The sequence below is a fragment of the Streptomyces sp. NPDC048111 genome (genome assembly GCF_043202815.1).
Lineage (GTDB): Bacteria > Actinomycetota > Actinomycetes > Streptomycetales > Streptomycetaceae > Streptomyces.
On record NZ_JBIDBD010000017.1, the window covers coordinates 1 to 57,325 of the forward strand.

The 57,325-nt window shown below is 72.8% G+C and carries 46 protein-coding genes and 1 tRNA gene (1 of these 47 cut by a window edge); 25 read left to right on the forward strand and 22 right to left on the reverse strand.

Annotated features, from left to right (window positions below; translation table 11 throughout):
- The first annotated feature begins 464 nt into the window (after positions 1–464).
- Complete coding sequence (locus ACGF3I_RS24025; protein WP_393135243.1) at positions 465–2,204, forward strand: amidohydrolase family protein; 1,740 nt, start codon at positions 465–467, stop codon at positions 2,202–2,204.
- Complete coding sequence (locus tag ACGF3I_RS24030) at positions 2,201–3,661, forward strand: aldehyde dehydrogenase family protein (RefSeq protein ID WP_393135245.1); 1,461 nt, start codon at positions 2,201–2,203, stop codon at positions 3,659–3,661. Before ACGF3I_RS24025 ends, ACGF3I_RS24030 begins: the two co-directional genes overlap by 4 nt.
- Before the next feature lie 122 nt (positions 3,662–3,783).
- Here ACGF3I_RS24030 and ACGF3I_RS24035 read toward each other — a convergent pair whose 3' ends face one another.
- Both ACGF3I_RS24035 and ACGF3I_RS24040 read right to left on the reverse strand, forming a co-directional pair.
- A complete protein-coding gene (locus tag ACGF3I_RS24035; protein ID WP_393135247.1) occupies positions 3,784–4,107 on the reverse strand; it encodes a putative quinol monooxygenase in 324 nt (107 codons plus the stop codon).
- 67 nt (positions 4,108–4,174) lie between these two features.
- Complete coding sequence (locus ACGF3I_RS24040; protein ID WP_393135249.1) at positions 4,175–5,716, reverse strand: CehA/McbA family metallohydrolase; 1,542 nt, start codon at positions 5,714–5,716, stop codon at positions 4,175–4,177.
- Between the two features lie 313 nt (positions 5,717–6,029).
- On the opposite strand from ACGF3I_RS24040, the gene ACGF3I_RS24045 reads away from it, so the two are divergent.
- From ACGF3I_RS24045 to ACGF3I_RS24065, 5 genes are all read left to right on the forward strand, one after another.
- Positions 6,030–6,860, forward strand: coding sequence for an LLM class F420-dependent oxidoreductase (locus ACGF3I_RS24045; protein ID WP_393135251.1), 831 nt, complete (start codon positions 6,030–6,032; stop codon positions 6,858–6,860).
- Between the two features lie 150 nt (positions 6,861–7,010).
- Entirely contained in the window at positions 7,011–9,647 is a 2,637-nt protein-coding gene (locus tag ACGF3I_RS24050) for a bifunctional FO biosynthesis protein CofGH (protein ID WP_393135252.1), read from the forward strand.
- Positions 9,648–9,798: 151 nt separating this feature from the next.
- Positions 9,799–12,330, forward strand: a complete 2,532-nt coding sequence (locus ACGF3I_RS24055; protein WP_393135253.1) for a tetratricopeptide repeat protein — start codon at positions 9,799–9,801, stop codon at positions 12,328–12,330.
- Between the two features lie 71 nt (positions 12,331–12,401).
- Positions 12,402–13,526, forward strand: a complete 1,125-nt coding sequence (locus ACGF3I_RS24060; protein ID WP_393135254.1) for an ADP-ribosylglycohydrolase family protein — start codon at positions 12,402–12,404, stop codon at positions 13,524–13,526.
- A gap of 81 nt (positions 13,527–13,607) precedes the next feature.
- A complete protein-coding gene (locus ACGF3I_RS24065) occupies positions 13,608–14,033 on the forward strand; it encodes a hypothetical protein (RefSeq protein ID WP_393135256.1) in 426 nt (141 codons plus the stop codon).
- Between the two features lie 34 nt (positions 14,034–14,067).
- Here ACGF3I_RS24065 and ACGF3I_RS24070 read toward each other — a convergent pair whose 3' ends face one another.
- Positions 14,068–15,642: a sodium:solute symporter family protein gene (locus ACGF3I_RS24070; protein ID WP_393135258.1), complete on the reverse strand. Its 1,575-nt coding sequence runs from the start codon at positions 15,640–15,642 to the stop codon at positions 14,068–14,070.
- Positions 15,643–16,040: 398 nt separating this feature from the next.
- On the reverse strand, positions 16,041–16,823 hold the full coding sequence (locus tag ACGF3I_RS24075) for an SDR family oxidoreductase (protein WP_393135260.1): 783 nt from the start codon (positions 16,821–16,823) through the stop codon (positions 16,041–16,043).
- Between the two features lie 81 nt (positions 16,824–16,904).
- Here ACGF3I_RS24075 and ACGF3I_RS24080 point away from each other — a divergent pair, with 81 nt between their 5' ends.
- On the forward strand, positions 16,905–17,744 hold the full coding sequence (locus ACGF3I_RS24080) for a hypothetical protein (protein ID WP_393135262.1): 840 nt from the start codon (positions 16,905–16,907) through the stop codon (positions 17,742–17,744).
- Between the two features lie 112 nt (positions 17,745–17,856).
- On the opposite strand, the gene ACGF3I_RS24085 is transcribed toward ACGF3I_RS24080, so the two are convergent.
- From ACGF3I_RS24085 to ACGF3I_RS24095, 3 genes are all read right to left on the reverse strand, one after another.
- The gene (locus ACGF3I_RS24085; RefSeq protein ID WP_393135263.1) at positions 17,857–18,060 is read right to left on the reverse strand and encodes a DUF397 domain-containing protein; all 204 of its coding nucleotides are present in this window, start codon (positions 18,058–18,060) and stop codon (positions 17,857–17,859) included.
- 175 nt (positions 18,061–18,235) lie between these two features.
- Positions 18,236–19,105: a helix-turn-helix domain-containing protein gene (locus ACGF3I_RS24090; protein WP_393135265.1), complete on the reverse strand. Its 870-nt coding sequence runs from the start codon at positions 19,103–19,105 to the stop codon at positions 18,236–18,238.
- Between the two features lie 219 nt (positions 19,106–19,324).
- Entirely contained in the window at positions 19,325–20,074 is a 750-nt protein-coding gene (locus ACGF3I_RS24095) for a GPP34 family phosphoprotein (protein ID WP_393135267.1), read from the reverse strand.
- A gap of 145 nt (positions 20,075–20,219) precedes the next feature.
- On the opposite strand from ACGF3I_RS24095, the gene ACGF3I_RS24100 reads away from it, so the two are divergent.
- Together ACGF3I_RS24100 and ACGF3I_RS24105 are read left to right on the forward strand one after the other, a co-directional pair.
- On the forward strand, positions 20,220–22,958 hold the full coding sequence (locus ACGF3I_RS24100; RefSeq protein WP_393135269.1) for a serine hydrolase: 2,739 nt from the start codon (positions 20,220–20,222) through the stop codon (positions 22,956–22,958).
- 255 nt (positions 22,959–23,213) lie between these two features.
- Positions 23,214–25,142, forward strand: coding sequence for an MFS transporter (locus ACGF3I_RS24105; protein ID WP_393135271.1), 1,929 nt, complete (start codon positions 23,214–23,216; stop codon positions 25,140–25,142).
- 98 nt (positions 25,143–25,240) lie between these two features.
- Here ACGF3I_RS24105 and ACGF3I_RS24110 read toward each other — a convergent pair whose 3' ends face one another.
- From ACGF3I_RS24110 to ACGF3I_RS24130, 5 genes are all read right to left on the reverse strand, one after another.
- Positions 25,241–26,386, reverse strand: a complete 1,146-nt coding sequence (locus ACGF3I_RS24110) for a PQQ-binding-like beta-propeller repeat protein (protein WP_393135273.1) — start codon at positions 26,384–26,386, stop codon at positions 25,241–25,243.
- A gap of 566 nt (positions 26,387–26,952) precedes the next feature.
- On the reverse strand, positions 26,953–27,399 hold the full coding sequence (locus tag ACGF3I_RS24115; protein WP_393135275.1) for a hypothetical protein: 447 nt from the start codon (positions 27,397–27,399) through the stop codon (positions 26,953–26,955).
- Complete coding sequence (locus ACGF3I_RS24120; RefSeq protein ID WP_393135277.1) at positions 27,396–27,662, reverse strand: hypothetical protein; 267 nt, start codon at positions 27,660–27,662, stop codon at positions 27,396–27,398. Before ACGF3I_RS24120 ends, ACGF3I_RS24115 begins: the two co-directional genes overlap by 4 nt.
- A gap of 221 nt (positions 27,663–27,883) precedes the next feature.
- A tRNA-Arg gene (locus ACGF3I_RS24125) sits at positions 27,884–27,956 on the reverse strand.
- Positions 27,957–28,296: 340 nt separating this feature from the next.
- The gene (locus tag ACGF3I_RS24130) at positions 28,297–29,544 is read right to left on the reverse strand and encodes an Ig-like domain-containing protein (protein WP_393135279.1); all 1,248 of its coding nucleotides are present in this window, start codon (positions 29,542–29,544) and stop codon (positions 28,297–28,299) included.
- A 234-nt stretch (positions 29,545–29,778) separates the two neighbouring features.
- Here ACGF3I_RS24130 and ACGF3I_RS24135 point away from each other — a divergent pair, with 234 nt between their 5' ends.
- Positions 29,779–30,885, forward strand: a complete 1,107-nt coding sequence (locus tag ACGF3I_RS24135) for an LCP family protein (protein ID WP_393135281.1) — start codon at positions 29,779–29,781, stop codon at positions 30,883–30,885.
- A 259-nt stretch (positions 30,886–31,144) separates the two neighbouring features.
- Positions 31,145–32,860, forward strand: a complete 1,716-nt coding sequence (locus ACGF3I_RS24140; RefSeq protein WP_393135283.1) for a class I adenylate-forming enzyme family protein — start codon at positions 31,145–31,147, stop codon at positions 32,858–32,860.
- Between the two features lie 48 nt (positions 32,861–32,908).
- On the opposite strand, the gene ACGF3I_RS24145 is transcribed toward ACGF3I_RS24140, so the two are convergent.
- A complete protein-coding gene (locus tag ACGF3I_RS24145; protein WP_393135450.1) occupies positions 32,909–34,216 on the reverse strand; it encodes a M6 family metalloprotease domain-containing protein in 1,308 nt (435 codons plus the stop codon).
- Between the two features lie 285 nt (positions 34,217–34,501).
- Here ACGF3I_RS24145 and ACGF3I_RS24150 point away from each other — a divergent pair, with 285 nt between their 5' ends.
- Positions 34,502–35,155: a TetR/AcrR family transcriptional regulator gene (locus ACGF3I_RS24150; RefSeq protein ID WP_393135285.1), complete on the forward strand. Its 654-nt coding sequence runs from the start codon at positions 34,502–34,504 to the stop codon at positions 35,153–35,155.
- 105 nt (positions 35,156–35,260) lie between these two features.
- Positions 35,261–36,805, forward strand: coding sequence for an MFS transporter (locus tag ACGF3I_RS24155; RefSeq protein WP_393135287.1), 1,545 nt, complete (start codon positions 35,261–35,263; stop codon positions 36,803–36,805).
- 48 nt (positions 36,806–36,853) lie between these two features.
- Here ACGF3I_RS24155 and ACGF3I_RS24160 read toward each other — a convergent pair whose 3' ends face one another.
- Entirely contained in the window at positions 36,854–37,345 is a 492-nt protein-coding gene (locus tag ACGF3I_RS24160; protein WP_393135289.1) for a MarR family winged helix-turn-helix transcriptional regulator, read from the reverse strand.
- Between the two features lie 108 nt (positions 37,346–37,453).
- Between ACGF3I_RS24160 and ACGF3I_RS24165 the strand changes: the two genes are divergently transcribed.
- Together ACGF3I_RS24165 and ACGF3I_RS24170 are read left to right on the forward strand one after the other, a co-directional pair.
- A complete protein-coding gene (locus ACGF3I_RS24165) occupies positions 37,454–38,239 on the forward strand; it encodes a dioxygenase (protein ID WP_393135291.1) in 786 nt (261 codons plus the stop codon).
- 464 nt (positions 38,240–38,703) lie between these two features.
- The gene (locus ACGF3I_RS24170; RefSeq protein ID WP_393135293.1) at positions 38,704–39,702 is read left to right on the forward strand and encodes an RNA polymerase sigma factor RpoD/SigA; all 999 of its coding nucleotides are present in this window, start codon (positions 38,704–38,706) and stop codon (positions 39,700–39,702) included.
- Between the two features lie 147 nt (positions 39,703–39,849).
- Here the strand turns inward: ACGF3I_RS24170 and ACGF3I_RS24175 are convergent, their stop codons facing one another.
- Positions 39,850–40,833 (reverse strand): helix-turn-helix transcriptional regulator, encoded by a 984-nt coding sequence (locus tag ACGF3I_RS24175; RefSeq protein ID WP_393135295.1) that lies wholly within the window; start codon positions 40,831–40,833, stop codon positions 39,850–39,852.
- A gap of 63 nt (positions 40,834–40,896) precedes the next feature.
- On the opposite strand from ACGF3I_RS24175, the gene ACGF3I_RS24180 reads away from it, so the two are divergent.
- From ACGF3I_RS24180 to ACGF3I_RS24200, 5 genes are all read left to right on the forward strand, one after another.
- Positions 40,897–42,459: an MFS transporter gene (locus tag ACGF3I_RS24180; protein WP_393135297.1), complete on the forward strand. Its 1,563-nt coding sequence runs from the start codon at positions 40,897–40,899 to the stop codon at positions 42,457–42,459.
- 926 nt (positions 42,460–43,385) lie between these two features.
- On the forward strand, positions 43,386–44,147 hold the full coding sequence (locus ACGF3I_RS24185; RefSeq protein WP_393135299.1) for a DeoR/GlpR family DNA-binding transcription regulator: 762 nt from the start codon (positions 43,386–43,388) through the stop codon (positions 44,145–44,147).
- On the forward strand, positions 44,144–45,094 hold the full coding sequence (gene pfkB / locus ACGF3I_RS24190; protein WP_393135301.1) for a 1-phosphofructokinase: 951 nt from the start codon (positions 44,144–44,146) through the stop codon (positions 45,092–45,094). Before ACGF3I_RS24185 ends, pfkB begins: the two co-directional genes overlap by 4 nt.
- 43 nt (positions 45,095–45,137) lie before the next feature.
- A complete protein-coding gene (locus tag ACGF3I_RS24195) occupies positions 45,138–47,201 on the forward strand; it encodes a fructose-specific PTS transporter subunit EIIC (RefSeq protein ID WP_393135303.1) in 2,064 nt (687 codons plus the stop codon).
- A gap of 173 nt (positions 47,202–47,374) precedes the next feature.
- Complete coding sequence (locus tag ACGF3I_RS24200; protein WP_393135305.1) at positions 47,375–47,629, forward strand: hypothetical protein; 255 nt, start codon at positions 47,375–47,377, stop codon at positions 47,627–47,629.
- Positions 47,630–47,764: 135 nt separating this feature from the next.
- On the opposite strand, the gene ACGF3I_RS24205 is transcribed toward ACGF3I_RS24200, so the two are convergent.
- The 7 genes from ACGF3I_RS24205 to ACGF3I_RS24235 form a co-directional block, all read right to left on the reverse strand.
- Positions 47,765–48,670, reverse strand: a complete 906-nt coding sequence (locus ACGF3I_RS24205) for a DUF6227 family protein (protein ID WP_393135307.1) — start codon at positions 48,668–48,670, stop codon at positions 47,765–47,767.
- A 157-nt stretch (positions 48,671–48,827) separates the two neighbouring features.
- Complete coding sequence (locus tag ACGF3I_RS24210; protein ID WP_393135309.1) at positions 48,828–50,126, reverse strand: Ig-like domain-containing protein; 1,299 nt, start codon at positions 50,124–50,126, stop codon at positions 48,828–48,830.
- A 111-nt stretch (positions 50,127–50,237) separates the two neighbouring features.
- Entirely contained in the window at positions 50,238–51,326 is a 1,089-nt protein-coding gene (locus ACGF3I_RS24215) for a P1 family peptidase (protein WP_393135311.1), read from the reverse strand.
- Between the two features lie 466 nt (positions 51,327–51,792).
- The gene (locus ACGF3I_RS24220) at positions 51,793–52,956 is read right to left on the reverse strand and encodes a low temperature requirement protein A (RefSeq protein WP_393135313.1); all 1,164 of its coding nucleotides are present in this window, start codon (positions 52,954–52,956) and stop codon (positions 51,793–51,795) included.
- 44 nt (positions 52,957–53,000) lie between these two features.
- A complete protein-coding gene (locus tag ACGF3I_RS24225) occupies positions 53,001–53,660 on the reverse strand; it encodes a sirohydrochlorin chelatase (RefSeq protein WP_393135315.1) in 660 nt (219 codons plus the stop codon).
- Between the two features lie 187 nt (positions 53,661–53,847).
- Entirely contained in the window at positions 53,848–54,081 is a 234-nt protein-coding gene (locus ACGF3I_RS24230; RefSeq protein WP_393135317.1) for a hypothetical protein, read from the reverse strand.
- Entirely contained in the window at positions 54,078–54,257 is a 180-nt protein-coding gene (locus ACGF3I_RS24235) for a hypothetical protein (protein ID WP_393135319.1), read from the reverse strand. The genes ACGF3I_RS24230 and ACGF3I_RS24235 overlap by 4 nt, the downstream gene beginning before the upstream one ends.
- A 140-nt stretch (positions 54,258–54,397) precedes the next feature.
- On the opposite strand from ACGF3I_RS24235, the gene ACGF3I_RS24240 reads away from it, so the two are divergent.
- The 4 genes from ACGF3I_RS24240 to nirB form a co-directional block, all read left to right on the forward strand.
- Positions 54,398–55,234 carry a Scr1 family TA system antitoxin-like transcriptional regulator gene (locus ACGF3I_RS24240; protein ID WP_393135321.1) on the forward strand — a complete coding sequence of 279 codons (837 nt, stop codon included), beginning with the start codon at positions 54,398–54,400 and terminating at the stop codon, positions 55,232–55,234.
- Entirely contained in the window at positions 55,231–55,485 is a 255-nt protein-coding gene (locus ACGF3I_RS24245; protein ID WP_393135322.1) for a DUF397 domain-containing protein, read from the forward strand. Before ACGF3I_RS24240 ends, ACGF3I_RS24245 begins: the two co-directional genes overlap by 4 nt.
- A gap of 47 nt (positions 55,486–55,532) precedes the next feature.
- A complete protein-coding gene (locus ACGF3I_RS24250; protein WP_393135324.1) occupies positions 55,533–56,279 on the forward strand; it encodes a DUF1838 family protein in 747 nt (248 codons plus the stop codon).
- A gap of 193 nt (positions 56,280–56,472) precedes the next feature.
- Positions 56,473–57,325, forward strand: the 5' end (the start) of a protein-coding gene (gene nirB / locus ACGF3I_RS24255; RefSeq protein ID WP_393135326.1) for a nitrite reductase large subunit NirB. The gene runs 1,979 nt beyond the window's last position; the window shows 853 of its 2,832 coding nt (coding positions 1–853); it begins with the start codon at positions 56,473–56,475; the stop codon falls past the right edge of the window.

The following is a 57,325-nucleotide window of genomic DNA, read 5'->3' on the forward strand; positions in this document are numbered from 1 at the left end:
GGCTCCGCCCCTCGGACCCCGGCGGGGGCTGCGCCCCCTGCACCCCCCTATCGCGCCTGAACGGCGCTCGTCCTCAAACGCCGGACGGGCTGAGGGTGCCGGTGCGGGCCCGCACCGTGCCGCTAAGGGGCGCGGGGAACTGCGCGAGAAGCGAGCACGGTCCGCAGACGGCCGAGACATTGGGGGCGCGGGGAACTGCGCGAAAGGCACCCCGCCCAGGGGCACCCCGCCCAGGGGCACCCCGCGCCCAGAGTGCCGGTCCCACAGACGCGGGGCGGTGTCTTCCCGGACCGCCGTCCCGTCACCGGCCCCGGCCGGGAGCCATTCGCGGCGGCCCCCGGCCGGGGCAACCCCGGGCCCGCACGGGACACCCCCGGCACGGATGCCGAAAGCCACCCCGTGGCACCCCCGGCACGGATGCCGAAAAGCCGCACCCACCCCGCCCCACAGAAGAAAGGGACCCCATGCTCGACCACCTGATCAAGGGCGCCACCCTCGTGGACGGGACCGGTACCCCCGCCCGGCCTGCCGATGTCGGGATTCGGGGTGGGCGGATCGCCGTCGTCGCGGCGCCGGGTACCGTCCGCGAGGACGCCGTGAGTTCCGAGGACGCCGGCGGGCTCGTGCTCGCGCCCGGGTTCGTCGATCCGCATACGCACTACGACGCCCAGCTCTTCTGGGACCCGTACGCCACGCCGTCCATGAACCACGGAGTGACCACCGTCGCGGGCGGCAACTGCGGGTTCACCCTCGCGCCGCTCAATCCCGAGCGCCCCGAGGACGCCGACTACACCCGCCGCATGATGTCCAAGGTGGAGGGGATGTCCCTCAAGGCCCTTGAGGAGGGCGTCGGTTGGGGGTGGACCTCTTTCGGCGAGTATCTGCGGGCGCTGGACGGGCGGATCGCCGTCAACGCCGGGTTCATGGTCGGGCACTGCGCCCTGCGCCGGCACGTCATGGGCGCCGACGCCGTCGGCGGGCAGCCCACCGCGCGGCAGATGGACGCCATGCTCGCCCTGCTGCACGACGCCATGGACGCCGGCGCCTGGGGGCTCTCCACCACCCAGTCCTCGACCCACTCCGACGGCGACGGCCGGCCCGTCCCCTCGCGGCACGCGCGGCCCGCCGAACTCCTCGCGCTCAGCCGGGCGGTGGGGGAGCACGAGGGCACCCAACTGGAAGCGATCGTCGCCGGGTGCCTCGACCGGTTCGCGGACGACGAGATCGACCTGCTCGTCGAGATGAGCGCCGCCGCGGGGCGCCCCCTGAACTGGAACGTTCTGACGATCGACGCCGCCGTACCCGAGCGCGTACCGCGCCAGCTCGTGGCGAGTGAGCGCGCCCGCGAGGCCGGGGGCCGGATCGTCGCCCTGACGATGCCGATCCTCACGCCCATGAACATGTCGCTCGGCACGTTCTGTGCCCTCAACCTCATCCCGGGCTGGGGCGACGTCCTGGCCCTGCCCGTCCCCGAGCGCATCGCGAAGCTGCGCGACGCGGACGTGCGGGCCGAGATGCTGCGCCGCGCCGACAGCAAGGAGGCCGGGATCTTCCGGCGGCTCGCCGCGTTCGGGCGGTACGTCATCGGCGACACCTACAGTCCGCAGAACGAGGGGCTCTCGGGGCGGGTCGTCGGCGACATCGCCGCCGAGCGGGGGCTCGACCCCTTCCACTGCCTCGTGGAGATCTGCGCCAACGACCGGCTGCGGACGGTGCTGTGGCCCATGCCGACCGACAACGACCCCGCCACCTGGGCGCTGCGGCGCGAGACGTGGGAGCACGAGGACGTGCTGCTCGGCGGGTCCGACGCGGGGGCGCACCTGGACCGGATGTGCGGCGCCCCGTACACCACGCGCTTCCTCGGGGACTGTCTGCGCGGGCGCCGACTCGTGCCGCTGGAGCGGGCCGTGCAGATGCTGACCGACGACCCCGCCCGGCTGTTCGGGCTGCGCGAGCGCGGGCGGATCGAGGAGGGGTTCCATGCCGACCTCGTCCTGTTCGACCCGGAGCGGATCGAGGCCGGGCCCGCCACCCTGGTGCACGACCTGCCGGGCGACAGCCCCCGGCTCGACTCCAAGGCGATCGGCGTCGTCTCGGTCCGGGTCAACGGGGTCGAGACGCTCCGCGACGACCGGGTGACGGGCGCGGTGCCCGGCACGGTGCTCCGTTCGGGGCGCGACACCAGGACGGTGAGCACCAAGTGAGCGCTCAGGAACGGCAGTTGTTCATCGGCGGGGAGTGGGTGGCGCCCGACGGCGGCCACTGTCCGGTGCTCGACCCCGCCCGCGAGGACGTGGTGGGACTCGCGCCCGAGGCCTCGCGCGAGCAGGTCCACCAGGCCGCCGCCGCGGCGCGGGAGGCCTTCGACGGGTGGTCGCGGACCCGCCCCGAGGAGCGCGCCGCGATCCTCGACCGGGCGGCCGACCTCATGCAGCGCGACTTCGTCCGCAACGCCGACCTCGCCCGCGCCGAGACCGGGGCCACCGTCGCCACCGCGCGGGGCATGCAGGTCGGGGTGGGGGTGTCGCGGTTCCGGCGCTATGCGCAGGGCGCCCTGGAACCGGTGGAGCAGCCGCTCGCGCCGCAGATCAACGAGGCGGGTCCGATGGGCCGGGCCGGGGTGTTCGGGGCGCTCGCGGTGCGGCAGCCGGTCGGGGTGGTCACGTGCATCACCTCGTACAACAACCCCTGGGCGAACTCGGCCGGCAAGGTGGCGCCCGCGCTCGCGATGGGCAACACGGTCGTGGTGAAGCCGGCCCCGCAGGACCCGCTGTCGGTGTTCCGGATGGCCGAGGCCCTGGAGGAGGCGGGGGTGCCGCGCGGGGTGGTGAACGTGGTGACCGGGTCCGCGCCCGCGGTGGGCGAGGCGGCCGTCGACTCGCCCGATGTCGACATGGTCTCCTTCACCGGCTCCACCGCCGTGGGGCAGCGCATCGCCGAGGTGTGCGGGCGCCATATGAAACGGCAGTTGATGGAGCTGGGCGGCAAGGGTGCGGCCCTCGTCCTCGACGACGCCGACCTCGACTCGGCGGTCTCCGGCATCGGTACCACCTTCTCCTTCTACAGCGGCCAGATCTGCACCGCGCCCACCCGCGTCCTGGTGCAGCGCGGCGTCCACGACCAACTGGTGGAGAAGCTCGCCCGGTACGCCGGGTTCCTGAAGGTCGGCGACCCCGCGGACCGCGACACGGTGGTCGGACCGGTGATCTCGGCCGCCCACCGCGACCGGATCGAGTCGTATGTGGAGCTGGGGCGCAAGGAGGGCGCGACCGTCGTCGCGGGCGGCGAGCGGCCCCCACTGGAACGGGGTTTCTATGTGGCGCCGACCCTCCTCGTGGGCTGCACCAACGACATGCGGGTGGCTCGCGAGGAGATCTTCGGGCCGGTTGTCGTGGTGATCCCCTTCGACGACGAGGAGGAGGGGGTCGCGCTCGCCAACGACAGCGAGTACGGGCTGCTCGACTACGTCTGGTCCGGGGACGTGGCCCGGGCCTTCCGCATCGCGCGGCGGCTGCGCGCGGGCGGGGTCGGTGTGAACACGATCGGCCGCAACATGGAGGCGCCGTTCGGCGGGTTCAAGAAGAGCGGGGTGGGGCGGGACGTCGGCTCGTACGCGCTGCACGCGTACAGCGAACTCCAGTCGATCGTCTGGCCCGGCTAGCGCCCCGGCCCGCGTCGGCGGACCCGAGCGGCCGGGCCCGTCGGGCCGAGCGGCCCCGAACCGGTGGGCTTGAGCAGCCCGGACCCGGCCCGGGCGGCCGGGCCCGGATCCGGCGTCCGCGGCTACTTCGGTTGCAGTTCGGCCATCTTGTTCCAACCCTGCCCGGGCACCTCGACGTTGATGATCTCCGGGGTGGCGGCGATGGCCCCGGCCATCGCCTCCATCCCGGCCCGGAAGTGGTCGGAGTCGACGTGTGCCTCGCCCGCGGCGGCATCGGCGAAGGCTTCGAGCAGGGTGTACTGGCAGGGGTCGTCCACGCTGCGCGACCAGTCGTAGAACAGGTTGCCCGGTTCGGCGCGGGTGGCGCGGGTGAAGTCGTCGACGACGGTGAGCCAGTTCTCGGCGTGTTCGGGGCGGACGGTGAACCTGACGGCGATGAAGATCATGCCCCCTACCGTGCCGGGCGTCGCGTTCCGTTGCAAACCGGATCATTCCCGCAGGGGGCTCCCCGGCTCAGCCCCCCAGGAAGACCGGGTTCGTGAAGGCGGCCAGCGGGCCGGGGAAGGCCGGGGCCGTGGCGGGGTGGCGGACCTCGGCGCGGACGTACGCGGCGTTCGCGGGGGTGGTCTCCCAGGTGACCGTGCCGGTGCCCGGGGCGGGGAGCGCGGCCGTGTGGCGGGTGCCCTGGTCCGTGACGAGGGCGACCGTGCAGCCCGGGGCGCCCGTCACGTCCAGGCGGGCCGTCACCGGCTCGTCGGGAGCCGCCCGCAGGCGTTCGCCGATGCCCGCGTGCCGGCCCCGGCCGCCGGCCAGCGAGAAGGACAGCGACAGCCCCGCCGACTCGGCCACGTAGGAGCGGCCCGCCCGCAGACCGGCCTGGATCGCCGCGCGGGTCAGGTCGTCGGCGAGCACCACCGTCTGGGGGCCGCCCACGCGGTCGGGGTCGCGGTGGGCGTCGCTGTTGCCCATCGCCGGAAGCCACCGGCCGCCCGAACGGGCCGCCGCGACAAGGGAGTTGTCCCATTCGAGCAGCGACACCTCGTCGTCCGGGGTGTACGGGCCGTTCCACACCTCGACCACGTCCGCGTCGCCGAAGCCGAACTTCCAGTTGCAGCCGACGCAGGTGGCGTGCGGGTGGGCCGGGACCACCAGGCCGCCCGCCGCGCGGACCCCGCGCGCGAAGTGGCCGAAACGGTTGTCCCGGGCCCGGTAGCGCCAGTCGACGAAGTGGCCCGGCTCGGTGCCGAGCGCCAGTACGTGGCCGTTGCGGGTGGTGATCTCCTCGCCCGTCATGATCAACAGGTCGTCGCCCCACAGGCCCTGCCACGCCCGGTGGCCCGAAGTGGTGTTGTGCTCCGAGGTGTTGATGAAGTCGAGACCCGCCGCCCGGGCCAGCGCCGCGATCTCGGCCGGGGTGCGCCCGCCGTCCGAGTGCACCGAGTGCAGATGGCAGTCGCCCCGGTACCAGGCCCGGCCGCGCCCCTTGGCCCGGGGTGGCGGGTAGGCCGGCGCGGGGGTCGTGCCGGGCTCGCCGTACGCGAGGGTGATCGTCACCGTGTAGGGCAGGCCCTGCGGAGCCACCGTGTACGGGCCGAGCGCGATGTGCCAGGTGCCGGCGCGGACGGGGCCGCGCAGATAGCCCGGGGTCGCGTCGTCGGCGCGGATGAAGAACTCGGTGCGCGCCCCGCCCGACCAGCCCCGGAACCCGGCCCCGCCGAGTGCGGTGCCCCGCTCGTCGAAGACGCCGATGTCCAGCGCGTTGCCCTGGGTGCCGGGCTGCTGCGGCGGCTTCTCGTACGTGTAGGAGACCGTCAACTGCCGTACAACGTGCGGTACTTCCACCGGAAGGTAGACGAAGTCGGGCGCTCCGGGCGGCAGGGTGCCGCGTACCACCTTGGTCTCGTCGGGGCGGGCGGCGCCGCTCCCGCCGCCCGGGCCGGGGGCCGCGTGCGCGAAGCTCACGGTTTTCAGGGTGAGTGCGGTGGCCGCTCCGGTCGCGAGGAGGGCGCGCCTGCCGATCGGCCTGCCGATGGATCCCGATCCGTTCTCGGTCATGAGCTGAGCTCCCAATGAGTCGAGAGGGCTGGTCGGGGCCGGCCCGCCCCGACGGGGCCGCCCGCTCCCCGAGGGGGTGCCTGCCCACTGTGGTACCCCGGGATGAACAGGGGGAGTCGCCGGGGCGAGGACTACTGGCCGAACAGCCCCCTCGGCCGCCCCGTCGGCCCGGCCGCCCGGGCCGCCACGCCCCCCCCTCGGCCCCGCCGGCCCCTACGCATCCACGCCCGCGCCGCGCACCCCCTGTCTTGCGGCCTCGGCGCCCGGGGGATAAGAAGTGACCCCCACCGCGGACCGACCGGAAGGTATGCCGATGCGCATCGCCGTCACCATCTTCCTGACCGACGAGACGATCACCCCCGTACGGCTGGCCCGTGAGCTGGAGGAGCGGGGGTTCTCCGGGCTCTACCTGCCCGAGCACACCCACATCCCGGTCGAGCGGACCACCCCCTACCCGGCGGGCGGGGAGCTGCCGCCGGAGTACGGGCGCACCCTCGACCCGTTCGTCGCGCTCGGCCAGGCCGCGGCGGTCACCGAGCGCCTGCACCTGGGGACCGGCATCACCCTGGTCGCCCAGCACGACCCGATCGCCCTGGCCAAGCAGATCGCCACCCTCGACCACCTCAGCGGCGGGCGCTTCACGCTCGGGCTCGGGTTCGGGTGGAACAAGGAGGAGGCCGACGACCACGGCGTCGCCTGGGCGAGCCGGCGCGAGCTCGTGCGGGACCGCATCGCGCTGATGCGCGCCCTGTGGGCGGACCAACCGACCCCATACCAGGGCGAGTTCGGGTCCGTGCGGGCTTCGTCCGCCTACCCCAAGCCGGTCCGTGACGGAGCGCCCCGCATCCTCGTCGGCGGGGCCGCCGGCCCCAAGCTGTTCGCGCACATCGCCGAGTACGCGGACGGCTGGATGCCCATCGGGGGCGGCGGCCTCACCGAGTCGCTGCCGGTGCTGCGCCGGGCGTGGCAGGAGGCCGGGCGCACCGGGGACGGCCCCCAGGTCGTCCCGTACGCGGTGCTCGCCAACCCCGGCAAGCTGGCGCACTACGCGGACCTCGGCGTCGAGGAGGTGGTCCTCCAGCTGCCGCCGGCCGACGAGACGGGGGTGCTGAAGGTCCTGGACGAGTACGCCGCCTGTCTGTAGCGGGCCGCGATGCCCCGCCCGGGGCGGCGGTTGGGGGCGGCCCCGTCCCACAGGCCCCCGGGCGGGCCGATGCGGGTGGCGCCGAGCGCGTTCGCCCCGGGGTGCGGCACCCAGGGGCCCGGGGTGAGCGGTCGCTCGTATGCTCGGTGGATGACTTCCAGCGCGCAGCCCCCGCAGGCAGAAGGACCGGACCCTGCCGGGCAGTCCTTCCCCGCACCGACCGCCAACTCGATGCGGCGCGCGCTGAAACGCGCCAGGGACGGCGTGGCGCTCGACGTGAGCGAGGCGGCGGTGCTGTTGCGCGCCCGCGGCGAGGACCTCGACGACCTCACGCGCTCGGCCGCCAGGGTCCGCGACGCGGGCCTGGCCGCGGCGGGCCGGCCGGGGGTCATCACGTACTCCAAGAGCGTGTTCATCCCGCTCACCCGGCTGTGCCGCGACACATGCCACTACTGCACCTTCGTCACCGTGCCCGGCAAGCTCCGCCGGGCCGGGCACGGCATGTTCATGTCCCCCGACGAGGTCCTCGACATCGCCCGCAAGGGAGCCGAACGGGGCTGCAAGGAAGCCCTGATCACGCTCGGCGACAAGCCCGAGGACCGCTGGCCCGAGGCCCGCGAGTGGCTCGACGCGCACGGCTATGACGACACCATCGCCTATGTGCGCGCCATGGCGATCCGCATCCTGGAGGAGACCGGTCTGCTGCCGCACCTCAACCCCGGGGTGCTGTCCTGGACGGACTTCCAGCGGCTCAAGCCGGTCGCCCCCTCCATGGGCATGATGCTGGAGACGACCGCGACCCGCCTGTGGTCCGAGCCCGGCAGTCCGCACTACGGCTCCCCGGACAAGGAGCCGGCCGTGCGGCTGCGGGTCCTCGAGGACGCGGGCCGCTCGTCGGTGCCGTTCACCAGCGGGCTCCTCATCGGCATCGGGGAGACGTACGAGGAGCGCGCGGAGTCGCTGTTCGCGCTGCGCCGGATCTCGCGCGCCTACCACGGCATCCAGGAGCTGATCATCCAGAACTTCCGCGCCAAGCCGGACACGGCGATGCGCGGCATGCCCGACGCCGAGCTGGACGAACTGGTGGCGACGGTGGCGGTGGCCCGCCACATCATGGGCCCGGCGGCCTGCCTCCAGGCCCCGCCGAACCTGGTCGCGGGCGAGTACGGGCGGCTCATCGGCGCGGGCATCGACGACTGGGGCGGGGTCTCGCCGGTCACCATCGACCACGTCAACCCCGAGCGGCCCTGGCCGCGCATCGACGAGCTGGCCGAGAAGTCCGGCGCGGCCGGCTTCTCGCTGCGTGAACGCCTGTGCATCTACCCGGAGTTCGTGCGGCGCGGCGAGCCCTGGCTCGACCCGCGGCTGCTGCCGCACGTGCGCGCGCTCGCGGACGCCGACACGGGCCTGGCCGACGAGTCGGCCGAGGTGCGCGGCCTGCCGTGGCAGGAGCCCGACGAGGGCTTCGCGGCGTCCGGCCGCACCGATCTGCACCGCACCATCGACACCGAGGGCCGTACGGCGGACCGGCGCGAGGACTTCGACTCGGTGTACGGCGACTGGGGCGCGCTGCGCGAGGCGGCGGCGCCCGGCATGGTGCCCTCCCGCATCGACGGGGACGTGCGCCAGGCCCTCGCGGTCGCCGCCGACGACCCGGAGAGGCTGACCGACGACGAGGCGCTCGCGCTGCTGCACGCGGACGGCCCGGCGCTCGACGCGCTGTGCCGGGTCGCCGACGACCTGCGCACGTCGGTGGTGGGCGACGACGTCACGTACATCGTCACGCGGAACATCAACTTCACCAACGTCTGCTACACCGGCTGCCGTTTCTGCGCCTTCGCGCAGCGCCGCACCGACGCCGACGCGTACACGCTGTCGCTGTCCCAGGTCGCCGACCGGGCCGAACAGGCGTGGGAGGTGGGCGCGGTGGAGGTCTGCATGCAGGGCGGCATCCACCCGGACCTGCCCGGCACCGCCTACTTCGACATCGCGCGCGCGGTGAAGGAACGGGTGCCCGGCATGCACGTCCACGCCTTCTCGCCGATGGAGGTCGTCAACGGCGCGACCCGTACCGGCCTGTCGATCCGCGAGTGGCTCACCGAGGCGAAGGCGGCCGGACTCGACTCGATCCCCGGCACGGCGGCGGAGATCCTGGACGACGAGGTCCGCTGGATCCTCACCAAGGGCAAACTCCCGACGGCCACCTGGACCGAGGTCGTGACGACCGCCCACGCGCTCGGCATCCGCTCCTCCTCCACGATGATGTACGGGCACGTCGACCAGCCCCGCCACTGGCTCGGCCACTTCCGCACCCTCGCCGCCATCCAGCGGACCGCGCTCGAAGCGGGCGCCGAGGGCTTCACCGAGTTCGTGACGCTGCCCTTCATCCACACCAACGCACCCGTCTACCTGGCGGGCATCGCACGCCCGGGCCCCACGGCCCGCGACAACCGCGCGGTGACGGCGATGGCCCGGCTCCTGCTGCACCCGCACATCCCCAACATCCAGACCAGCTGGGTGAAACTGGGCCAGGAGGGCGCCGCCGAGATGCTGCGCTCGGGCGCGAACGACCTGGGCGGCACCCTGATGGAGGAGACCATCTCCCGGATGGCGGGCTCCAGTTACGGCTCCTACCGCTCCATCAAGGACCTGGTCGCGATCGCGGAGGCGGCGGGCCGCCCGTCCCGCCCGCGCACGACGCTGTACGGAGAGGTCCCCGAGGAGCGGATGCGCGCCGCCCACACCTCGGACGGGCACCTGCCGGAGCTGCTGCCGGTGGTGGACTGACCGGTACGCCCGCAGGTTCGCGCCCCGGCCCCGGGTGGCCGGGGGCCGGCCCGTTCGCCGGGGCGGCCCGGCGCCTCCCGCTATGGTCGATGCCGGGGAGTGTCCCGGGCTCGGGCGAGGGGGAGTTGGGGTGGGGCGCGTGGGGCCTTCGATGCAGGAGCTCATCCGGCGGCGCAAGCGGGCCGGGTTCGTGGGGCGGCGTGACGAACTCACCCTGTTCCGGCGGAACTTCGAGCTGCCCGTCGATGACGAGCGGCACCGGTTCGTGTTCCGGGTGCACGGCAACGCGGGGGTCGGAAAGACCTTCCTCGTACGGGAGTTGGAGCAGGCCGCCCTGGAGCGCGGGGCGCTGACCGCGTACACCGACGAGAGCGTGGACGGCGTCCCCGAGGTGCTGGGCGCGATCAGCGCGGCCCTCGCCCGGCAGGGGTGGCCGCTCAAGGCGCTCGACCGGATCCTGGCCACCTATCGCCAGCGCCGCTACGAGGCCGAGGCGGCCGGAGCGGGCCCGGGCCCCGTGGCCGGTGCCGGTCCGTCGGCCGGGGCGGTCGTGGCGGCCCGGGCCGGGCTCGCCGGGATCGGGCTCGTACCCGGGGTCGGACCGATCGCGGGCAGCGTCGATCCGGTCCAACTGGCCGAGGGGGCCGAGCGGTTGAGGGTCGCGCTCAGTGCGCGCCTCGGCCGCCAGGAGGACGTCCAGCTCGTGCTCGACCCGCTGCGGGTGCTCACCCCCGTGTTCGTGGAGGAACTCGGCCGGGTGGCCGCCCAGGTGCCGTGGATCGCGTGCTTCTTCGACACCTACGAGCGCACCGGTGCCTTCCTGGACGACTGGCTGCGCGATCTGGTCACCACCGACCGGTACGGCGGACTTCCGGCCAACACCGTCCTCACCCTCTCCGGCCAGGGCCGCCCCGACCCGCTGGGCTGGCCCGCCGCCGCCGACTACGCGGCCGACCTGCCCCTTGAGCCCTTCACCGAGGACGAGGCCCGCCAACTCCTGGCCGCCAAGGGCGTCGTGGACGAGGAGGTGGTGCGCGACGTGCTGCGGCTCTCCGGGCGGCTCCCGGTCCTGGTGAGCACCCTGGCGGGCAGCCGCCCGGCCGCCCCCGGCGACATCGGCGACCCGAGCGCCACCGCGGTGGAACGCTTCCTGAAGTGGGAGCCCGACCCGGTGCGCAGGTCCGCGGCGCTCGAAGGGGCGCTGCCCAGGCGGCTGGACGAGGACGTCTTCCGCGCGGCCGTCACCGGCGACGCGGCCGGGCTCTACGGCTGGCTGCGCGCGTTGCCCTTCGTCCGGGACCAGGGCGGCCGGATCAAGTACCACGACGTGGTCCGCGCCCCCATGCAGCGACTCCAGCGCACCTCCTCACCGCAGCGCTGGCGGGCCGGGCACCAGCGCCTCGCCGCCTGGTACGCCGCCGAGCGGGCCGCCGCCGAGGGCGGCGGCGGCGCGCGCTGGCGCGACGAGGCCTGGCGCGAGCCGCGCCTCGAAGAGCTCTACCACCGGCTGTGCGCCGACCCGGTCGGCGCGTTCGGGGACGTCCTGCGCGACGGCATCGAGGCCTGCGGCCAGGGCACCGTCACCGCGCGGCGCTGGGCGCGGGTGATCGTCGAGGCGGGCGAGGACGGCAACCGCGAGGCGCTGCGCAAGTGGGGGGCGGCCTGCCTGGCCGCGCTGGCGGCCGAGGGACGCCACGGCGTCGACGTGCTCGGCATGATGCTGGCCCGCCCCGAACTCACCGACCGCGACCGGGTCGCCGTGCACATCGCGCGGGCCTGGGGCCACTTCAGGAACGAGGCGTACGAGGAGTCGCTCGCCGACCACCGCCGCGCCCTCACCCTGGACGCCACCAGCGCGGACGCCCACCACGGCCGGGCCGTCGTCCACCGGGCCGTCGGCGACTGGCCGGCCGCCCTCGCCGACCTCGACCGTCTGGAGGAGCTGGAGCCGGGACGCTCGCGCGCGGCCCGCGAACGCGGCGAGACGCACCGGCGCGCGGGCCGCTACGAGGACGCCGTCACCGAACTCGGCCGCGCCCTCGCGCTCGATCCCGGCGACCCCCTGACCCTGGGCAGCCGGGGCCAGGCGCGGGCCCAACTGGGCTGCGCGGCTGGGGCGTTGGAGGACTTCGACCGGGCGCTCGCGCTCGATCCCGACTACGGCTGGGCGCTGGTGCGCCGGGCCCATGTGCGCGGGGTGCTGGGCGACACCGAGGCGGCGCTCGCCGACCTCGACCGTGCCGAGCGGCTCTCGCCGTCGTGGGCGTGGGTGCTGGGCGAGCGCGGCGACGTGAACCGGTTCGCCGGCCGTTACGAGGAGGCCGTGGCGGCCTACGGGCGGGCGCTCGCCCTCGACCCGGGCTACGCGTGGGCCCTGGGGAGCCGGGCGGTGGCGCTCGCCGAACTCGGCCGCGTGGAGGCGGCGCTGGCCGACCTGGACCGCGCGATCGCGCTGGTGCCGGGCTACGCATGGGCGTACGAGCAGCGGGCCCGGCTGCACCGGATGCTGGGCCGGGAGCGGGAGGCGCTGGCCGACCTCGCCCGGGCGGCCGGGGTGCGCGGATCCCCGGGCATCCCGCCCGGGCCGCCGCCCGCCGACGAGGGCGACCCGGCGTATCCGGGCGCCGGACCCGGCGGCGGCCCGGGCGGTGGGCCCGAGTCGGGGCCCGCGCCCCGGGACTGACCTTGCGCGGTACCGCACCGGTCACTTTGCCCTCTTAAACGGGCGCATCCGTTCAGGTAGCGTGCTGCGGCATGAGCGCAGCAGCCGGAGCCACCGCACCCGTCTGGGGCCGTGCCGAACAGCAGGACTTCCGCAGCCGGGTGCGGGGCTGTCTGCTGGGCGGGGCGATCGGGGACGCGCTGGGCACGGGCGTCGCCGCGCTCGCGCTGAGCGAGATCCGCGAGCGGCACGGCGCCGACGCCCTGGCCGACCTGGTGCCCGCGTACGGCAGGACGGGCGCGGTGAGCGCCGCCACCCAGCTCACCCTGTTCACCGTCGACGGCCTCATACGCGCCCAGGTCCGCCGCGACACCGGCGCCTGGCACCCGCCCACCGATGTGCACCGGGCCCATCTGCGCTGGGCCGCGACCCAGCACGACTGGGGGCCCGACGAGCGCCGTGAGGACAACGGCTGGCTGGCCCGCGAGGAGTGGCTCTACGCCCGGCGCGACCCGGCCAAGGCCTGTCTGGTGGGGCTCGGCGACGCCATCATGGGCACCCTGGACCAGCCCAAGAACCCGAGCGCCGACGACCCGGCCGCGCTTACCCGCTCCGCGCCCTTCGGCCTCCTGGTGGGCTGGGAGCCGCAGTTGGTGCTCCAGCTCGCCGTGGAGTGCGCGGCCCAGACCCACGGCGACCCGTCCGCCTACCTTGCGGCCGGCGCCCTCGCCGTCATCGTGCACGGCCTCGCGCGGGGCGAGTCCATGGACGGCGCGGTCCAGCGGACCCTGGCCCAGCTCGCCCTGCGGCAGGGGCACCAGCGGGTGAGCGAGGCGCTCAAGCACGCGCTCGGCGCGGTCCGCCAGGGCATGCCGAGCCCGGCCCTCGTGGCCACCCTCGGCACCGGGCACAGCGCGCCCGAGGCCCTCGCCATCGGGGTGTACTGCGCGCTGGTCGGCGAGGACATCCGGCACGGGCTGCTGCTCTCGGTCAATCACGACGGGCCGTCGGACGCGACCGGGACCGTCTGCGGCAGCCTGCTCGGCGCGATGCACGGCGAGACCGCGCTGCCGCCCGCCTGGCTCGCGCAGCTGGAGGGCCGTGCGACGCTGCTCGAACTGGCCGACGACTTCGCCATGGAGATGACGCAGGGACCGGCCCTGCACGGCCCCGCCGTCAACACGGCGGGCTGGCTGCTGCGCTATCCGAGGGGCTGAAACCACCCGTGCGGGCGAAGGAACGGCCGAAAAACGGTGTGTCCCTCGCGCCCGCACGGGGTCTTCGCCAGGGTCGTCGTCATGACCCCCGCTCCCACCGCCCGCGCCACCCACGCCCGCCGCCCCCTGGCGCGCCGCTGGTTCACGGCCCCCCTGCTCGCCCTGGCCCTGCTCGGCACCGGCGCCGGCACCTCCAGTGCGGCCCCGGCCGACGACGCCGACCGCCCCGCCTATCTGCAGCCCGGCGACGAGCCCGCCTTCACCGCCCCCTCGGCGCGCGGCGACGACCTCCCGCCGTATGACGCCCACGAGGCCCAGCAGGCCGTGGACGCCATGGTGATGGACGAGGAGGAGGAGGCGGAGGCCCGGCACTGCCCGCAGTCGGACGCCGAGCGGCAGGCCGACTACGAACGCTGGGGCCCGCACCGCGACGAGGCCTACCCCGTACGCGGCGGCGACGGCGACGTGGTCGCGGCCCCGCAGGACGAGCCCGAGATCGTCGGCTGACCCCGGCCCCGCCCCCGGGGCGCCCGGCCCCGCATCAGTCGGCCCGCACCGCCTCGGTGCCCCCGGCTCCGGCCTGGGTGGGCACGGCGGCCGAGGCCGCTGCCGGACCCGGCCCGTCGTCGTCGGTGTTGACGCGGGCGAGCAGCGCGTCCCGCTCGGGGGTGTCCTCGGGCTTGAGCAGGCCGATCACGACGTACAGGACGAGCGAGATCGCCAGCGGCACCGACACCTGCCACTGGAGCGCGACCCCGGTCCGCTGCGAGCCGTCCAGGTCGTAGTTGACGAAGAAGAACGCGACCAGTCCCGCGGCCCAGCTCCCCAGCGCCGCCGTCGGGCCCGACCTGCGGAACGTCTGGAGCATGCCCAGCATGAACGGGATCGCGATCGGTCCCATGAGCCCGGCCACCCACTTGATCACGACGGTGATGATGTCCTTGAAGGCGGGCGAGTCGACCTGGGTGGCGATCGTCATCGACAGGGCGAGGAAGACCAGCGTGGACAGCCGGGCGGCGACGAGCCCCGCGCGCGCGTCCCAGCCGCGGGCCGACTTCGACAGGACCGGCATGATGTCGCGGGTGAAGACGGCCGAGATGGCGTTGGCGTCAGAGGAGCACATGGCCATGGTGTGCGAGAAGAAGCCGACGACGACCAGGCCGAGCATGCCGTGCGGCAGCAGCGTCTGGGTCATCAGGGCGTAACTGTCCGACCCGTCCGGCTTCTTGGCGTGTACGAGCAGCGGCGCGCACCACATCGGGAAGAACAGCACGGTCGGCCACACGGCCCACAGGATCGCCGACAGACGGGCCGAACGCGTCGCCGAGCGGGCCGAGTCGGTGGCCATGTAGCGCTGGGCCTGGTTCCACATGCCGCCGTTGTACTCGAAGGTCTTGATGAAGAGGAACGCCATCAGGAAGGTGACGGTGTACGGGCCGGCGGTCGCGTGCGCGTGGCCGCTGGGCAGCTTGTCCCACACCGTCCACAGCGTGGAGAAGCCGTCGAGCCTGCCCATGACGGCGATGAGCATCGCCAGGCCCGCGCCCAACTGGATGATGAACTGGCCGAGTTCGGTCAGCGCGTCCGCCCACAGGCCGCCGACCGTGCAGTACACCGCCGTGATGCCGCCGGTGATGAAGATGCCCTGGGTGATGCTGATGCCGGTGAACACGGACAGCAGGGTCGCGATGGCCGCCCACTTGGCGCCCACGTCGACGATCTTCAGAAGCAGTCCCGACCAGGCGAGCGCCTGCTGGGTGGAGACGTTGTAGCGGTTCTTGAGGTATTCGAGCGGCGAGGCCACGAGGAGTTTGGAGCGCAGCCGGTTGAGCCGGGGCGCGAACAGCTTCGCCCCGATGCCGATGCCGACCGCGATGGGGAAGGACCAGGTCACGAAGGACGTCACGCCGTACTGGTAGGCGATGCCGGCGTAGCCGGTGAACATCACCGCGCTGTAGCCGGACATGTGGTGCGAGATGCCGGACAGCCACCACGGCATCCGGCCGCCGGCCGTGAAGAAGTCGGAGACATCGCCGACCCGTCTGTGGGACCAGATGCCGATCGCGACCATCACGCCGAAGTAGCCGATCAGCACGGCCCAGTCGAGACTGTTCATGTGCCCCCTCCCAGGGGTCCGCCTTGTGAACGTCACCGAGGCGACGTCGAGGAGCTCGGATGCCCTTCGTCAGTACGTCCGGTTCAGCGGCGCCCCGTGCGGGAGTGGGGACTTGGGGGATTGAACCCCTTGGCCGAGGAGGTGGTCAAGACCTGTGCCGGTCATGGATATGAACGAGGATCACAAAGTCGAACGATTTTGCTTCGCCTTTACTTCATGGGCTGTTGCCGCGCGAGTGACGGGAGCCACACGATGAGCGGGCACTTCGTCAGGCTCCGCCCATCGTTAGCGCCCCCTCGGGTGCGCCCAGACGCAGAACGGCCGCACGGGATGCGGGTCCCGCGCGGCCGGGAGGGACGGTCAACCACCCCTGTATCAGCGCCTGTTGCGCGCCCGCCTCATCTCATCAGCTCCCCGGCGTTCACCAGGAGGGACTGGCCGGTGATCGCGCGGGCCCGGTCCGAGGCCAGGAACACCACCGCGTCCGCCACGTCGCCGTCGGTGGCGAGCTCGGGCAGGGCCATCCGCTCGGTGAGCCGCCCCAGCACCTCCTGCTCGGACACGCCCTCGGTGTGCGCGGTGAACTGGACGTACGCCTGGACCGGCGGCCCCCACATCCAGCCCGGCAGCACCGTGTTGACCCGGATCCGGTCCGGGCCGAGCTCGCGCGCCAGGGAGTACGCGGCCGAGGTCAGCGCCCCCTTGGAGGCCGCGTACGCCGCCTGGCGCACCTGCGAGGGCGCCGCCACCGAGGACTGCGTGCCGATCACCACCACGGAGCCGCCCCGCGCCTTGAGCGCGGGCAGGCAGGCCCGGGTCATGCGCAGCGTGCCGAGCAGGTTCACGTCGATGACCTGCTGCCAGGTGGCGAAGTCCGCGTCCTGGAGCCCCCCGAAGTAGCTGTCCCAGGCGGCGACATGGACCACCGCGTCGATCGCCCCGAAGCGCTCCACCGCGAGCGCGGCGAGCGCCTCGCACTGCGCCTCGTCGGTGATGTCGGTGGGCAGGTACGCGGTGCGGGCGCCGTCCGGGTCCACCTCGGAGGCGCACTTGGCGAGGTTGGCCGCCGTGCGCGCGCCGAGCACGGCGTTGCCCCCGTCGCGCACGACGGCCGCCGCGACCTGGTGGCCGAGCCCCGCCCCGACCCCGGACACGATGACGGTCTTCCCACTCAGCAACATCCGGTCGCCTCCCGGCTCTGGCACATCTTCTGACGGAGCGTCAGAGTAAGTGCCCCCAGTGGCGGAAGGAAGGGATGCGGCATGACGCAGGACACACGCCCCGAGGCCTACGCGGAGCTGGCCTCGGTGGGGCCCTACGGGGTGCGCCCGGGGCACGCGCTGATCACCATGGTGGAGCCGCACCCGGGCCACGAGTACGCGTACAACCGCTGGTACGAGGACGACCACTACTACGCCGGCGCCATGGCCATGCCCTGGATGTACGCGGGGCGCCGCTGGGTGGCCACCCGCGCACTCCAGGAGCTGCGCTATCCGGAGAAGTCGGCGGTCGCCCGGCCGGTCGGCGCGGGCTGCTACCTCTCCACGTACTGGATCACCGACGGGCGCTACGACGAGCACATGAAGTGGACCGTCGGCATCAACAAGCGGCTGAACCGGGACGGGCGGGTCTACCAGGACCGCACCCACGTCTTCACCGCGTTCCAGGACCACGAGGCGACCGTCTACCGCGACGGCGCGGCCGGCCCGCGCGACTACCACGCGCTCGACCACCCCTACGCGGGTCTCGTCCTCCAGGTCGTCGACGCCGAAAGCCCGGACGCGCGGGGCGAGTTGCTGGAGTGGCTGCGCTCGCGCGAGCTGCCCCGGCGCCTTGCCGGGGGGCCCACCGCCCTGGTGACCGTCTTCGGGCCCACTCCGCTGCCGGGCGACCGCATGACGTACGTGAAACAGGTCGAGGGCGTCGGCACCCGGCTCACGCTGCTCTGGTTCCTCGAACGCGATCCGCGCGAGGTCTGGGCGGACCACTTCGCCGGGCTCGACACCGCGGTCGCCGAAACGGGCCTGGGGCGGGTGGAGTTGGTGGCCCCGTTCATCCCCACCGTGCCCGGCACCGACCGCTACGTGGACGAGCTGCGCTGAGCCCGCGACGCGGTGGCGGTGCGGGCACGGCCGAGCCCCCTCGGCCGGGACGGCGGACCAGTCGAGAGGGCTCTTGTCGGTAGGGCGGATATCACGGTGGCTGCCGGGGTGGTCAGCTGAGGGTGTCCCGGGTCACCTCGGCCACGAACGCGTTCCACGCGCCGGGAGCGAAGGAGATCGAGGGACCGGCGGTGACTTTCGAGTCCCGCACGGCGATGGCGTGCATCTCGGGGGACTTGACTTCGACACATGCGCCGTTACCGGTGGAGTACGAGGACTTGGTCCAGGTGTCCGTGGCGCCCTGAAGAATGGCCATGATCGCTCCGGTTCTTGCCAGTTGGTCGTTCTCGGCCAGCGATTGTCGTTGGCGTGATCGACGCTACTCGCAGCTCCCCGAGTGTGCGGCGGCCATTCACTCGACCGGATGGCATATTCCAGTGGGGTCTTCCTTTGCGGTACGCGTGGGGTGTACGGTGCCGCGCTTCAGCGGATCAGCCCGCCTTCCCGTCGGCGTAGTCCTTCGCGACCGCGGTGATGAATTCCCGCGTCTGGTCCACGTTCAGGGCCTGCGCCCGCAAATGCTCGTACATCACGCTGTATTTCTGGACGTCGTTCGCCTTCTCCAGGTAGAGGTCGCTCGTGACGCCCTCGATGTAGACGACGCTGGAGTCCGAGGCGTCGGGGAATTCGAGGATCGCGTACTGGCCGTTGATGCCCGGATGGGCGCCCATGCTGAACGGCAGTACCTGCACGGTGACATGGGGCAGCTGGGACTGCACGATGAGGAACTCCAGCTGGTCGATCATCATCTGCTTGCCGCCGACCGTGCGGCGCAGCGCCGCCTCGTCGATGACCACCCACAGCCGCAGCGGGTTCTCCGCCGCCTTCACCCGCTCCTGGCGCCGCAGCCGGACGCTGACGCGTTTCTCGACGTCGGTCGGGGCGGTCTCCGGCAGGGCTCCCGCGATCAGGGCCTCCGCGTACTCCCGGGTCTGGAGCAGCCCGGGCACGACCTGCGGATCGTAGACGCGCAGGCTCGCCGCGTCCGTCTCCAGACCGATGTAGACGCTGTACGGGATGTCGCCGAAGGCGTGCCACCAGCCCTGCTGGCGCGAGTCCTTGGCCATCTGCATCAGCGAATCGACGATCCGGTGGTCCTCGACCTCGTACACCCCGCACAGATCGCGCACGTCGCGCTGGCTGATGGAGCGGCGGCCGTTCTCGAGGCGGCTGATCTTCGACTGGGACACCAGCAGGCGCTCGGCGACCTCTTCGGCCGTCATGCCCTTCAGCTCGCGGAGTCTGCGCAGCTCCTGGCCCAGACGGCGCCGCCTGACGGTGGGATTGACATTGGACGCCACGGGTAACGCACCTCCGGCTCACGGCTCTTCTGTTGGTCTGCTCAGCAGACTGCCACCAACCTCCGTGCGCGCGCTGGAAAACCGCCACACGCAGCGACCATGCGAACGCGCGGGGCCGTCGAGACAGCCCCGCGCGTTGCCGTGCGGCTTCCGGACCGGGTCATGGGGACGTCGGTGCGGCGGTGGTGGTGCGGTGGTGCGGCGTGGTCGCCGGTGCTGCTAGTGGTGGGCCACGGCCCGGGCCATCAAGCCGTGGTGCGGCTGCATCGCGACGCCGGCGGTCGCCGCGTGGCGGCTCCCGTTGTCCGGCGCGGCGCCACCCTGCCCGGAGCGGCGTGGCTGAGCGGCCACCCCGTTCTGGACGTCCATCACGGCGTGCGCCACGAGACCGCCCATCGGGTCGTGCCTGATCAGATCCCTGAGACGGGAGCGCGATGACCGCCCCTCGTTGCCGGGGTACAAGTGCTTGCCGAGCCCGACTGCGTGGGCCAGCGCGGCAAGCGCCGCGGTCCGCGGGTCCGGCGGTACGCCGGTGCGGATCGCGCTGTCCAGCCGGGCCCTGATGTCCCGGCTGATCGCCGTCTCCGTCGCTTGGTAGCGAGTCGTCGGCAGCACCCCGCACATCTGGCCCGCGACGGCATGGACCATGCCGCACCGCTCCAGGTGCGCGAGGTAAATCTGGCGGAGCCCGAGACGGGGCCCGCCGATCCAGTGGACGGCCCGGACCGGACTGCCGCGCCTGCGCAGCAGTTCCAGTGCGGAGTCCAGTGTCGGATCTCCTGTCGGCCGTGCCATCACCACGGCGATACGATCCCCGTCTGGGGCTATCCGTCCTGCCAGAGCCAGCTCCACTAGCTGGGCTCCGGCGAGGCCGAGGTCGAGCGACTGCGGCTGCGCTGTGGTACCCGTGGCCGGGTCCAGAGCGAGCAGCAACAGCTCTTCCGGAATAGTTCTGCGGCTCCTGCCCATCCATGCCTCCCCGCGTGGATGAATGACAGGGTGACCCCTCTCACATTCATCTGTCGAGAGCGCCTGGGCGGTTCGTACGGGAACCGACAGGTATGTCGTTCTCGTCTAGCCAGGGGGTCCTACCCGGCACACGGGACACTGGTACATGGTTCGGACAGTTTCGAATGACGCCACCCGGCGTCTGGAGGAGGCATCGGTGGCGGGCGAGTCCCCCGACAAGTCGGAGCAGAAGCAGTCGTCGGGGGAGACGACTACGAGCGAACGCGACCCGCGTATCGGTCTGCCCCCCTCCCCGTCCCCGTCCCCTTCGGGTGAGGACGCGCCCGGCAAGGGTGACGCGCCGGGCAAGGGTGGGGACGCCGCGCGGGCGGCGAATGGTTCCGGCAGCGCCGGTTCCGTGGACCAGGCGACCGCGGTGTTCCGGGCCCCGCGCCCCGAGGAGGGCGACTCCCGGCTCCGCGCGGCGGTGGCCGCGTGGGTCGACCAGGAGGCGGAGCCCGAGGGGGGTGCCTCCGGGGGTGCCTCCGGCGGGGGTGCCGAGCGGGAGGGTGTTGGGCCTGACGGTGCCGAGTCGTCGGAGGGTGCCGGCGAGGGCGGGCGCGCCGGTTCGGCCGACGCGGAACCGACCTCCTCCAGATCCGGGGCGGCCCGGGCCGCGGCGGACGCGGGCCCCGGGGAGCCCGCGCAGGCCTCCGGGCCGGCCAAGGCTGGGGCGGCCAAGGCTGGGGCGGCCGACGAACTCGCGAAGCCGGCCGAGGCCGACGAGCCCGCGGCGGCTGCCGAGCGGGCCCGGACCGCCGCGTCGGCGGAGCCGAAGGGTGCGGAGCCGAAGGGCGCGGAAGCGCGCGCGAAGGCGGATGCACCCGCTGAGCCCGCCGCGCCCGCCGACTCCGAGAAGCCCTCCGAACCCGCCGACGCGAAGCCGGCCGACGAGCCGACCGGGCCCGTTGCCCCCGCGAAGGCCAGCCCCTCCGCGAAGGCCGACGCCGCCCCCGCGAAGGCCGACGCCGCCCCCGCGAAGGCAGCCCCCTCTGCGAAGGCCGAGCCGACCGCCGAAGCCGCCACCCCCACCAAGGCCGAGCCGACCGCCGAGGCCGAGCCCAAGTCCGCAGCCGGCACCAAGTCCGCAGCCGGCACCGAGCCCGCAGCCGAGTCGGCCGCCAAGGCCGAGCCGAGCACCCCCACGTCGGCCGAGCCGGCCGCCAAGGGCGAGGGGGTCGACCAGCCCACCGCCGTGTTCAAGGCCGTGCAGCCCCCGGTCGTCGACCAGCCCACGGCCATGCTCAAGCTGCCCGCACCTCAGCGGGAGCCCGACGCCGAGCGCGCCGCCGAGCGCACCAGCCAGTTCGTGCCGCTGCGGTCCGACGAGGCCGGCTCCGGTTCGGGCACCTCCGGCTCGGGCACCTCCGGCACCGGCACCTCCGCCAAGCGCCCCGAGGCCGCCGCCCGCAACGCCGAGGGCGCCGTCAAGCGCCCGGAGTCCCCGTTCGGGCGGCCCGGGGCGCCGAAGGTCACCCCGCCGCCCGCCATGGGCGCCGCCCCGGCCGGCCCCGCGGCCCCGGAGCAGGCCGAGCGCACCCGGCAGCAGCCCCTGCCGCCGAAGCCCCCGCTCGATCTGCTCGCCGAGCTGACGAACACCCCGCCCCCCGCGCAGACCGCGGTCCGCTCCACGGTGCGGCGGTTCAAGATCTGGACCCCGCTGGTCCTGCTGCTCCTGGTCGTCTTTGCGGTCGTACAGATCATGCGCCCGCTCCCCGAGCCGAAGCTGACCCTCACCACGCAGGCGACGTACGCCTTCGAGGGGGGCGCGCTCGACCTGCCCTGGCCCGCGGAGGGACAGTCGGCGGTGTCCGTGGACGGCGTCGGCAGCCTCGGCACGCACGGGGAGCAGAAGCCCGCGCCGCTGGCGAGCGTGGCCAAGACGATGACGGCGTACGTGATCCTCAAGGGCCACCCGATCTCCGGAAAGCAGGAGGGCCCGAAGATCACGGTCGACCAGCAGGCCGAGGACGACGCGAAGAAGCCCGACGAGTCGACCGCGCCGATCCGCAAGGACCAGCAGTTCACCGAGAAGCAGATGCTCGAACTGCTGATGATCCCGTCCGGCAACAACGCCGCGCGTCTGCTGGCCCGTTGGGACGCCGGGAACGAGGAGGCCTTCATCGCGAAGATGAACGCCGCCGCCAAGGAACTCGGCATGACGGGCACCACGTACACCGACCCGAGCGGTCTGAAGGAGACCACGGTCTCCACGCCGACCGACCAGCTCAAGCTGGCGCAGGCCGTCATGCAGAACGATGTGTTCCGCGGCATCGTGAACACGCCCCAGATCAAGATCCCGGGCATCGACACGATGATCTACAACAACAACAAGATCCTGCTCAAGCCGGGTGTGAGCGGCATCAAGACCGGCTCGTCCACCCCCGCGGGCGGCAACCTGCTGTGGGCGGCGGACACCATCGTCGACGGCAAGAACCAGCGGATCTACGGCATCGTCATGGGCCAGCGCACCGGCACCACGCTCGACGCCAAGCTGAGCTCGGCGATCAACAACAGCTACACGCTGATCAAGGCCGTGCAGAAGGCGATCACCTCGGCGACCGTCGTCAAGAAGGGCGATGTCGTCGGCTACGTCGACAACGGCCTCGGCGGCAAGACGCCGCTGGTCGCGGCCAAGGACCTGAAGGCGGTCGGCTGGCCGGGCCTGAAGGCCCAGCTCACCCTGGGCGCGGGCGGCAAGCCCGTACCGCACTCGGCGAAGGCCGGGGACGTGGTGGGCGAGCTGTCCGTGGGCTCCGGCAACGGACGGATCTCCGCGCCGGTCGAGCTGAGGAGCGCGCTCACCGAGCCGGGCGTGGGCGACAAGCTCACCCGACTGGGCTGACCGCCGCCGATCACGTCAAGGGCGCCCCGACCTGCGGGGCGCCCCCCGTGCTAGCTTCGGGCAACCGGGGGCGCGGGGACGGCGTCCTTGGAATCGGGGGAGAATCCCGGGTGAGGACCCGGCGGAATCGACTTCTTCCGGAGTCCCGCGTGGACACGAGCAGTACGGGCCGACCGGACGGCCCCCACGCCGACCGTGTGCAGTCGCACACGGTCGCGTATGCCAGGTGAGACAGCGTGAGGCGGGAGAGCCGCAGTGACCACCGCTGAGCCGACGCCCACCCGCGCCGACAGCAGCAAGACCACCAGTACCGGCGGCACGGACACCGGGACGCGCCCCGAGCCGGCGCGCCCCGAGCCGGGGGACGCGGCCACCCCCGGTGACGCCGGCACCTCCGGCGGCCCGACCGCGTCCGCCGACGCGGGTGGCGCCGCGCAGGCCGGGACGTCGAGGCTCTCGCGAATAGGGCTGGGTCCCGACGGGTGGCCCAGGCGGCACCCCGTCGCGTTCGTGACGGCCGCCGCGGCCCTCACCCACATCCTGTGGTTCTTCCTCTTCGCCAACAGCGGCGGCGACCTCGCGGCCCAGGACGCCTGGACCGAGTTCGTCGGCCGGCACCCGGAGTCCGCGTACAACCTGGCCTGGTACGGCGGGATGCACCCGGTCTCGTACAGCGTGGTGTCGCCGTATCTGATGTCGCTGCTCGGCGTCCGGACGACCATGATGATCGCCGGGACCGTGTCCGCCGGGCTCACCGCGCTGATCCTGGTGCGCGTGAAGGCGGTCCGCAATCCGCTGGCCTGCTCCTTCGCCGCCCTGTTCGCCTTCCTGTGCAACGCCATGTCGGGCCGCGTGACGTTCGGGCTCGGCACCATGTTCGCGCTCGGCGCGGTCGCCGCGGTGTTCTGCTGGCCGCACAACCGGCGCGAGAACCGCTGGCAGAAGGCCGCCGTCGCCGCGCCGTGCGCCGCGCTCGCCACCGCGAGCAGCCCGGTCGCCGGCCTGTTCCTCGGCATCGTCGCCGCCGCCCTGTTCCTGAACAAGCGCCGCCCGGGCGCGTACGCGATCGGTCTGCCGCCGGTCGCGGTGGTCGGCCTCTCGGCGTGGCTGTTCCCGTTCTCGGGCACCCAGCCCATGTCGCTCGCGACCACCTCGGGCCCGTTCCTGTTCGCGGCCCTCATCTTCTTCCTGGTCCCCAAGGACTGGCGCACGGTCCGCACGGCCGCGCTCGTCTACGGGATCGGGGTGCTGCTCTGCTTCGCGATCCACTCGCAGATCGGCTCGAACATCACCCGGCTCGCGATGCTGTTCGCGGGCGTGATGTTCCTGGCCGCGCTGCCGTACGCGGTGCCGAAGTCCCGCACGTGGTACGTCCTGGTGCTGGCCTTCGTGGGCCTCAACGGGTGGATCGGCTTCAAGTCGGTGGACGACATCGTGCACACCGCCCCCGCCGCGACCTGGGCCCGCGATCTGGCGCCGCTGGTCGACCAGTTGCAGGGGCTCGACGCCTCGACCGGCCGCGTCGAGGTGGTCCCCGCGTCCAGCCACCGCGAGGCCTCGGCGTTCACCCCGTACGTGAACCTGGCCCGCGGCTGGAACCGGCAGGCGGACATGCAGCGCAACCCGCTGTTCTACGACGACACCCTGAACGCGGACAACTACCACGCCTGGCTCAACCGCTGGGCGGTCAGGTACGTGGTGCTGCCGCTCGGCCCGGCCGACCGCAACGGCGCCGTGCAGGAGGGCAAGCTGATCGAGCAGGGCCTGCCCTACCTGAAGCAGCTGTGGTCCAACGAGCACTGGCGGCTGTTCGCCGTCGAGAGCCCGACACCGCTCGCGGACCCGCCGGCCACGGTCAAGCACGCCAACGAGGGCGAGGTCACGGTGGACGTCCGCTCCCCGGGCACGATCCTGATCCGCATCCCGTACTCGCCGTGGCTGAAGCTGGTCGACGCGAAGGGCAAGGGTGTGGTGCCGCCGCAGGAAACCCCGGAGTCCAAGCTCCGGGGCCACGGCCCCAAGACGTACACCAACCCCAACGGCTGCCTGCGCAAGGCCCCGGCGACCCCCGCGGGCGACGAATGGACGGAACTCCTCGCCCCCAAGCCCGGCACGTACTACGTGGCGGCCCCGTACAGCATCCCGCGCGGCACGGGGTGCCCGGAGGAGCTGAAGGCGCCGTAGCGGCGCGGGCCCGCCCGGCCCCGAGCCCTGCCCGCCTTCACGCAGAGGGCGCCCCGCGCACTACCGCGCCGAGGGCGCCTTCACCACCCCCCCGGGTCCTACCGCCCGTACGCGACCAGTTGGTGGGTGGCGGGCACGACGACGAGCCCGGCGCCGGCGCCGAGACCGGTCAGCGGCTGGGAGACGTTGCGTTCGTCCGGCCCCAGGACCGGGGAGCCGACGTCGGTGGACCAGACCGGCTGCCCCGTGGCGCCGTTGAGCGCCCAGAGCCGGCCGGTGCGCGAGCCGACGTACACATAGCCGTTGACCACGAGCGGCGCCGTACTGAGCTGCCCGTCCCCCGCGAACGTCCACCGTGCCTCCAGGGTGCGGCTGTGCCGCTCGGTGAGGACCCCGCCGTCCACGAAGTAGCCCTGCCGCCCGTCGAAGGCCGGCGCGGGCGCGTCGCCCGTGGCCCGGTACCCGCCGAGGACCGCGCCGTCGGCGGCGCCGAGCACCGCGGGCGCCGCCCCCGCGCCGTCCCGCACCCAGACCCGGCCGTCGGCGAGCACCGGGGTGCGGCCCCCGCCGCCCGAACAGCCGGTCTCGTGGCGCCACTTGGGGGCGCCCGAGAGGGGGTCGAAGGCGAAGGCCTGCTCGCAGGCGTACGAGACGTAGACGCCGGTCGCCGTGACGGCGGGCGAGCTGTTGCCCCCGTTGAGGACGGACCGGCTCCAGGTCACCGCCCCGCTGGCCGCGTCCACCGCGTACAGGGTGCCGCCCGAACCGGACCCGGCGGTGTACACCGTGCCGCCGGAGAAGGTGGGCGGCGAGCTGAAGGAGTGCTGCCCGGGCAGGGTGACGCTCCAGAGCCTGGTGCCGCGGGCGGGGTCGAAGGCGGTGAGCACGCCGTCGTAGTTCTGCGCGTAGAGCCGGCCGCCGCCGTAGGCGAGCGCGGACCACCAGTAGGTGCCGCCGAGGTCGACGGGCGCCCAGGCGTCCTGGCCCGTGGCCGCGTCGAGGGCGTGGAGGGTGGTGCCGTATCCGCCGCCCGGCGAGGAGACGGTGACGAAGACGCGCCCGTCGACCACGACGGGGTACGACACGGCCCCGCCGAGGTCGCGGGCCCACTTCCGGGCCAGCGGAGGCGCCCCGACGACGGAGTCGAGGAGGGTGCCGTCGTGCCGGGCGTCGACCTGATAGGCGGTGGAGGCGCCGACCTGCGGGGCCTGCGTCCCGGGGTGCAGGGCCTGCGGACCTTGCACCCCGGCAGCCCCGCCCTGCGGGCCCCGCACCCCGGCAGGGGTGGCCTTCCGGCCCTGGGCTTGCGCGGGCGCGGCGCTTTGGTCCTGGGCTTGCGCGGGCGTGGCGCTTTGGCCCCGGGCTTGCGCGGGCGTGGCGCTTTGGCCCCGGGCTTCCGCGGGCGTGGCTTGGTGGCCATGTGCCTCGGCGGGTATGGCGTTCCGGCCCTGGACTTGCGCGGGTGCGGCGCTCCGATCCTGCGCCTCCGCGGGCGTCACGAGCGCGCCGACCGACAGCGCGCTCACGGACACAGCGGCGCCGAACAGCACGGCAAGGCTTCTCCGCATCTTCACCAACATCCCCTTCCCCCCGGCACCGCACAGAGCGACGCCCCCGGGCCCCAGCCCTTCCTGAGCGGGACCGTTCCGAGCGCCCATGGTCACTCATGGCGGGGTTCAAGGGCCTGCCGTTTTTGCGGTGTTGGGGGCAGAGGTGCCGTGTAAGAAGGGCGCGCCGTTCGCTGGTGTGGCCGAGTGGGACCGTGCCCGGGTTGTTCGGGTAGCCGGGGGGAGGTGCGGGCGGCTTCTCGTCAGACCTTCTCGACTCGCACGGAGTGTCCCGCGAGGAGTTGATTCATGTCGTCGGTGTCGGAGGTGAAGACGGTTGCCTGGGCTCCCTGCGCGGCTTCCCGTCCGGCCACAGCTGCCAAGACGGCGTCGATGGCGTACTTGTGCCCATGCAGGCCGGCTGTCTTCAACATGTCGCGCGCCATGGCGATCACTTGGTCGTCCGTGTGCGCGATGCGGATCCGGGACAGCGTCCAGTTCCACAGTGGCTGCCTCGACGTTTCGCGAGGGTCCCATGCCTCCAAGGTCGTGAGCGCCGAGGTGACGATAGGGATGTCGAGCCTGGGAGCCGTCTTGATCAGCGCGGCCATCTCCCGATCGCCCTGAACCGCCTTGGACAGAGCCTCGGAGTCGAACACGAAGACCCGCTGCCGCGGCCGATGCAGTTTCGCTCGGGTGGTGCGGCTCACGCCGCCTCGTCCGAATGTGATCGCTGCTCGTCGTGCCAGCCGTCGATGGCGGCGATGCGATCCAGCGCTGCTTGCTGCTCGTCGTCCGTCACCACGCCGTGCTCTTCTTCGAGGCGCTCGGCCAACTCGCGCAGCCGGTCCATGGCGTCCTGATGAGCCGCCGCAGCCGCGATGTAGCCGGACACGCCGCGCGCATCGACGCGTTCCCTGATCGACTCCACCAGCTCTTCCGGCACGGTGATGGTGATCTTCCGGGTTGCCATACTTCAAGTATGCCACGCGCGGTGTGGTGTGACCCCCTCTTTCGGAGAGGTTGCCGCTGGGGTGCAGGAGGGTGGGAGACGCTCGTCCGATGCCGATCCGGTGGGTGATAGTCGGGAGATCGGCTTCCCATCCGCTCACGCAAACGGCCCCGGACGAAGAGTCCGAGGCCGAATGAACCTCTGCCTGAGGGAGGAACCCAGGTCAGAGCGATAACACGCAGTGCCCCCGGCAGGATTCGAACCTGCGACACCCGCTTTAGGAGAGCGGTGCTCTATCCCCTGAGCTACGGAGGCGTGCTGCCGATGGCAGACCTGGACAGGGTAGCGGATCGCAGGGTGGGGGTGGGTGGCAGGGCGGCCTCCGCCTAGCGCGAACCCCCGCTCACCCCGTGCAAGGCGAAGGCGAGTCCGCCAGCGAGTCCGTCAACTGCGGTGGCGGCCGGCTCTGTGGGCTTGAGGGTGGGGTGGGGGTGTCCTTGGGGCGGGCCGAATGGCTGGGGGCTGCGACCAGGGCGTGGAATCCGCCGGCCTCCGGGGCTGGGCCTGTGGCCGGGGCTGAGGGGCACGGCGGTTCGGCGGCCTTGGGGCCTTGGAGCCGGGGGGCCGGGGGCCCGGGGGTCAGGGGGCCCAAGGGTCAAGGGGGTGTGGGGCTCGCTGTCCAGGCTGGCCAGGGCAGGTTCCAGCCGTTCAGGCCGTTGTCCGGGGCCACTGTCCCGCCCCCCGCCGAGTTCTGCACGACCACTACGTCTCCCAGCAGCGAATTGGCGTAGAACCAGGCGCCGTTGGTGTCCGGGTCGGTGGCGCCCTGGGTGTCCTGGAGGCCGATGCAGCCGTGGCTCGTGGAGGCCGAGCCGAAGGTGGTGGGGGCGGCCCAGTAGTTGCCGTGGATGAACGTGCCCGAGTTGGTCAGGCGCTGGGCGTGCGGCACGTCGGGGATGTCGTACTCGTCGCCGAGCCCGACCGTCGTGCTGTTCATCTTCGTCTGCCGGGCCTGCTCGCTGATGACCATCGTGCCGTTGTAAGTGGCGTGCTGGGGCGAGCCGGACGAGACGGGCAGCCTCCTGATCACGGCCCCGTCCCGCTGGACGGTCATCTCTTCGGTGGCCGCGTCCACCGTGGAGATTTGCGCGCGGCCCACCGTGAAGGAGAACGACTTGTCCTGAACTCCCCATACCCCCTTGGCCAGTTCGAGGCCGTCGAAGCGGAACGCCACGGTGACGTGCGATCCGGGCTTCCAGAAGTCCTCCGGGCGGAAGTCGAGGCGGCGGTCGCCGAACCAGTGGCCGACCGCCCGCTGGCCCCCGGTCGAGGTGATCCGCACGGCCGACTCCGCGCCCTGCCGGTCGGTGACCGGCTTGTCGAACCGGAACGACACCTCCATGCCGACGCCCACGGTGGACGCGTCCTCGGGGGTGTAGAACGCGATCACCGAATTGCTCGCGGAGACGGTCGTGAAGTGCGCGATCCTGGTCGCCGTCCGGCCGTCCGGATCCTTCGCCCGGGCCGTCAGGGTGTACGCCGTGCCGCGGGCCAGGGTCGCCGAGGGGTGCCAGGCGGTGCCGCCCGCGGAGAGCGTGCCCGGGACCGCCGGGCCGTCCTGGGCCATCAGGGTGACGGAGAGGAAGGTGCCCTGCGTGACGCTCGCCCCGACGTCCTTGATGGCGATGCCGACATGACCCGCGCCGTCCTGGGGAGTCGTGGTGATCAGCGCCTTGGAGGCGGTCGGGCTGGGGCTCGGCGACTCCTTGCCGCCGCCACCCCCCGAGGAGCAGCCCCCCAGCGCCAGTGCGGCCACGGCGAGGAGAGCCAGGAGCAGGGGGAGGAACCCGGGGCCGCCCCGGCCGGCCGATGCCCCGCCCGCGCTTCTCGACGTACGCACCATCTCGACGTCTCCCGTCTCGCCTCCGACGGGCCCTGGTCTCCACGCCCGTTATGCGGGGTTATGCACCCTTCTTGTAGTCTGCGGTAACGCCCTGTTTGTACGCACGCGGAGTTCTGGGTCGTCGACGGACGGAGTCGAGGGATGACGTACGGACCCCGTTGGGGGCGGATAGCCCGGGCGGGTCGGCCCGCCCGGCGGCGTCCGGGCCGTGCGCGCCCGCCCCGGATGCGTCGGATGCCTCGGGCGCGTCTGCGGCCCGTCGGCGTCGAGACACCCCGCGGGGCGCCGGCCCCCGTGCGGGCCCGGGCCTCGCGGCGGCTGCGGATCGTGCTCTGTTCGCTCGCCGCGGTGCTGCTGCTCGCGGCCGGCGCGGGTGCCTATGCCTGGCACCGGCTCAACGCCAACATCAGCAGCGTCGAACTCGGCTCGCTCCTCACCCCGGCGGCCTCGGCCACCTCCGACCTCAACATCCTTGTCGTGGGCTCCGATTCGCGGGCCGGCAAGAACGCCACGCGGGCCGGCGGCGGCGACGCCACCGGGCGCTCGGACACCACCCTGCTGCTCCATGTGTACGGCGGCCGCAAGAAGGCGGCGATCGTCAGCATCCCGCGCGACACCATCATCGACCGCCCCGCCTGCACCACCGCGTCCGGACAGAAGCTGAGCGCGCGCCAGGGCGTCATGTTCAACGCCGTGTACGAGAACGGCGGCGCCCGCTGCACGGTGGCCGCGGTCGAGTCGCTGAGCGGCGGGCTGCGGGTCAACCACTACGTCGAGGTCGGCTTCGACGGCTTCGCCGAGCTCATCGACGCGGCAGGCGGCACCGACGTGACCCTGGTCAAGCCCATCGACGACAAGGAGAGCGGGCTCCATCTACGTGCCGGACGCCACCACTTGAACGGCCAGCAGGCGCTCGACCTCGTACGGACCCGGCACGGCGTGGGCAACGGCAGCGACCTCGGGCGCATCCAGCTCCAGCACCAGTTCCTGACGGCGCTGATCAGCAGGATGGCCGGGCAGAGCCTGCTCACCGACCCGGCCAGGCTCTTCACCGTCGCCGACGCCGCGACGAAGTCGCTGACCACCGACTCCCTGCTGGCCCACGTCGACAGCCTGGCCTCCCTCGCGTACTCGATGAGGGGGCTCGGCGCCGACAGCGTGCAGATGGTCACCCTGCCGGCCCAGCTGGAGCAGGGCGACGAGGACCGGCTGGTGCCGGACACGGCCCGGGCCGCCAAGATGTGGGCCGCGCTGAAGGCCGACCTCCCGGTGCCGCCGGACGCGCTGACCGGCACGGCGTCCGGCCCCAACGGGATCGGCCAGATCGTGAAGCCCGGCTGAGCCCCCCCCGGGCCTCCTGAGTCGGCCGAGAGCCCGGGCGGGCCCGGCGCTGAGGCCGACCGAGCGCCGCCGCCCCGGGAACCCGGAACCCGGCACCGGCCCGCCCCCCCCAAACCCGTCAGCCCCCCAAACCCGTCAGCCCCCAAGTCCGTCACCCCCCAACCCGTCAGTTGTGTTTTACACCGACCTTGACCCCGGCCAGGTGTCGGCATAGCGTCGGGGACCACTGGGGCTGAGCACGCGCTTAGGAGGGCTTCCCGTGGTGACAGGGCCGCAGAACAGTGGGGCGCGGTCGGCGGGGCCGCACGTCGAGCCGGACCGGGCCGAGGCGCTGCTCACCGCGCCGGGTGCGCCGTTCGCCGTCGTGCGCAACGACGCCGGCACCCTGGAGTACGCGACCGGGCCGCGCACCCTGCGCGAGTTCGCCGAGACGGTGTGGGCGCTCGGCGACCGGCCGTTCCTGGTCGCCGGGAGCGGCACGTACACGTACGGCGCCTTCCTCGCCGCCGCCTGCGCCCTGGCCCGCCGGTTCACCGGGGTGTACGGGCTGCGCCCGGGCGACCGTGCGGTCATCGGGATGCGCAACCACCCCGAGTGGCAAGTCGCCTTCTGGGCAGCCCAGTTGGCGGGGCTCGTCGCGGTGCCGCTCAACGCGTGGTGGACGGCGGACGAGTTCGCGTACGCCCTGGACGACTGCGCGCCGAGCGTGCTGCTCGTCGACGGCGAGCGGCTCGGGCGGGTGTCCGGCTGGGCCCGGGCGCACGGGGTGCGCGGGCTGGTCTTCCACCACGGGGGCGACCTGCCCGACGGCTTCGAGCGGTACGCCGACCTGGACGAACTCACCTCGCCGGATCCGCTGGCCGGCCCGCCCGACGTCGAGGTCGACCCCGGGGCGGACGCCACCATCATCTACACCTCCGGCACCACCGGCCGCCCCAAGGGGGCCGTCGCCACTCAGCTCGCGCAGGCGGGCGCGGTCATGAACCCGCGCTTCCAGGCGGCGATGTCGATGCTGGGGCGCGGCGTCGTGCCGGGCCAGGGGCCGGCCCCCGTCACCCTCATGACGTTCCCGTTCTTCCACGTCGCGGCGTTCACCTCGCTGTACGCGGCGATGTCGGTGGGCGGCACGCTCGTCCTGATGCACAAGTGGGACGCCCGGCACGCCCTCGCGCTGATCCGGGAGCACGGTGTCACGCACTACGCGGGTGTGCCCGCGACCGCCCAGCAACTGCTGGCACTGGCCGAAGAGTTGGGTGACGGCCTTCAGAGTCTGACCGCGCTCAACACCGGGGGCGCGGCGGCGCCGCCCGGCCTCGTGGGCGGGCTCACCGAGCGGTACGGCTCACGCATCGAGCCGCGCAACGGGTACGGGCTGACCGAGACGAGCGGGGGAGTGCTGGCCAACTACGGTGCCGAGTACCGGCGTTGGCCGCAGAGTGCCGGTCGTCCCACGCCGGCCACCGAGGTGCGGATCGCCGGTCCTGACGGCGCGCGGCTCGCGGACGGCGAGGTCGGCGAACTGTGGCTGCGCGGGCAGTCCCTGGTGCGGGGTTACTGGAACGACCCCGCCGCCACCGAACTCGCCTTCCAGGACGGGTGGTTCAGGACGGGGGACCTCGCGGTGCGGCAGGCGGGGCGGGTGGAGGTGGTCGACCGGATCAAGGACATGGTGATCCGGGGCGGCGAGAACGTGTACTGCGTCGAGGTCGAGGGCGTCCTCCACGATCACCCGGCGGTCCTGGACGCGGCGGTCCTGGGGGTGCCGCACCCCGTGCTCGGGGAGGAGGTGGCGGCGGTGGTGCAGGTGCGGGCCGGGGCGTCGGTCTCCCCCGAGGAGCTCCGGGCCCATGTCGGGGCGGTGCTGGCGGGGTTCAAGGTGCCGGGCCGGGTGCTGCTGGGGGAGGAGGCGCTGCCGCGGAACGCGACGGGCAAGGTGCTGAAGCGCCGGCTCCGCGAGGCCTTCGGGCCCGCCTAGCGGGGCGGCCTGCCAAAGCCGCGCCCCCGGCCCCGCCGGGGGCGGCGCTCAGGTCCGGGTCACCCGCACGTGGTAGTTCCCCATCCCGTCCACCCCCGTCACCGCGACCCGCACCCCGCTCTGCTGGTCCACGAACGTCTCGCCGGTCGTGTACGGGGCGTCGGAGAGTTCGGCGTTCACGTTCGGGCGGCGGGTGCAGCCTCCGGTGTTGGGGGTGCTGTCCGAGACCGTGACCGGGCCGCGGCCGGTGTCGACCGTCGCGTCCACGCGGTAGATCAGCACCCCCGGCTTGCAGACCGCCTCGTCGTTGCCGGCCCGGGTGCGGACCTCGACCGCGTACCCCGCGTCCTTGGACACCGGCACGAAGACCAGCTTCGGGCCGGTGTCCGTGGCCAGCGGACTCAGGACGTACTGGCTCGTGCCGGTACCCGTCACGCACGACACCTGGCTGTTGTCGAGCCAGCCCAGCTTCCACTTGTGCCAGCCCAGCATGTCGTTGTTGGCGCCCCAGTCCTCGGACATGATGTCCCAGTGCCCGACCGAGCCGCCGCCCTGCGCGGTGTAGAGGTCGGGGAGCCCGAAGACATGGCCGTTCTCGTGCGGCAGCACCCGGTACCCGGTCTCGCCGTAGGAGCCGGAGCCGTCGTCCTGGCGGCTGTAGACGAACGAGGTGTTGGACAGCGGCACCCCGTCCGCGTACGGCGCGTCGTCGTTGCCGGAGAACGTCACCGACAGGACCGTGTCCAGCGCCGAGGGGCCGGCGTTCGGTGTCACCAGGACGTTGACCAGGTCGTACTTCGAGAAGTTCACCCGGGAGCCGGCCGCCGCGATCATGTCCTGCACCAGGCGGTGGTAGCCGGGCTCATAGGGGGAGCCGCGGTCGATCCCGTACGCCGAGAAGGCCTTCGGCATCCGCAGCCACTGGGTGATCGGGGCCTCGGAGCGGTAGTCGAGCCGGCCGTAGGAGGCGTTGCGGAACCAGTCGCTGGTCTGCGGGAAGAATTCCTTGTACCGGCTGAGCGCGGCCCCCGGGCCCACCGCGTCCGGGAAGTCGATCATGAGAGTGAGGGCCCGGACGACGCCCGTGGAGTGGGCGTAGCCCGGAGCGGTCGGCAGTCCCTCCGACATCTGGACGCCGAGGCCGGCGGGGATCCGGCAGGGGCCGAGCGAGGAGTCGCCGGGGGCGGCGACGGGGCCCGCGGAGGCGCGGGTGGCGACCGTGAGCGTGGTCGATCCGGTGGTCAGCGCCGCGAGGGCGACCGAGGCGAGGGTGGCGCCGAGGAAGGGGTGACGGCGCCTCGTGCGTATCCGGCGTCCGGGCGCCCGGGCCGGGCGGGACTGGCTGACGTCCTGCATGCGCACGCGCTCGCCTTCGGGGACGTGACAGCAGGCCGGTTCCTGGCTGCACTCGTCTGATCACCCTGTGTCCGGCGTGTCGCGTGCGCTCGCTGGGTGGCCCGAATGTGGGTTTTTGCTGATATGCGCGCATGTGACTCAGGTCACATCCGCTCCGGGAAATAACCGGGGAAGGTTTCCCCGTTTGAACCTTCGTCCCCGCGAAACGGGGAGTGCTTCCCCGCTTGGGTCAGGTCCCGGGCGGACGAACCGCCTCATCCCTCACGTACGAGAAGGAGCAGAGCCGTGCAGACCGCCGCCGCCCCCGCCGCAGAACCGCGCCGCACCCCGCGCCCGCGGGCCGACGCCCTGCGCAACCGGGAGCGGATCATCGCCGCCGCGCGCGAGATGTTCGTCGAGTACGGCGCCGAGCGCCCGCTGGACGAGATCGCCCGCCGGGCCGGCGTCGGCAACGCCACGATCTACCGGCACTTCGCCGACCGCACCGAGCTCATCACCAGCGTGGTGCTCTCGGTCATGGACCGTGTCTCGGCCCGCGCCGAGGCCGCCGCGGCCGAGGAGGCCGATCCCTTCGACGCGCTGCGCCGCTTCGTGCACGAGGCGGCCGACGAGCGGATCGGGGCGCTCTGTCCGATGCTCTCCGACACCTTCGACCAGGACCACGCGGAGCTCAACGCGGCCCGCGAACGCCTGGAGCGGGATGTCGAGGGGCTGATGCACCGGGCCCGTACGGCCGGCCGGCTCCGCTCCGACGTCGCCGTCGGCGACCTCATGGTGGCCCTCTCCCAGCTGACCCGGCCGCTGCCGGGCACGCCCTGCCCGAACATCGACCAGTTCGTCCACCGTCATCTGCAGCTGTTCCTCGACGGGCTCCAGGCCCCGGCGCGGTCGGAGCTGCCCGGCAGTGCGGCGACCCTCGACGACCTCCGGAGGAGCTGATCGTCCGCTGATCGCTCCTCCCCTCAACTTCCTGTTCACACGCCGTAGTTGAAGCTCAGTTACCACGATTTTCTCGGTTATCCGCGTCCCAAGGTGGCTACCTCCATGTCAAAAACAGTCGGTCCGGACAAGACGGACCAGCTCTCCCTCGCTCCTGACCCCAGTCGCTGGAAGGCCCTGGCCTTCATAGCCCTGGCCCAGCTGATGGTCGTCCTCGACGCGACCATCGTGAACATCGCGCTGCCCTCCGCGCAGCACGCGCTGCACATCAGCGACGCCAACAAGCAGTGGGTCATCACGGCCTACGCCCTGGCGTTCGGCGGTCTGCTCCTGTTCGGCGGACGCATCGCCGACCTGTGGGGCCGCAAGCGCACCTTCGTCGTCGGCCTGCTCGGCTTCGCCGCGGCCTCCGCGCTCGGCGGCGCCGCCACCGGCGAGGCCATGCTGCTCGGCTCCCGCGCGCTCCAGGGTGCCTTCGGCGCGCTGCTGGCGCCGGCCGCCCTGTCGCTGCTCGCCGTCATGTTCACCGACGCCAAGGAGCGCGCCAAGGCGTTCGGCATCTACGGTGCGATCGCCGGCGGCGGTGGCGCGGTGGGCCTGATCCTCGGCGGATTCCTCACCGAGTACCTGAACTGGCGCTGGACCTTCTTCGTCAACATCCCGTTCGCGATCGTCGCCGCGCTCGGCGCCTACCTCGTGATCCGCGAGCCGTCGGGCACCCGCAACCGCTCGCCGCTCGACGTGCCCGGTGTGGTCCTGTCCACCACCGGCCTGGTCGCCCTCGTCTACGGCTTCACCCGCGCCGAGTCGGCCGGCTGGTCGGACGCGCTGACCATCTCGATGTTCATCGCCTCCGCCGTGCTGCTCGCCGCCTTCGTCATCCTCGAGGCCAAGGTGCGGCACCCGCTGCTGCCCCTGCGCGTCATCACCAACCGCAACCGCGGCGGTGTCTACCTCTCGCTCGGCCTCGCGATCATCGCGATGTTCGGCCTGTTCCTCTTCCTCACCTACTACCTCCAGGTGGTCAAGGGCTTCTCGCCGGTCAAGACCGGCTTCGCCTTCCTGCCCATGATCGCGGGCATGATCACCGGCTCCACCCAGATCGGCGCCCGTCTGATGACCCGCGTCGCGCCGCGCCTGCTGATGGGCCCCGGCTTCCTGACCGCGGCCGTCGGCATGCTGCTGCTCACCCAGCTCGACATCGACACCTCGTACGCCGGTGTCATCCTGCCCGCGCAGATCCTGCTCGGCCTCGGCATGGGCACTGCCTTCATGCCCGCCATGTCGCTCGCCACCATCGGGGTCGAGCCGCGTGACGCGGGGGTCGCCTCCGCGATGGTCAACACCTCGCAGCAGGTCGGCGGCGCGATCGGCACGGCGCTGCTCAACACCATCGCCGCCTCGGCGACGACCGCCTACGTCACCGGCCACATGGCCCTGGGCGCCACCAACCCCGAGCTGCTCAAGCTCCAGGCGATGGTGCACGGCTTCACCGCCGCCATCTGGTGGGCCGTGGGCATCCTGGCCGCCGCCGCGGTCATCGCCGTCACCCTCATCAACACCGGGCGCCCCGGCGGCAGCACCGTCGCCGGCTCCGGCAGCGGCGAGGGCGTCGAGGACGAGGTGCGCATCCCGGTGGTCGCGCACTGACCCCCCGGTAGCACCCCGGACGCACGACCTGCCCTGGCCCCGCTGTTCTCAGCGGAGCCAGGGCAGGTCCGCTTTGGCGTCGGTGGGCTGGAGCCCCTGCGCCATCACCCGCATGATCTCGCCGAGCTGGTCCACCTGGTCCGGCGAGAGCCGGTCGAACATCGCCTGCCGTACGGCGCTCACGTGCCCGGGCGCGGTCCGCTCCAGGACCTCGAAGCCCGCGTCGGTCAGGATGGCGAGCTGGCCGCGCTTGTCGGAGGGGCAGTCCTCGCGCCTGATCCATCCGTTCTTCTCCAGACGTGTCACCGCGTGCGAGAGCCGGGACCGGGTGATCTTGGAGTTCTTGGCGAGCTCGGTCATCCGCATCCGGCGCCGGGGCGCCTGGGAGAGCTGGACGAGCAGGCCGTAATAGACGTGCGGCATCCCGGCATCGCGCTGGAGCTGTCGGTCGAGGTGGTCTTCGAGGAGCCGGGTGGCGTGGAGATAGGCGCGCCACGTGCGCTGCTCCTCGTCGCTGAGCCAGATGGGTGCCGAGGTCATACATCTACTGTACGGACACTTCTTGAAAGTTGAACTAGGTCGCGTTACGCTCGGCGGAGTTGCTTGAGAGTTAAAGCAACATTCGAGCGAGTGAGCCGGAGGGCCGCCATGACCGTCGTCCACCCCGGGCGGATGCCCGCCCTCTACCTCTCCCACGGCGCGCCGCCGCTCGCCGACGACGCGCTGTGGACCGCCGAGCTGGCCGCCTGGTCCGCCGAGCTGCCCCGGCCGACGTCGATCCTGATGGTCTCCGCGCACTGGGAGGAGGCCCCGCTCGCGCTCGGCGCCACCGAGACCGTGCCGCTCGTGTACGACTTCTGGGGCTTCCCCGAGCACTACTACCAGGTCCGCTACGCCGCGCCCGGCGCGCCCGAACTCGCCGCCTCCGTACGGAAGTTGCTGCGTGCACCCGGTACGCCCGTGCAGGACTTCCCCGACCGGGGGCTCGACCACGGCGCCTACGTCCCGCTGGTGGAGATGTTCCCCGAGGCCGACATCCCGGTCCTCCAGATCTCCCTGCCGACCCTCGACCCCCAGCGGCTCTACGCGATCGGCCGCACCCTAGCGCCGCTGCGCGACGAGGGCGTACTGATCGTCGGCAGCGGGTTCTTCACGCACAACCTGGCCGCGCTGCGCCAGAGCGGCGGTCAAGTGCCCGGCTGGTCGGCCGAGTTCGACGACTGGGGCGCGCGGGCGCTGGCCGCCGGCGATCTCGACGCCCTGCTCGACTTCGAGCACAAGGCCCCGGCCGGACGGCTCGCCCACCCCCGCACCGAGCACTTCGCCCCGCTGTTCGTGACGATGGGCGCGAGCGAGGGCGAGCCCGGCGGGGCGCGCAGCGTCATCGACGGCTTCTGGATGGGGCTCGCCAAGCGGTCGGTGCAGTACGGCTGAGCGGACCGGGTGGGGCGGGTGGGGCCTGGTGGCCGGGTGGTCGGCGCGGGGGTGGGCCGGCGGTCGTGTGGACCCGGTGGTCCGACAAATCGGTCATCGCGAGCAACCAGAAGGCGGTGCGGGCCGTCTTCGGGGTAGGAGTGCAGTTTCCGACGGCGTCGTCCGGCGGGGAAGGCGAGCGGTCGTTCCGCGGTGAGGGCAAGCGCACCGCGTGTGATCGCGGTCTCAAGGGTGAAGGGGCCATAAAGACCCGTACGGGTCTGCGCAGCGGCTTCCGCACCCGGCCTGACCTGCACCTCTGTACGTTTCGGCGGCACCTGCACACCGCTCGTGGCGGCACAGGGTACTGCATGATCACGAAAATCGATGGGCGGGTCGGGAATTCTGTCCGGATTCCAGCCGTTGTTTCCATCGGATGCAGGGCACCCGGGAGGGTGTCGCGACCACTCAGTAAGGGAGCACGCATGGCAACCCGCGCCGTCGCCCGCCGACAGTCCGCCTCTGGCGGTTCGGAATCGGGAAGCAGGATCCGCGCAGTCAGCGGTGAGATCGCCGACCGCGACCTGGTCGGTATGTACCTCGACGAAATCGCGCGTACGCCGCTGCTCGACGCCGCCAAGGAGGTCGAGCTCTCGCAGACCATCGAGGCCGGTGTGTACGCACGCCAGATCCTCGACGGCGAGGTGGAGAGCAAGGCGGCCGGAGCCTCCAGCGAGGAACTGGAAGCGCTGTACGCCGCAGGAGAGCGCGCCAAGGACCTCTTCATCCGATCCAACCTCCGCCTCGTCGTGGCCGTCGCCCGCCGCTATCCGAGGGCCGGCCTTCCCCTGCTCGACCTCATCCAGGAGGGCAACGCGGGCCTGGTGCGCGCGGTCGAGAAGTTCGACTACGCCAAGGGCTTCAAGTTCTCCACGTACGCGACGTGGTGGATCCGCCAGGCCATCACCCGCTCCATCGCCGACCAGTCCCGCACCATCCGCCTGCCCGTCCACCTGGTGGAGGAGCTGGGCCGCATCCGCCGGGTCCAGCGCGAGTTCAACCGGGAGAACGGCCGCGACCCCGAGCACAGCGAGATCGCCGCCGAGCTGGGCTCCACGCCCGAGCGCGTCGGTGACGTGCTCGACTGGGCCCGTGACCCGGTCTCCCTGAACATGCCGGTCGACGACCAGGGCGAGACCCAGTTCGGCGACCTGCTGGAGGACACCTCCGCCGTCTCGCCCGAGCAGTCCGTGCTCACGCTGCTGCGCAGCGAGGAGCTGGACGACCTGATCGGCAAGCTCGACCAGCGCACCGCCTCGATCATCAAGATGCGCTACGGCATCGACGACGGCCGGGAGCGCACGCTGACCGAGGTCGGCAAGGAACACGGTCTGACCCGCGAGCGGATCCGCCAGATCGAGAAGCACGCCCTGATCGAACTGAAGAAGATGGCCCGCGACACGGGCTTCGACGCGGCGGCCTAGCCCCGCGCCCCCAAAGACGAGCTCCGGCACCCTCCCCCCCTGGTGCCGGGGCTCCCGGCCCCGGCACCTTCCCCCCCTGGTGTCGGGGCCCCCCTTTTTTTTGCCCGGCGCGCGCGCCGGGCAGCCGGGCACCTCCCCCGGCACCCCTCAGTCCTCCTCCGCGCTCGTGGTCGCCCGCGTCAGGCGCTCGCCGAGGTCGTGGAGGTAACTCGTCATCGCGGACGGTCCGTTGACGGTGAACTCGCAGTCCACCAGGGCCAGGCGCAGCGCCACCCACTCCAGGGAGTCGGTGCACGAGGCACGCAGCCGGCAGCGGTCGGCGCCCAGGGGCTCGGGTGCGCCGAGCGAGGCGGGCAGCCGTGCCGTCACGAAGTCGGCGGGAGCCTCGAAGGTGACGTCCACGTCCAGGACGGGCTGGAGCCGGTTCATGGAGGTGCGCACGAACTCCGCCGCGTTGGCCTCGGGCAGCTCGCGCGGCGCGAAGCGGGCGCCCGTCGCGAACGGCTCGGCGATCCGGTCCACCCGGAAGGTGCGCCAGTCGCCGCGCTCCACGTCGTAGGCGACCAGGTACCACCGGCGCCCCGTCGACACCAGGCGGTACGGCTCCACCAGGCGCTTGGTGGCGGTGCCGTCGCCCGACACGTAGCCGAAGCGCAGCCGCTCCTCACCGGTGACGGCGGAGGCGAGCGTGGTCAGGGTGCGCGGGTCGACCGTCGCGCCGTCGCCGCGCCACGGACCGGCCAGCGGCATCGTCGCCGCCTGGAGGCTCGCCACCCGGTGGCGCAGCCGTGAGGGCAGCACCTGTTCCAGCTTGGCCAGGGCCCGCACCGAGGCCTCGTCCACGCCGTCCACCGCGTGCCCGGCGCCGGCACGCAGGCCGACCGCGATGGCCACCGCCTCCTCGTCGTCCAGGACGAGGGGCGGCATCGCCTTGCCCGCGACGAGCCGGTAGCCGCCGTCGGCGCCGCGCGCCGCCTGGACGGGATAGCCGAGCTCGCGCAGCCGGTCGACATCGCGCCGTACCGTGCGCCGCGAGACCCCGAGACGCTCGGCGAGCTCGCCGCCGGGCCATTCGCGCGGGGTCTGGAGCAGGGAGAGCAGTTGCAGCAGCCGTGCCGGGGTGTCGGTCATGCCTCCACTATGGCGTGGCAATGAGGACACACCCTGACCTATACGGGGTCTAACTTTCCCTCCATGACCTCGACAACGACCAGCAGTACCCCAGAGACCGCGGCGGGCGCCGCAGCCGCCGACCGCCGCCGGTGGTTCGCCCTGGCCATCGTGATGACCGCGGCCTTCATGGACCTGGTCGACGTGACGATCGTCAATATCGCCATCCCGTCCATCCAGAAGGACACCGGGGCGAGCTTCTCCTCGATCCAGTGGATAACCGCGGGTTACGCGCTCGCGTTCGCCGCGGGTCTGATCACCGGCGGGCGGCTCGGCGACATCCACGGCCGCAAGAAGCTGTTCCTCATCGGCATCGGTGGCTTCACCCTCGCCTCCGCGCTGTGCGGCTTCGCGGCCAACCCCGAGATGCTGGTCGCCTCCCGCATCCTCCAGGGGGCGATGGCCGCGATGATGGTGCCGCAGGTCCTCTCGATCGTGCACGCCACCTTCCCCGCCCACGAGCGCGGCAAGGTCTTCGGACTGTTCGGTGCGGTCGTCGGGCTCGGCGCGGTGTCCGGGCCGCTGCTCGGGGCGCTGCTCACCGAGTGGAACCTGTTCGGTCTGGAATGGCGCCCGATCTTCCTGATCAACCTGCCGGTCGGCGTCGCCGGGCTGATCCTCGGCACCAAGTTCATCAGCGAGTCCAAGGCGCCCCGGGCCCTCAAGCTCGACCTCGTCGGCATGGTCCTGGTGACGCTCGGTCTGCTCATGCTGCTCTACCCGCTGACCCGTGGGCGCGAGCTCGGCTGGCCGCTGTGGGGGTACCTCTCCATGGCCGGCAGCCTGCTGGTCTTCGGCGGCCTCGTCGCGTACGAGCGCAGGAAGGCCGCCCGTGACGGCTCGCCGCTCATCGAACTGTCCCTGTTCCGCGTGAAGAGCTTCGCGGCGGGCATCGCGGTGCAGGCCACCTTCGGCGTCGGGCTCGGCATCTTCTTCCTGGTGTGGACGCTCTACATGCAGATCGGCCTCGGCTGGAGCGCGCTGCGCGCCGGGCTGACCGGGGTGCCGTTCTCGATCGCGGTCTCGGTGGCGGCCGGCCTGTCCGTGCAGAAGCTCGTCCCGCGCTTCGGCCGCAAGGTGCTTCAGGCGGGCGCCCTGACGATGGTGGCCGGGCTGCTGATCTACATCTGGGAGGCCGGTCACTACGGCATGGACATCGCGCCCTGGCAGATGGCGCTGCCGCTGGTCGTGATGGGGCTCGGCATGGGGCTGATCGTGGCGCCGCTCACCGACGCGGTGCTCTCGGAGGTCCCCAAGGAGCACTCGGGTTCCGCCTCGGGCCTGATCAACACGGTGCAGCAGATGGGCAACGCGCTCGGCCTCGGCCTGGTGTCGGTCGTCTTCTTCGGCTCGATCGGCGACGACCTGGTGCCGCCGGCGCTGGGGCGGGCCTTCGTGGAGGGGTTTCAGCATGCGCTGTGGTACGTGGCGGGGGTGCTGGGGGTGATCTTCTTGGTGATGTTTGCTTTGCCGGGGAGGGGGGCGGGTGCGGGTGCCGGTGCCGGTGCCGGTGCGGGTGCCGGTGCGGGTGCGATTGACGAGGCGGACCTCCTGACCCTGACCAAGGACCCGGCCCCGACCCCCTGACCGGCCCCGGGCACGCTGGCCCCGCCCGGGCGTGCCCGGCCCGGCCCGACCCGGGTGAGCGAGGCCCGGCCTGACCCGGGTGGGCGAGGCCCGGCCCCGCGGCTCCACCCTGCCGGTATTCGGCGGCCCCGTGCCTTTTGAGGTGCGGGGTTTTGGGGTGCGGGGGGGCTGGGGGTGCTGGGGGTGCCCGGGGTTCGCGCAGTTCCCCGCGCCCCTTGGCTCCGCGGTCGTGTGCGGGCCGTGGTTGCTTCTCGCGCAGTTCCCCGCGCCCCTCAACCCGCTGTCGGCCTCGCACCGTGCGTGGCTGGTCGCGCAGTTCCTCGCGCCCCTCAACCCCCTGGCCGTGTGCGGACCGTGGTCGCTTCTCGCGCAGTTCCCCGCGCCCCTAACCCCCGGCCGTCTGCGGACCGTGGTCGCTTCTCGCGCAGTTCCCCGCGCCCCTTAACTGCTCGGTGCGGGCCAGCATGCGCATCCTCAGCCCGTCCGGCGTTTGAGGACGAGCGCCCTTTAGGCGCGATAGGGGGTGCAGGGGGCGCAGCCCCCGCCGGGGTTCGAGGGGCGGAGCCCCTCAGGGGGTCTGGGGCGGAGCCCCAGGGGCCGGGCCTGTCCGACCCCCCGCACGGGCGGGCGGGTGGGCAGACCCGCCGGGGTTCGAGGGGCGGAGCCCCTCAAGGGGGTCTGGGGCGCAGCCCCAGGGCTCAGCCGGTTCAACCCGCTGCACGGGCGGGTGGGTGGGCAAACCCCCAAGGGGCCGGCCGCGCCCCCGGGGCGGGTGGCCCCAGGGGGCCCGGGGCTTTCGGCGAGGACCCGGGGGCCCTTGGTCCGGTTGTGCCCGGGGGGCGCCCGAATTGGTTTACATGGGCACGGGCACCCCGTAATCTGACCCCGTACCCACAGGTTCGGGCAGCAGAATGGACAAACCAGACATGTACGCACCGGAGCGCCAGCAGGAAATCCTGCGCATCGCGCGCGAGAGCGGAAGAGTGGACGTGCTCTCGCTCGCCGAGACGTTCCAGGTCACCGCCGAGACCGTACGGCGAGACCTGAAGGCGCTGGACCGCGCCGGTCTGGTGCGCCGCGTGCACGGCGGAGCCATCCCCGCCGGCCGCCTCGACTTCGAGCCCGACCTCGCCGAGCGCGAATCCACCGCCGCCGACGAGAAGGACCGCATCGCCCGGGCCGCCCTCGCCGAACTGCCCGCCGAGGGCAGCGTCGTCCTGGACGCTGGATCGACCGTCGCGAGGCTCGCCGCCGCGCTCCCCCTGGACAGCGGCCTCACCCTCGTCACCCACGCCCTGCCCGTCGCGGCCCGGCTCGCCGACCACCCGGACATCGACCTCCACCTGGTGGGCGGACGGGTCCGCCACCGTACCCGGGCCGCCGTCGACGCCTGGGCGCTGCGCGCCTACGGCGAGATCCGCGTCGACGTCGTCTTCCTCGGCACCAACGGCTTCTCCGCCGCCCACGGCCTCACCACCCCCGACCTCGCCGAGGCCGCCGTCAAGCGCGCCGCGATCGGCGCCGCCCGGCGCGTGGTCGTGCTTGCCGACTCCGCCAAGCACGGCCAGGAGCACTTCGCGCGCTTCGCCGACATGGCCGACGTCGACCTCCTCATCACCGACCAGGGGCTCGCCCCCGACGACATCGCCGCCATCGAGGCCACCGGCACGGACGTGATCACCGTATGAACATCCTCACCGTCACCCCCAACCCCAGCCTGGACCGCACCTACGAGGTCCCCGGTCTCCTGCGGGGCGAGGTGCTGCGCGCGAGCGGTGAACGGGTCGACCCGGGCGGCAAGGGCGTCAACGTCTCGCGGGCCGTCGCCGCCGCCGGCCACCGCACCGTCGCCGTCATGCCGCTCGGCGGCGCCCCCGGCGCCCTGGTCGCCGAACTGCTCGCCGCCGAGGGCATCGAGGTCGCCCCCGTGGCCGTGGCCGGCCGCACCCGCTCCAACATCGCGGTCGCCGAACCCGACGGCACCCTCACCAAGATCAACGCGCCCGGGCCCGAACTGAGCGCGGACGAGAGCGAGTTGCTCCTCGCCACCGTCAGCCGCACCTCCGTACGCGCCGACTGGATAGCCTGCTGCGGCAGCCTCCCGCCCGGCCTTGCGCCCCAGTGGTACGCCGACCTCGTGGCCCGCGCGCACGCCGCAGGGGCCAGGGTCGCCCTCGACACCTCGGGTCCCTCCCTGATCGCCGCCCTGCGTGAGCGGCCCGACGTGGTCAAGCCCAACGCCGAGGAGCTCGCCCGGGCCGTCGGCCGCCCCCTGGCCACCGTCGGGGACGCGGTCAAGGCCGCCGAAGAGGTGCGCGAACTCGGCGCGCGCGCCGTGCTCGCCAGCCTCGGCGCCGACGGCCAGCTCCTGGTGGGCGCCCACGGCACGTACTTCGCCAGTGCGCCGGTCGCGGCCGTGCGCAGCAACGTCGGAGCCGGCGACGCCTCGCTCGCCGGGTTCCTCGCGGCGGGCGGAGAAGGACCCGGGGCGCTCGCCGCGGCCGTCGCGCACGGCGCCGCCGCCGTGCAGTTGCCCGGCAGCGTGATGCCCGCCCCCGGCGACCTCGACCCGGCGGCCGTCACCGTCACCGACGCCGTACCGCTGGACCGCCCCCTCACCGAACCGGCGTCATGACCGCCGCCCCGCCCACCCCTCTCAGCGTGCAAAGGAGCCCGCGATGAGCCGGCTGATCACCGCGCAACTGGTCGACCTCCACCTCGACCTGGCCGCCGACTCCAAGGAGACCGCCGCCCGTTCGCTCGCCGAGCGCATGGTGGCCCTCGGCCGCGTCACCGACCTCGACGGCTTCCTCGCCGACGTGGCGGCCCGCGAGGCCCAGATGCCGACCGGGCTCGACGGCGGCATCGGCATCCCGCACTGTCGCAGCGCCCACGTCACCGAGCCGACGCTCGCCTTCGGGCGCAGCGCCACCGGGATCGACTTCGGCGCCCCGGACGGCCCGGCCGACCTGATCTTCCTCATCGCGGCCCCGGCGGGCGCCGACGACGCCCACCTCGGCATCCTCTCGACGCTGGCCCGCCAGCTGATGGACGCCGCCTTCACCTCCGCCCTGCGCGGCGCGGCCACTGCCGAGGAGGCGGCGTCCCTGATCGCAGGCGACGAGCCGCCGACCCCGGCCGACCCCATCCCCGCCGCATCGGCCACCCCGACCCCGGCCACGCCAACTCCGGCCACCCCGGCCCCGGCCACCCCGGCGCCCGCGGCCCCAACCCCCGCCACCCCGGCCCCGGCCGACACCAACCCCCCCTTCCGCATCGTCGCCGTCACCTCCTGCCCCACCGGCATCGCCCACACCTACATGGCGGCCGAGTCCCTGGAGCGCGCCGGGCAGGCCGCGGGGGTCGAGGTCAGTGTCGAGACGCAGGGCTCCGCCGGGTTCACCCGGCTCGACCCGGCCGTGATCGCCGCCGCCGACGCCGTGATCCTCGCGCACGACGTGCCCGTACGGGACAAGGAGCGCTTCGCCGGTAAGCCCACCGTCGACGTCGGCGTGAAGGCGGGGGTCAACCGGCCCGCCGAACTGATCGCCGAGGTGCGCGACAAGGCCGCCCGCGGCGAGGTCGCCGAGGCCGGTGCCAAGCCGTCCCCCGTCGAGGCGGCCGGCGAGCCCGACGAGGGCTACGGCACGAAGCTGCGCAAGTGGCTGATGTCAGGCGTCAGTTACATGGTCCCGTTCGTGGCGGCGGGCGGGCTGCTCATCGCGCTCGGCTTCGCCATAGGCGGCTACCAGGTCAGCGATGCCCCCTCGGTCGTGGACCACTTCCTGTGGACGGACTCGATGAGCTGGGCGGCGCTGCTGTTCCAGATCGGCGGGGTGGCGTTCAAGTTCCTCGTGCCGGTCCTGGCCGGCTACATCGCGTACGGGATGGCCGACCGCCCCGGTCTGGTGCCCGGCTTCGTCGGCGGCGCCATCGCCCTCGACATCAAGGCCGGCTTCCTCGGCGGGCTCGCCGCCGGTCTGATCGCGGGCGCCGTGGTCATGGCGGTGCAGAAGGTACGGATCCCGGCGGCGCTGCGCGGCATCATGCCGGTGGTGGTGATCCCGCTGATCTCCTCGGCCGTCGTCGGCTTCCTGATGTTCCTGGTGATCGGCGAACCGATCTCCAAGCTCCAGTCCGCGCTGACCAGTTGGCTCAACGGACTCACCGGCGCCAACATCGTCGTGCTCGGTGTGATCCTCGGCCTGATGATGTGCTTCGACCTCGGCGGCCCGCTGAACAAGGTCGCCTACACCTTCGCGATCGGCGGCCTCGCCGACGCCACCGACGGCAGCTTCAAGGTGATGGCCGCCGTGATGGCGGCGGGCATGGTCCCGCCGCTGGCGATGGCGCTCGCCACGACCGTACGGGGACGCCTGTTCACCCGCGCCGAACGCGAGAACGGCAAGGCGGCCTGGGTGCTCGGGGCCTCCTTCGTCACCGAGGGCGCCATCCCGTTCGCCGCGGCCGACCCGCTGCGGGTCATCCCGTCCGCGATGGCCGGCGGCGCGGTCACCGGCGCCCTGTCGATGGCCTTCGGCTGCACCCTGCGGGCCCCGCACGGCGGCGTCTTCGTGGTCCCGCTGATCGGCAACGCGTTCCTGTACCTGCTCGCCATCGCGGCCGGCACCGTGGTGAGCGCGGCCCTGGTCGTCCTGCTCAAGGGCCTGCGCAGGCGTCCCGCGGCGGAGGTCGCGGCGCCCGCCGGGGACGAGGAGGCGAAGGTGGCCGTGGCCGCCTGAACCGGCCCCGCGTACGGGATCCGCGCGGGGCCCCGGCCCCGGGCCGCCCAGCCCCGGTCCCCGCACGGGACCGGGGCCGGGCGCTGCCTGCCATGACGTGACATGTACCACTTGGGGACCAAAGTCCCTACAGCCCCTGCCGCAAGTCCCGGCCGGTGTTGTCTACTGGCCCCGTGGCTCAGAACATCACGATCATTCAGCAGATAGGCCTTTCCGTCCTCGCTGCGGCGAGTGTCGCCTGGGTCGTCGGTCTCGTCCGCGTCGTGCGCCGCGAGCGCGCCGACCGGGCCGAGTGGCACGCGCTGCGCTCCCTGCGCGCGGTGGGCCGCCAGGCCGGGCCGCCCGAGCAGGAGGCCGTGGCCCTCACCGAGGCCGAGCGCGCCGCCTTCGCCGGCCTGATCCGCCAGCTCGATCCACGCAGCTCCTGACCGTGCGGGGAGCGGCCCGTGGCGGCCGGCAAGCGCCGGATCGCCGTACGGGGGGCGGCCCGTGGCGCAGGCAAGCGCCGGATCGCCGTACGGTGGGCGGCCGGTGAGGGCCGGATCCCCGGGACCGGCGCGGGCTCAACCCACGTGTGCGCGGCGCTCCATGGCGGTGCGTGCGGCCTGCTCGCTCCCGTACACCTCGCACATGTGACGGCCGTCGGGGGTCGCGGTGTGCTCGACCTCCCACAGGCTCAGCTCGCCGCCGTCCAGCAGTAGGAACGCGTGCTCGTACAGGGTGAACGCGGCCTCGCGGCCGCCCGTGCGGCAGTGCCGGCCGAACGCCTGGGTGATGCGGTGCGCGTGTGCGCCGCGCAGCCGCAACGCCGTGCGCCCGCCCGGCCGGTCCGGGTTCTCGGCGCGGCGCAGCAGCCGCCGGGCGTGATCGGCCGAGTCGTCGGGGGCGTACGGGGCGCGCGGGCGGGCCGGGGACGCGGCGGCGCGGTCCGCGCCGATGACCTCCTCGGGGCCGAGTCCGGCCTCCCAGCAGTCCTCGACACCGTCGAAGCCCCCGACGGCCGGGTACGCGCCGATGACACCCGAGGCGAGCCCGATGCCGTTCAACTCCGCCACCAGCGCGTCCAGTTCGTCGTCGGGCCCGGCCGGCGGGCCGGCCGGGAGCGTCCCGCGGTGCAGCCGGGCCGCGGCGAGCCGGGCCTCGTCCTCGGCGGCGTACAGCTCGTGGGCGTACTCGCGGCCGTCGTGGTGGGCCAGCTCCCACAGCGTGACGGTCGTGCCGTCCAGGAGCAGATAGCAGTGCCGGTAGGTCTCGCGGCTCAGCCGCCGGCCGCCCGTCCCCGCCGCCGAGGTGTGCAGGGAGGAGTGGAGCGAGGTGGTGTGCGCCATCGCCAGGGCGAGCCGCTCGACGAGTTCGTCCGGCAGATCGAAGGAGTTCAGGGCCCGCCCGAGCAGGGCGGCCAGCTGGTCCTGCGCCGATTCGTCGCCGGGACCGCGCTCGCCGTCGAGCGGGTGGGGCACATGGAGCACCAAGGCTTCTCCTGGCCGTCGCTGTTGGTCACGTAGAAGGTGCTCAACGTAGCCCCTGGGGGCGGATCGCGCAGCGGGCATGGCCGAAACTTTTCCGGCCGGCACCCCGTATTTGGGTTACCGGCCGGTCAAGTCCGTTCCGTAGAACGGAAGTTGGTCAGGAGGAGCTGTCCGCCGTCCACTGTGCCCACGACAGGTTCCAGCCGTTCAGGCCGTTGTCCGGGGAGATGGTCTTGTCGGGCGAGCCCTTCACGATGACGACGTCGCCGATGAGGCTGTGGTCGAACATCCACTTCGCCGTGGTGTCACCCGCGGCGCCCTTCACGTCCCGCATGCCGACACAGCCGTGGCTGGTGCCCTCGTTGCCGAACACCGACGGGTCGCCCCAGTAGTTGCCGTGGATGAAGGTGCCCGAGGTGGACAGGCGCATCGCGTGCGGCACGTCCTTGATGTCGTACTCGCCGCCGAAGCCCACGCTGTCGCCGTTCATCCGGGTCTGCGTGAACTTCTCGGAGATCACCATCTGCCCGTTGTAGGTCGGGTGCGCGGCGCTGCCCGTCGAGACGGGGATCGTCTTGACGGTCTTGCCGTCCTGCTGGACCGTCATCTCCTGCGTCTTCACGTCCACCGTCGAGACCTGGTTGCGGCCGATGGTGAAGGTGACTTCCTTCTTCTGGACGCCGTAGACGCCCTTGGCGCCCTCCACCTTGTCCAGGTCGATCTTCATCGTCACCTTGGAGCCGGCCTTCCAGTACTGCTCCGGACGGAAGTCCAGGCGCTGGGAGTTGAACCAGTGCCCGACGACCGGCTGGCCGCTGCTGCTGGTGACCGTGATGTGGGAGAGGACGTCCTTCTTGTTGGTGATCGCCTTGTTGAAGTTGAAGGACACCGGCATGCCGACACCGACCGTGGCGCCGTTGTCGGGCGTGTAGGTGCCGATGAAGCTGTCCTTGGCCGAGACGGTGGTGAACTGCGCGTTCTCCGTCGCGGCCCGGCCCTTGTCGTCCTTGCCGTTCGCGGTGATCTTGTACTGGGTGCCGCGCTCGACCTTGCCGGTCGGCTTCCAGGACAGTCCGTCGGCCGCGAGCGTGCCGGGCACCGCCTTGCCGCCCTGCACCTCGGTCATCGTCACGTCGGAGAGCTTGCCGCCCTCCGCCTTGACGTTGACGTCGTTGATGGAGGCGTTGGTGGAGCCGTCCTTCGCCGAGATGGTGATCTTCAGCGTGGAGGCGTCCTTGGCGGCCGAGGCGTCCGTGCCCTTGCCGTTCTTGGCGTCGTCGTTGGCCTTGGCGTCGCCGCCGCAGGCCGTCAGCGCGAGCGCGCCGACCAGCAGCCCGGCCGCTCCCGCGATCAGGCGGGCACGGCGGCGGGCGGACGAACGCGCGGGGCGCGGGGTGCTGAACTGCTGAGGCTGCGCTGCGTTGTCCGACGCCGGCGGTGTCACGGGCTGCTCCATGTCTGCGCGATGTACTGCGAGGTGATCCAGTACTGACATAGAGCAACCGAACGGGTCGCCCGGTTGCGAGAAGGGATTGTGGCGGCCGTCACATTGCGGCGTGGCGCGGGCTCAACTCCCGTACAGATCCTGATAAGAGGGGAATGTCCCGCCGGGTCCTTCGATGCCCTCCGCCGCCCGTACGCCCTTGACGATCGCCCGCGCCACGACGTCCGCGCCCGCGGCCAGGACGTGGTTCAACTCCTCCGGGCCGAAGGGGTCGAGGGGGCTGCGAGGTCCGAAGGGGTCGCGGGGGTCGCGGGGGCCGTGAGGTCCGAGGGGGCCGGGCGTCCCGGACGCCAGCGCGAATACGGTGTCCCCGTCGTGCATGAGGTGGACGGGGCGGATGGCGCGGGCCAGCCCGTCGTGCGCAGTCCCGGCGAGCTTCTGCGCCTGCGGCCGGGTGAGCGGGGCGTCGGTGGCCACGACGGCGAGCGTGGTGTTGAGCGGCGGGAGGCCCATGCGCTCGCGGGAGTCGGCGATGCGCGCCTGAGCCGCCAAGTGCCGTTCCGGACGCGGCGGTTGAGGGGGCGCCCCCGCCCCGTACTCCCCGTACAGCACCCCGGTGTGCGGGTCGACCGCCGAACCCACGGCGTTGACGACCACGAGCGCGGCGACCCACACCCCCGAGGCGAGCCGCACACTCGCGGTGCCGACCCCGCCCTTGACCCCGCCGACCACCGCGCCGGTGCCTGCCCCGACGGTGCCCTGGGCGACCTCGCGTCCGGCGGCCCCGGCGGCCTCCGCGGCGGCCCGCCCCACCGGCGCGTCGGGCCGGGCCCGCCAGTCGCCGCCGCGCCCGAGGTCGAACACGCAGGCCGCGGGCACCACCGGAACCACCTGGTGCGGCTCGGGACCCACCCGCACCCCGCGCCCCTGTTCCTCCAGCCACGCCATGACCCCGCTCACCGCGTCGAGCCCGAACGCGCTGCCGCCGGTGAGGACCACGGCGTCGATGCGCTCGACGACGTTCTTCGGGTCGAGCGCGTCGGTCTCCCGGGTGCCAGGACCGCCCCCGCGCACCTCGACGGCGGCGACCGCGCCGCCGGGCGGGGCCAGCACGACGGTGGTGCCGCTCAGCGCACCCGGCCCGGCGACGGCCGCGTGCCCGACGCGGAACCCGGGGACGTCGGTGAGGGAGTCGTTGGCCATGGTCGCCATGCCTACCACGCCCCGCCCCAATACGGCGGTCCGGCCTCGTGGGGGCGGGCCGCCGTGTCATGTTGGACGCGGGAAGAACGACGGGCCGACACGAGGTGATCATGACTACTGACGCTGAGCTCGACCAGGTTTTCCAGGACGGCGGGGAAGTCGCGCGTGCGTATGAATTCGTCCGGCGCACCTACAGCGGCACACCCTGTAGGTACTGCAAGGACCGGGACACCGTAGGAATCGTCTACCAGCGCGCGGTGATGGTGTCGTGCGCGCACTGCGGATCCGCGACACGCATCGGCAGCCTCGCGGACCTGTGGGACCCGCACACGACTCCGCGGCAGAGCCCGCCGGCCCTGCGGACCGCACGGGACCGGCTGAACGCCCGGACGAGGCTCGATGGCACTCTCTGACCACCGACGGCGCTCTCTGACGACCAGCGGCGCACCGACGGCACCCTCCGACCGCCGCGCCGCTACAGCGCGGGCGCGGCCGGGGTGGTGGGCCGCTCGCGGTTCAGGGCCCAGCCGATCGCCACCGTCAGGGCCGACACCGCACCGGCCAGTGGCACCGCCGCGTGACCCGCGAACGTACAGCCGAGCACCGCCAACGCGGCTACGGGCAGCATCAGTTGCTGCGCCGTGCCCCGCTTGAAGTGACGGGAGTGCAGCAGCCAGACCGTCAGGAGGAACAGCGCGGCCGGGACCGTCACCGCGGACGCCGCCGCGTTGGCCGAGATGTGGGCCTTGCCCACGGTCTGCTCGATCGCGACCTCCATGCCCGCGCCGATCGCCGCCGCGGCGGCGAGCACCACGTAATGGCCGTAACCCCACACGAAGGCCTGCCGGTTGGAGGTCAGATGGTCGTGGATCGGCGCCGCGAAGTAGATCCACCACGCGGCGAAGACGATGAGCAGACCGCCCGCCGCGAGCGGTAGCAGATCACCCAGTTCGTCGTGCTCGTCGAGGGCCTCCTGGACGGCGATGGTCGCGGCCGACACCGTCTCGCCGAGCACGATCAGCGTGAACAGGCCGTACCGCTCGGCGATGTGGTGCGGATGCCAGGTGGTGGTGTGGACGCGCTCGGCGATCATCGGTACGGACAGTTCGGCCAGGGCGAGCAGCGGGAAGAGCCAGGTGCGGGCGGAGTCCGGCACGAACAGCAGGACGATCCAGCCCCCCTGGCACACCACGAGCCCGGCCGCGTACCGCAGGCACATCGCGCGCTCCGCCCGGTCCCGGCAGGACAGGGCGGCCCGCAGCCACTGGCTGGTCAGCGCGAGCCGCATCACGATGTAGCCGATGACGCTGAGCGTGAAGTCGCCGTCGAACGCGCGCGGCACGCCCGCCGCCAGGATCAGGACGCCGGTGATCTGGACGAGGGTCACCACCCGGTACAGGGCGTCGTCGGTGTCGTAGGCCGAGGCGAACCAGGTGAAGTTCATCCACGCCCACCAGATGGCGAAGAAGACCGCCGCGTATCCGGCGAGGCCCGTGCCCACGTGGCCCTCGGCCAGCGCGTGCACGAGCCGGGCGCCGCCCTGGGCGACGGCGACCACGAAACACAGGTCGAAGAAGAGTTCCAGCGGGGTCGAGGCGCGGTGGCCCTCGTGGCGGCTGCGCGCGGTCATACGTGGCATGCGCACAGCACACCAGACCGGCCGGTGCGTCAGGCGGCCAACACTCAGGCGGCCAGCACTTCGGGGCCGGCGGATTCGTACCGGTTCAGCACGAGCCGCGCGATCAGGGGATGGTCGGCGATCGGGGCCGACACGGCGTCGACACCCGCGGTCGCCTCCAGTACGCGGGTGAAGCGGCCGGGGGCCAGGAGGTGAGCGGCGATCGAGATCCGCCGGTACCCGGCGCGCCGGAGTTGTGCGACCCGCTGAGGGACGGTGGGTTCCGCGCCGGCGCAGTAGGCGTCGACCACCCGGACGCCGGGATGCGCGGACCTCAACTCCCTTACGACGGCCAGGGTTCCGTCCCTGCCGCCCGGCCGCGTCGAGCCCGCGCCCGCGACGACCACCGCGTCCCCGGGACCGCCGGCCGCGCACAGCCGGTCGTCCACCGCCCGGGCCACGTCCGGCTCGCCCGCCAGGCCCGGCGTCACGGTGCAGCGGAAGCGGCGCGCGACGGCGGGGAGGTCGACACTGCGGTGGTAGCCGTCGCCCAGGAGCAGCGGGACGACCACGGCACCGGGACGGTGGGCGAGGACCTCGGCGAGGCCCGGGCGCTGAAGGTCCAGGTGCCCGACCACGGCGGGGGTGGGCAGCGCGTGCACCAGCCGGTCGATGGTCCCGTCCGCCCCGGGCAGGGCGCTGCCGTGCACGGCGATCACCAGCATCTCGCGGCCTCCCGTCCGGACGGGCTGTGGGTGCCGGGGTGGTGTCGTGACACCCCGGCCTTTTCACGGTAGCTCGGGGCCGGGCCCGGCGCGGGCCGCCGAGGTCCCCGGCCAGGGGGCCCTTGGACCCTGCCCGGGACGGACTCCGCCCCCGGACGCTGAGGTCGCCCCCCGCACGGCACGCCGGTCACGGATGCCGGCGGGTGTCCTCCGGGTGACCCAGCACCGCGTGGAGGTGGGCCAGCTCCGCCCAGTCGGCCGCCAGCCCCGGATCGGCGAGCTCCACCGTCTCCGCCGCCAGCGCCTTCACCACCGCGCACACCGCGCAGGAGCCCGGATCGACCGGCCCGGGCCGGGGCCGCGTGACGTCGGCCGCGTCCAGTGCGGCGAGATCCACCATCAGGACCCCCAGGGCGCTCACCGCTGGTCGCCCGCGCCATGAGGGTGCGAACGGATCACCTCGGTGGCCTCGGCCACCCCTTCGGGGCTGCCCGCCATATGGGCCCGCGCCCGCGCCCGGCCCGCCGCACGGCAGAGCTCGCAGGAGGGGGGCGGCGCGGCGTCCGCGGGGGGTGCGTACTCCGGGGGAGAAGTCATGGGTCCAACCGCCTTCGCAGTCCCGTGGGCGCGGATCGGCTGCGCTCCGTAGCCGATCCGTCACTGAGCAGGTTCAGCGTGGGGCACGCCGGGGAAGCATTCAACCTGTTCAAACAGGACGGAAGATTGGTGAACGACCCATGAACAAGCGGGAGTTGAACCCCGACGCTTCACCGCAGGCAGCCTTCGGGGCGCGGCTGCGCGGGGCGCGCGAGGAACGGGGCTGGACGCAGGACGAACTGGCCGAGCGCATGGACTATTCGAGCGTGCACATCTCGGCCATCGAAACCGGCCGCAAGCCTCCGACCCTCCGCTTCTCGCGCAGCGCGGACCGGGCGCTCGGCAAGGCAGGCACGGACGGCGCGTTCGAGCGGGAGTACCGCGAGATCAAGCACGGCGGACTGCTGGAGGGATTCCCGCAGTACGTCGAGCACGAGGGGCGGGCGGTGGAGATCCGGCTGTACCAAATCGGGATCGTTCCAGGGCTCCTTCAAACACCCGAGTACATGAGGGCGTTGGCCGACAGCGCCGTGTGGCGCGGTGCCATCACCCCCGAACAGGCCGATGAGCGCGTCGCGTTCCTGGCGCGGCGGCAGGCCGCGCTGGTGCGGGCGCGCCCACCCGCGATGCTGGTGGTGATGGACGAGAGCTGCATCCGTCGGCCGGTCGGCGGGCCCGAGGTCATGGGGGCGCAGCTCGACCGGCTCGTGGAGTTCGCCGCACTGCCCAACACCGTCCTCCAGATCGCCCCATACAGCATGGGGGAGCGTCGTCCGTTCGATCTCCCGCTGAACTTGCTGACGTTGGCCGACCTGTCCGTCACCGCCTACGCGGAGTCGCAGATGCGCGGCCACTTCGACCGGGACACGGGTGCCGTGCTGCCGCTGCTCGCGGCCTACCATCAGCTACAGGCCGAAGCGCTGTCGCAGACGGCATCGGTGGACCTGATCAACGAGGCACGAAAGGGCACCCCGTGACCACGACCGACTCCCTCCGCTGGATCACGTCTTCATACAGCAACAACGGCGGCAACTGCGTTGAAGTGTGCGCCTGGGTCAAGTCCTCGTACAGCAACAACGGCGGCGACTGCATAGAAATCGCCACCGACCTCACCGACTCGCACAGCGTCGCCGTACGCGACAGCAAGAACCCCCACGGCCCCACCCTCGTCCTCGCGCCGCGGGCATTCGCCGGGCTCGTCGAGTTCGCCCGGCGGGACCGGGTGTAGGGCGGCGGGGGGTTTCGTCGCGGGGTCCCGCCGCGCAGAGTGGAGGCATGACCACACCCGCGCAGCAGCTCCGCGACCTCGCCCGCACCCGCGCCTCCCTCGACGGGCAGGACGTCACCTACTGGTGGTCCGGCGACGTGTACTCCTGGGCGCCCGACGAGCCCTACCAGCGGCTCTTCGGCTTCGAAGGGGTCAACGTCGCCCGGCTCGTCCCCGACGAGGGGGCCGGGCCCGACGCGTACCAACTGCTCACCAGGGAAGCCGCGTTCTACCTGGACCCGGACAGCCGCGAGATCCTGGAGACCTGGCAGGGCCTGCCCGTCGTGCACATCTGGAACGACCCGGCCAACCAGCGCTGGCGCCCCTTCCCGGTGCCCAGGACCGAGCTGGGGGACCAGGTCTGCTTCAGCCTGGAGATCCCGCTGGCCTACCCCTCGCCGCTGCCCGTGGCCCAGTACCCCGAGCACTCGGCCGGCGACACGTACAAGGCCCTGGAGCTGTTCCAGTTCTTCGCCCACCGCGCCGACCTGGCCGGTGACGCACCCGGCGTCCCGGCCACCATGTCCTGGACCCGGATGTCGCCGTGGCTGCCCTGGATGGCGCGCGGGCAGCGGCCGGGCGGGCTCACCTACCACTGCCGGGGCCGCAAGCTCGGCTCGTACGCCGAGGTGCCCGAGCGCACCCGCGGCTACATCGCCGAGCACCACCCCGAGTACGCGCACGCCCCCGAGAAGTGGAGCGAGCCCAACGAGACCAGCTGGACCTACTTCCGCAAGCTCCACCCGCCCCGCTAGGCGGCGGGTGCGACAGGGCCGATCGCCCTGCTCCTTCAGGGTCCCCGGACCCTGGTGAGCAGGGCTTTTTCGGGGCCTGCGGCGTGGGCGGGCGATCTAGCGTCGAAGGGGCGGATCCCTCGCGGTCCGTCCCCGCGAAGGGCGAACCCCTTCCGGTGCGCCCCCGCACCCAGCCGAGCCCCGGAGCGAAGCCATGGCACAGCCCGCGCAGAACCTCGTGCTGATCGGTCACGGCATGGTCGGCCAGCGCCTGTTGGAGGCGCTCGCCGAGCGCGGCGCCCTCGTGGAGCGCGGGGCCCCCGTCGGCACCGGCGCCACCGGCTGGCACGCCACCGTCCTGGCCGAAGAGGACATCCCCGCCTACGACCGGGTGCACCTCTCCGCCGCGTTCACCGGAGCCACCGCCGCCCAACTGGCCCTGTGCGACGACGAGTTCATGGAACGCAACGGGATCGACCTGCGGCTCGGCGACCCCGCCGAAGCCATCGACCCGGCCGCCCGCACGGTCACCACCACCTCCGGCGCCGTCGTCCCCTACGACGCGCTCGTGCTCGCCACCGGCTCCCACCCCTTCGTGCCGGACATCCCCGGCGCCGACGCCACCGGCTGCTTCACCTACCGCACCCTGTACGACGTCGAGCAGCTCACCCAGTACGCCCGCGACGGCGCCCGCAGCGGTGTCGTCATCGGCGGCGGGCTGCTCGGCCTTGAGGCCGCCGGGGCGCTGCGCACCCTCGGTCTCGACACCCGCGTCGTCGAGTTCGCGCCCCGCCTCATGCCGCTCCAGGTCGACGACGGCGGCGCGGCGGCCCTGCGCGCCACCATCGAATCCATGGGCGTCGCCGTGCACACCGGAGTCGGGGCGCGGGCGGTCGAGCTGGACGAAGCCGGCCGGGCGCGCGGGCTGCGGCTCAGCGACGGAGGCCGCATCGATGCCGACGTGGTGGTGTTCTCCGCCGGAGTGCGGCCCCGCGACCGGCTCGCCCGCGCCTGCGGGCTGGCCGTCGGCGACCGGGGCGGCGTCGCCGTGGACCAGTACTGCCGCA

What these genes read in the sequence shown, in the direction of transcription:
- ACGF3I_RS24025 (WP_393135243.1), top strand. Translation starts at nt 465, where the DNA reads ATGCTCGACCACCTGATCAAGGGCGCCACCCTCGTGGACGGGACCGGT.
- ACGF3I_RS24035 (WP_393135247.1), bottom strand. Translation starts at nt 4,107, where the DNA reads ATGATCTTCATCGCCGTCAGGTTCACCGTCCGCCCCGAACACGCCGAG.
- ACGF3I_RS24040 (WP_393135249.1), bottom strand. Translation starts at nt 5,716, where the DNA reads ATGACCGAGAACGGATCGGGATCCATCGGCAGGCCGATCGGCAGGCGC.
- ACGF3I_RS24045 (WP_393135251.1), top strand. Translation starts at nt 6,030, where the DNA reads ATGCGCATCGCCGTCACCATCTTCCTGACCGACGAGACGATCACCCCC.
- ACGF3I_RS24050 (WP_393135252.1), top strand. Translation starts at nt 7,011, where the DNA reads ATGACTTCCAGCGCGCAGCCCCCGCAGGCAGAAGGACCGGACCCTGCC.
- ACGF3I_RS24055 (WP_393135253.1), top strand. Translation starts at nt 9,799, where the DNA reads ATGCAGGAGCTCATCCGGCGGCGCAAGCGGGCCGGGTTCGTGGGGCGG.
- ACGF3I_RS24060 (WP_393135254.1), top strand. Translation starts at nt 12,402, where the DNA reads ATGAGCGCAGCAGCCGGAGCCACCGCACCCGTCTGGGGCCGTGCCGAA.
- ACGF3I_RS24065 (WP_393135256.1), top strand. Translation starts at nt 13,608, where the DNA reads ATGACCCCCGCTCCCACCGCCCGCGCCACCCACGCCCGCCGCCCCCTG.
- ACGF3I_RS24070 (WP_393135258.1), bottom strand. Translation starts at nt 15,642, where the DNA reads ATGAACAGTCTCGACTGGGCCGTGCTGATCGGCTACTTCGGCGTGATG.
- ACGF3I_RS24075 (WP_393135260.1), bottom strand. Translation starts at nt 16,823, where the DNA reads ATGTTGCTGAGTGGGAAGACCGTCATCGTGTCCGGGGTCGGGGCGGGG.
- ACGF3I_RS24080 (WP_393135262.1), top strand. Translation starts at nt 16,905, where the DNA reads ATGACGCAGGACACACGCCCCGAGGCCTACGCGGAGCTGGCCTCGGTG.
- ACGF3I_RS24085 (WP_393135263.1), bottom strand. Translation starts at nt 18,060, where the DNA reads ATGGCCATTCTTCAGGGCGCCACGGACACCTGGACCAAGTCCTCGTAC.
- ACGF3I_RS24095 (WP_393135267.1), bottom strand. Translation starts at nt 20,074, where the DNA reads ATGGGCAGGAGCCGCAGAACTATTCCGGAAGAGCTGTTGCTGCTCGCT.
- ACGF3I_RS24100 (WP_393135269.1), top strand. Translation starts at nt 20,220, where the DNA reads ATGGTTCGGACAGTTTCGAATGACGCCACCCGGCGTCTGGAGGAGGCA.
- ACGF3I_RS24120 (WP_393135277.1), bottom strand. Translation starts at nt 27,662, where the DNA reads ATGGCAACCCGGAAGATCACCATCACCGTGCCGGAAGAGCTGGTGGAG.
- ACGF3I_RS24130 (WP_393135279.1), bottom strand. Translation starts at nt 29,544, where the DNA reads ATGGTGCGTACGTCGAGAAGCGCGGGCGGGGCATCGGCCGGCCGGGGC.
- ACGF3I_RS24135 (WP_393135281.1), top strand. Translation starts at nt 29,779, where the DNA reads ATGCCTCGGGCGCGTCTGCGGCCCGTCGGCGTCGAGACACCCCGCGGG.
- ACGF3I_RS24145 (WP_393135450.1), bottom strand. Translation starts at nt 34,216, where the DNA reads ATGCAGGACGTCAGCCAGTCCCGCCCGGCCCGGGCGCCCGGACGCCGG.
- ACGF3I_RS24155 (WP_393135287.1), top strand. Translation starts at nt 35,261, where the DNA reads ATGTCAAAAACAGTCGGTCCGGACAAGACGGACCAGCTCTCCCTCGCT.
- ACGF3I_RS24160 (WP_393135289.1), bottom strand. Translation starts at nt 37,345, where the DNA reads ATGACCTCGGCACCCATCTGGCTCAGCGACGAGGAGCAGCGCACGTGG.
- ACGF3I_RS24165 (WP_393135291.1), top strand. Translation starts at nt 37,454, where the DNA reads ATGACCGTCGTCCACCCCGGGCGGATGCCCGCCCTCTACCTCTCCCAC.
- ACGF3I_RS24170 (WP_393135293.1), top strand. Translation starts at nt 38,704, where the DNA reads ATGGCAACCCGCGCCGTCGCCCGCCGACAGTCCGCCTCTGGCGGTTCG.
- ACGF3I_RS24175 (WP_393135295.1), bottom strand. Translation starts at nt 40,833, where the DNA reads ATGACCGACACCCCGGCACGGCTGCTGCAACTGCTCTCCCTGCTCCAG.
- ACGF3I_RS24180 (WP_393135297.1), top strand. Translation starts at nt 40,897, where the DNA reads ATGACCTCGACAACGACCAGCAGTACCCCAGAGACCGCGGCGGGCGCC.
- ACGF3I_RS24185 (WP_393135299.1), top strand. Translation starts at nt 43,386, where the DNA reads ATGTACGCACCGGAGCGCCAGCAGGAAATCCTGCGCATCGCGCGCGAG.
- pfkB (WP_393135301.1), top strand. Translation starts at nt 44,144, where the DNA reads ATGAACATCCTCACCGTCACCCCCAACCCCAGCCTGGACCGCACCTAC.
- ACGF3I_RS24195 (WP_393135303.1), top strand. Translation starts at nt 45,138, where the DNA reads ATGAGCCGGCTGATCACCGCGCAACTGGTCGACCTCCACCTCGACCTG.
- ACGF3I_RS24210 (WP_393135309.1), bottom strand. Translation starts at nt 50,126, where the DNA reads ATGGAGCAGCCCGTGACACCGCCGGCGTCGGACAACGCAGCGCAGCCT.
- ACGF3I_RS24215 (WP_393135311.1), bottom strand. Translation starts at nt 51,326, where the DNA reads ATGGCGACCATGGCCAACGACTCCCTCACCGACGTCCCCGGGTTCCGC.
- ACGF3I_RS24220 (WP_393135313.1), bottom strand. Translation starts at nt 52,956, where the DNA reads ATGCCACGTATGACCGCGCGCAGCCGCCACGAGGGCCACCGCGCCTCG.
- ACGF3I_RS24225 (WP_393135315.1), bottom strand. Translation starts at nt 53,660, where the DNA reads ATGCTGGTGATCGCCGTGCACGGCAGCGCCCTGCCCGGGGCGGACGGG.
- ACGF3I_RS24235 (WP_393135319.1), bottom strand. Translation starts at nt 54,257, where the DNA reads ATGACTTCTCCCCCGGAGTACGCACCCCCCGCGGACGCCGCGCCGCCC.
- ACGF3I_RS24240 (WP_393135321.1), top strand. Translation starts at nt 54,398, where the DNA reads ATGAACAAGCGGGAGTTGAACCCCGACGCTTCACCGCAGGCAGCCTTC.
- ACGF3I_RS24250 (WP_393135324.1), top strand. Translation starts at nt 55,533, where the DNA reads ATGACCACACCCGCGCAGCAGCTCCGCGACCTCGCCCGCACCCGCGCC.